Consider the following 57,671-nt stretch of genomic DNA (forward strand, 5'->3'; position numbering starts at 1 on the left):
GGAGGGTCCGGCCCAATCGGGGGCTGTTCTTCCCCTTCCGTACACAGGCCGGTACAGGCCTGTCGATACGAGTGCGATCTCAGCCGGTGATCGCCTCGATCTGCTTGCGCAGCGGCGCGAAGGCCGACCGCGGGCGCCGCAGGTTACGAGCACGCGCCAGCCCCGTCCAGAACCCGGCCCCGAGCAGCGCCTCGGGCCGTACCGCGTTCTTGCGGACCAGCACCTCGTCCGGCACCTTCTGCGGGTCCGGGACGACATACTCCTCGATGATCTTGTCGTACTTGTCCTTCAGCACCGTGCTCTCCGGGTTGGCGCCGAAGATGGCCACCACCCCGGTCGGCTCGGTGTCGACGTCGACGACCAGCAGATCGGGGCGGAACCGCCGCAGCACCTGCGCGACCTTGTAGACATCGCCGGCCCAGAACTTGGTGTGCCGGTCCCGCGCGGCCTCGTCGACATCGCGCGGCAGCATGTCGTCCAGGACGATCACGCTGGACCAGCGGGAGTGCTTCTCGACATTCATGAAGTCCCGCAGCGCGAACTCGAAGAGATGCATGCCGTCGATGAACGACATCTCCAGCTTCGGCTCGCCGCCCAAGAGATTGACCGGGTCACGGCGGGCCAGCGCGCGGAACGGGTTGCGGCCGTTGCGCAGATGGATCAGAGGATCCTTGCGGGCGAAGAAGTCGTCGCTGGTGGCCTTGACCAGATGGACATCGCAACTGATGTCCGTGACGACCCGGAACGCCGGGTCGACGGCCACCGACGGAACCCGGGACAGTGCCAGGCTGCGCCCGTCATTGACCCCGATCTCCAGATAGTTGCGGGGTTTGTACACACGGTGCAGTCGGCGCAGGAAGCCGTGGCGATCCACGTAAGGGCCCTTCACTGAGATCACTGAGAATCAACAACGTACGGATTGATTCTCAGTGAACTTAGTGGGTACAGATGTTGTCCGTAAACATCTACCGATCAGTAACACCCATTCGGCGGCCCGCCACCTGCCCGCGCTCCGCCGCCACCAGCGCCGGAAACGCGTCCTCAAGCGCGTCCCGCCAGTCCCGGATCGGTTCGATGCCGACGGGCTTCCACCGCTCGTGCCCCAGGACGCTGTACGCGGGCCTGGGCGCCGGCCGTACGAAGGCCTCGCTGGTCGTCGGACGGACCCGCTCCGGGTCCGCGCCCAGCAGCCGGAAGATCTCCCGGGTGAGGCCGAACCAGCTCGTCTCGCCGCCGCTGGTGCCGTGGTAGATCCCGGGCTCCGCCGCCCGCACGAGGGCCGCCTGCCCCAGCCGTACCAGCCGGTCCGCGAGATCCGCGGTCCACGTGGGCTGGCCGCGCTGGTCGTCCACCACGTCCAGGGTGTCCTTGACGGACTCCAGCTTGATCATCGTACGGACGAAGTTCCCGCCGCCCGCTCCGTACAGCCAGGCCGTACGGACCACATAGCCCGTCTCCGGCAGGGCGGCGAGCACCGCGCGCTCACCGGCCAGCTTGGTGCGGCCGTAGGCGCTGCGCGGCGCGGTGAGGTCGTACTCGCCGTACGGTGTCCGGCCGTCCCCCGCGAAGACGTAGTCCGTGGACACCTGGATCAGGATCGCGCGGGAGGCCGCGCAGGCCTCCGCGAGGACCCGGGGCCCGGTGCCGTTGACCGCGAGCGCCTCGGTCTCCTTGGCCTCGGCGTCGTCCACGGCCGTCCAGGCCGCGCAGTTGACGACCACCGATGGCGCGTATGTGTCCATGGCGGCGCGCACGGCGCCCGGGTCGGTGATGTCCAGAGCGGTACGGTCCAGACCGGCCGCGTGCTCCCCGGCCACGGCGAGCCGCGCCAGCAGATCGCGCCCCAGCATCCCGCCGGCGCCGGTGACGAGCCAGCCGCCCGGCCGGCCGCTCACAGCGCCGCACGCCCCTTCAGCGGCTCCCACCAGGCGCGGTTGTCGCGGTACCACGCCACGGTCTCCGCGAGGCCGGTGGCGAAGTCCTTGCGCGGCTCGTACCCCAGCTCCGTACGGATCTTGGCGCAGTCGACGCTGTAGCGCCGGTCGTGGCCCTTGCGGTCGGTGACGTACTCGACACTGGTGTCCCAGTCGGCTCCGCAGGCCTCCAGCAGCAGCCCGGTCAGCTCCTTATTGGACAGCTCCGTGCCGCCGCCGATGTTGTAGACCTGCCCGGCCCGGCCCTTCGTACGGACCAGTTCGATGCCCTGGACATGGTCGTCGATGTGCAGCCAGTCCCGGACATTGCCGCCGTCGCCGTACAGCGGGACCTTCTTGCCGTCCAGCAGATTGGTGATGAAGAGCGGGATGACCTTCTCTGGGAAGTGGTGGTGCCCGTAGTTGTTGGAGCAGCGGGTCACCCGCACGTCCAGGCCGTGGGTGCGGTGGTACGAGAGGGCGATCAGGTCGCTGGACGCCTTGGCCGAGGAGTACGGCGAGTTGGGCTCCAGCGGATGGGTCTCGGGCCAGGAGCCCTCGTCGATCGAGCCGTACACCTCGTCGGTGGAGATGTGCACGAAGGTCTTCACCCCGGCGCGGTGCGCGGCGTCGATCAGGGTGTGGGTGCCCACCACATTCGTACGGACGAACTCGGCGCCGCCGTCGATGGAGCGGTCCACATGCGACTCGGCGGCGAAGTGCACCACCTGGTCGTGCTCGGCCATCAGCTTGGCGGCCAGCTCGGCATCGCAGATGTCGCCCTGGACGAAGGAGAATCCGGGGTGGTCGCGGACCTCGTCGAGGTTGGCCGGGTTGCCCGCGTAGGTGAGCTTGTCGAGCACGGTCAGCTCGATGTCGCCGGGGCCCTGCGGCCCCAGCACCGTACGGACGTAGTGCGAGCCGATGAAACCGGCACCGCCGGTCACAAGGATCCTGTGGGTCATGAGGAGATCTGCACCTTGCTGTGGTCGCCGAGGACGAGTCGGTGGGCGGACGGATTGCGGGGGGCGGGGGTGATCTCGACATCGCGTCCGATCAGTGACGCCTCCACCCGGCGCACACCGGTGAGGGAGGAGCCGCGCAGGACGATGGAGTACTCGATCTCGCTGTCCTCGATCCGGCAGCCCTCGGAGACGGAGGTGAAGGGACCGATGTAGGCGTCGCTGATGACCGTGCCCGCGCCGATGATCGCGGGTCCGACGATCCGGCTGCCGGTGACCCGCGCGCCCTCCTCGATCCTGACCCGCCCTATGATCTCCGTCGCCCCGTCGACCCAGCCGTCGCGGCAGGGCTCGACGGTCTCCAGCACCGAGCGGTTGACCTCCAGCATGTCGGCGACGTTGCCGGTGTCCTTCCAGTACCCGGAGATGGTCGTGGAGCGGACGTCGCGCCGCTGGTCGATCAGCCACTGGATGGCGTGGGTGATCTCCAGCTCGCCGCGCCAGGACGGCTCGATGGAGCGCACGGCCTCATGGACGGCCGGGGTGAAGAGATAGACCCCGACGAGCGCGAGATCGCTCTTGGGCTCCTTCGGCTTCTCCTCCAGGGCCACCACCCGCCCCTCGGCGTCCAGTTCGGCCACACCGAACGAGGTCGGGTTGGGGACCTTGGTGAGCAGGATCTGGGCGTCGGGCCGCTCCTCGCGGAAGCCGTCCACCAGTCCGGTGATGCCTCCGACGATGAAGTTGTCCCCGAGGTACATCACGAAGTCGTCGTCGCCCAGGAAGTCTCGGGCGATCAGCACGGCGTGCGCCAGACCGAGCGGCGCGTCCTGCTGGAGGTAGGTGACCTTTATGCCGAAGCGCGAGCCGTCGCCGACCGCCTCGCGGATCTCCTCCGCGGTATCGCCGACGATGACGCCGACCTCGGTGATGCCCGCCTCGGCGATGGCTTCCAGGCCGTAGAAGAGCACCGGCTTGTTCGCCACCGGTACGAGCTGTTTCGCGGACGTGTGTGTGATGGGGCGCAGACGGGTGCCTGCCCCGCCGGACAGTACGAGAGCCTTCACATTCCCTATCCCATGCTGAGATTTTGGTGCTGTCCGGCCATCGCCCGACGGCATGATTTTACCTGCGATTTCCGGCACGGCCTTTCGCCGTACACCTTGACCGGCCGGAACCGGACAGCCGGAGTGCTTGTGCCGTTACGGCGAGGGCACCGCGTACCGGGTCCGCACCCGGGTCCGCACGCGCCTGGCCAGCCGGAAGAGCAGCGATCTTCGCCGGCGTACGGTCCTGGGCGCCTCGATGCGCTCCAGTCCGGGTCTGCCCACCCAGTCGGGCACGGTGACCTCGTACGAGGCGTCCTTGAGGCCGGTGCTGCGGTCCCCGAAGTGCGGAAAGGCGAGGTACGGGGTGCGGGCGCGGCCCCTGCGGACCACCTCCGGCCTCGCCTCGGCCTTGACGAAGGCGAGCATGTCCCGGAGCAGATCCATCCGGCCGAGAGCCACGCACTCCAGCCGCAGCCGCTCGGAGACCTTGATGCGCCGGGCCACCGACGGGGTCCAGTGGCGTGCCATCAGCGGCGCGGCCAGCTCCATCTTGTGCCGCTGGACCGTCTCGGACTGCTTCACCAGTCCGTGCCCGAACTGCTGGATCAGTCCGACCGTGAAGGGCCTGACCATTAAGCGGTCGCGCTTGGGGCCCGCCGGCACCAGATCGGCGATCAGCGCCATCAGCGCCCCTGTGGCCTCGAACCGCAGGGCGTAGCTGCCGGTCTTGGTCGCATGCTTGCCGTCGTCGCGGCCGACCAGGTAGTAGCAGGTGTAGTCGGAGATCACCGAGACGCCCCGGCCGCGGATGTACGCCTCCATGGTGAAGAGGGCGTCCTCGCCGGTCTTGAGGGTCTCGTCGAAGCGCAGATTCAGCCTTTCGAGCAGTTCGCGGCGGAACAGCTTCTGTGCGCTGAGGGTGAAGATCACCTGCGAGCTGTAGATGTCGACGCGGTCCGCCGTGCGGTTCCACATGGAGCCGGGCGCGCCCCTGTTCACGCCCACGATCTTGCCGAGCACCACGTCCGTACCGGCGCGGTCGGCCATGCCCACCATGCGCTCCAGTGCTTCCTCGCCGAAGTAGTCGTCGGCGTCGAGGAAGAAGACGTAACGGCCCCGGGCCAGGCCGAGACCGACATTGCGGGGGCCGCTGGGGCCGCCCGAATTGGCCTGCCGCACCACCCTGGTCGGGATGGCGCTCCTGGCCGCGAACTCCTCCAGGTACTCCCCCGTGCCGTCGGTCGAGCCGTCGTCGACGGCGACGATCTCGATACGGCCGGCGCCCAGCGTCTGGGCCTCCACCGATTCCAGACAGCGGATCAGATAAGGCATCGCTTCATATGCCCCGACGATCACGCTTACGTCGGGAACTGACTTATCGTTCATCAGAATTCAAGACAATCGTCATCGGATGTTGGTTGTCTTGTCACGATCGCCAGTATGCGTGATGCGCGTCACAGTGCACGTCCGGCGCGCCGGGGCGGTGCTCAACTCCCGTACGGAAAAGGCCCGGCAGCGCGCCCGAAGGCGCCCTGCCGGGCCGAGGCCGTGCTTCAGGGCCTCATCTGCCGCGTACCGTCGGGGAGTTACCCCCGTACGGCCGGTGTCGCGGCCTCTTCGGGACCCGCCATCCGCTGTTCGACTCCCGCGTTGCGTGCCTGCGCCTTGGCCGCCAGCGCGCGTGCCGCCGCGTTGAAGCGCTGAATCGACGAGGGCTCGTCGGGGCCGAGCAGGTACCGCTTCAGCTCGCGGCGGTCGGCCGCCAGCCGGTCGGCGGCCGGGTCGGCCACCGCGGCGAGCAACTGCCCCAGTTCTTCTGCGCTGTTGGAGAGAATCACGGCCGCCCGCACCGCGGTGTTCTGCCGCTTGAACTCCTCGGCGCCCAGACCCGCCGAGTCGGTCACCGCGTACGGCTTGCCGCTCGCGATGAAGTCCGACACCACGCTGGAGATGTCGGAGACCATCGCGTCCGACTCGTTGAAGCAGTCGTACAGCCGGGGCTCGGCGCCGCCGATGACACAGTGCTCCCACCAGCCGAAGGAGCGCCAGTACGCGCCGTTCCACTCGTCCCGCAGCCGGGTCAGCTCCGCCAGCCGCGCCGGGTCGGCCTTGGCGTCGCGCGACTCCTCCGCCTCGTCCCGGCTCGCGTCGGCCATCGCGGACAGCTCGGTCAGCCGCGTCTCGATACGGGACAGCTCAGCCCGCGCCGCCGTCCGGTCGGCGCGGAGCGCGGCGCCCTGATCGGCCCAGCGGGTGTCGGTGGCGCGCTCGGCGGCGGCCTTCTCCAGCAGCGCGACGATCCGCTCGTGCGCGGCCTTCGCCTTGGGGCTGCGGGTCCCGGTGAAGGGATGCGGCTTGTAGAGCACCCGAACGGGTGGCTCCGCGGTCAGCAGCGCCTTGACGATGTTCTCGCCGGCCGCGATCAGCGAGGTATTGCCGGGGCTGTCGTCCCAGCCCTCCCAGGTGGGGGCGTACAGCACGGTCGGAATCGGGTTCTTCGAAGCGCCACCGGCCCCGGCGCCACCCGCCGGCCGGATCGGGGCGAGCTGCGGACGGCCCACCTCGACGATGTCCTCGTCCCGCACCCCGACATCCGCCAGCGCGTACCGGTCCCGCCCGGCCCGGCCCGCGGTCCACACCTCGTCGTACGCCTTGCTGAACGGGTTGACGCTGGCGAGCTTGTCGCTGTCGCCGTGCCCGATGAAGACATGCCGCATCGTCGGGACGCGCAGCATATGGATGTTCTTGCCGACGTTCGCCGCGTACAGCGCGACCCGTACGGTCGACAGGTCCAGGTTCATCAGATGCACCCCGCCGGGCACGCACAGCACCGGCACGGCCGTGGGGCCGAGCTGCTGCGCTATGACCCGCTCGCGCAGGACGATCAGCGGCCGCCCCTCCAGCTCGCCCATCGTCTCCAGCCACATGTTGACCTGGTACGCGGACTCCTTGGAGCCGGAGAAGTACAGCATCACGGTCGGCCGGTAGTCGGCCAGCCAGCCGTCCACCGCCTTGAGCACCTTCTCGGCGGGCGGTACGAGCCGGCTCGGGCGCAGATACGGCAGCAGCCCCGCGACATAGCCCGCGGCCAGCACCACCGAAAGACCGAGGCCCGCGAAGCCGTACAGGTTGTCCCGGGTCTCCAGCGTGATCAGCACCCCCGCCATGGCGAAGACGTCCAGATGGAGCATCTTCTCGGCGGACCGGTTGAGCAGCCAGCGCGGCGGGGCGTCCGGGATCCGGAGCGCGCCCAGGTCGATGTTGCGGGTGACCACGGGCAGCTTCCGGCGCAGCCTGAGCAGGGTGACGATCGCGCCGTGCGGGGCCTGGAGCCCGTAGAACGCCAGCACGGCGACCACGGTCACATAGAAGATCCGGTCCTCGCCGAGCCCCGAGCGCGCGACCAGCAGCACCAGCAGCATCTGCCGGATCAGAAAGCGGATCGACAGCCCGGCGCGCACCTTGGCGAGCCGGTTCACCAGATAGCTGCCGCGCTGATGCAGAAAGGTGTCCGCGAGATAGGTCACAGCGGCAGCCGCCGCGAAGAACCAGAGTTCGGGAATTATCGCGGCGACCATCACGCACGGGAAGGAGATTCCCAGCAGAAGTGCGGCTGCCAGCTCTGCTCCGCTGCCCACACGGGCCAGGCGAATGGCTGTCGAAATCACGGAAAACCTGCTCCAGACCGCGGGAGAACGAGAGAGTGAATAAACGGGAAAATGGGGATTATTTCACATCTTCCTGACGGTCCAGTACTGCGGCGAGCGCCTGCTCGAAATCGGACGCCTCGGAGGCGCCCCGGGTCGGGTCCTGCTGCCGTACGTCGATGACATGGCCGGTCAGCTCGGACAGCAGCACGTCGAGCGAGGTCCTGGCGACCGCCTCGGAGGAGAGCAGCGATCCCTCGGGCTCCTGGCCGAACGCCTTGGTGCGCATGGGAGTGGCCGTGCGCTCGGGATTCACACAGTTCACCCGGATCCCGTCGGCCGCCCATTCGTCGGAGAGGGCCTGGGTGAGATTCACCATGGCCGCCTTCGTGGACGAGTAGAGGCTGTACTCGGCACGGCCGCGCGTATAGCTGCTGGAGGTGTAGAGCAGGAGCTGGCCCTTGGTCTCGGCAAGGTATTTGTACGAGGCCCGGGCGATCTGCACCGGGGCCAGATAGTTGACGTTCAGCGCTTCCTGAATGGTGGTGTTGTCCGTCTCGGCCAGCTTGCCGATGCGGAGCACGCCCGCGGTGTTGATGACGTAGTCGATACGGCCGGTCTCCGCATAGGCGCGGGAGAGCGCGTCGTCGACATGCTCCGGGTTCTCGACATGCGTACCGGTCGTGGAGCGCCCCAGCGCGTAGACCGCGGCGCCGAAGTCCTGCGCGAGCTGCGCGATGTCCGCGCCGATGCCGTACGAGCCGCCGAACACAACCACCGTCTTGCCGGTCAGCAGCTCCCGGTAGGAGTCGTCCGAGGACTGCTGCGGAGCGGTGGCGGAGGCGAGCTGGAACAGCTTGTCGGCGATGAAGACATCGACCGGCTGCGTCACCTTCATATTGAACTCGTCGCCCGCCACCACATGGATCGGCACGTCCGGCAGATACCTCAGCACCACCGAACAGTCGTCGGTCGCCTGGAAGTTGGGGTCGCCGGCGGCGATCTCGTACGCCTTGCGGATGGTGGAGAGCTTGAACGCCTGCGGGGTCTGGCCGCGCCGCAGCCGGGACCGGTCGGGGACGTCCGTGATGAACTCGCCGTCCTCGCCGTGCGTACGGGTCACGATGATCGTGTCCGCGGACGGGATCGCCACATCCACGGCCTGGTAGCGCTCCAGCGCGTCCACACAGTCCTTGATCACATGCTGCGAGAGCAGCGGGCGCACGGCGTCGTGGAAGAGGACATTGCGGTCCTCGCCTTCGGCCAGGCCCTCGCTGAGTGCGGCGATGGCGCGCTCGGTGGTCTCGTTCCGCGTCGAGCCGCCCTCGATGATCCTGCTGACCTTGGCGAGACCGGCCTTGGCGACGATCTTCTCCACGTCCGGCACATAGCCGGGCGCCATCAGCACGATCACGTCGTCGATCGAGTCGCTCCGCTCGAACACCGACAGTGTGTGCTCGATGACCGCCTTCCCCGCGATCTTCAGCAACTGCTTCGGGATCGACAGGCCCACTCGCTGACCGGTGCCGCCCGCCAGGACGACGGCGGTGGTACGGGGCTTCGCGGGCGACGCGGGAGTTGCAGACACAGGACTGACCTACCTTGCGGGCTCAGAGGATGAGGCGATGGTCCCACCCGCGGCAATCCTCTCGCAAGGTGGACCACAGCCCAGCGACATCGGCCCGCAACCCCTGATTCACCTGAGAACACTAATACACCACTCTGCGTACGCCGAATTGCCGGACGGGCTGTTCAAGCCCGTCCGGCGATTAAGGACAAACCCGGCAACCGACCGGTTCCGGTGAACGAAAGGTGTACGGCCGGCACGGAAAGCGTGACCCGGAAGGGGTGCGCGCCCTAGAACGGGTTGAACGCGTCGAACTCGCGCTGCGCCTCGTCCCGCTCCGCGTCCCGGTCCCTGCGCCGCTGCGCCGCCGGCCGCGGCGCCTCAAGACGGTGGTCCTCGCCACGCCGCCCGAGCATCTCCGCGCCCGCCATCATCGTCGGCTCCCAGTCGAAGACGACCGCGTCGTCCTCCGCCCCGATGGCCACTCCGTCGCCCGCCCGCGCACCGGCCTTCATCAGCGCGTCCTCGACCCCGAGCCGGTTGAGCCGGTCCGCGAGATAGCCGACGGCCTCGTCGTTGTTGAAGTCGGTCTGGCGCACCCAACGTTCGGGCTTCTCGCCGCGCACCCGGTAGATCCCGTCGTCCTCCAGGGTGACGGTGAACCCCGCGTCGTCGACGGCCTTCGGCCGGATGACGATCCGGGTCGCCTCTTCCTTCGGCTTCTCGGCGCGCGCCTGCGCGACGATCTCGGCGAGCGCGAACGACAGCTCCTTGAGCCCCGAATGAGCGACCGCCGACACCTCGAAGACGCGGTAGCCGCGCTGTTCGAGCTCGGGCCTGATCATCTCGGCCAGGTCCCGGCCGTCCGGGATGTCGACCTTGTTGAGGACGACGACCCGCGGCCGGCCGCCCAGACCGCCGTACTGCGCCAGTTCCTCCTCGATCACATCGAGGTCGGTCACCGGATCGCGGTCGGACTCCAGCGTCGCCGTGTCCAGGACATGGACGAGCACCGAGCAGCGCTCGACATGGCGCAGGAACTCCAGCCCCAGCCCACGCCCCTGGCTGGCGCCCGGGATCAGCCCGGGGACATCCGCGATGGTGTAGACGGTCGAACCGGCCGTGACCACGCCCAGGTTGGGCACGAGCGTGGTGAACGGATAGTCCGCGATCTTCGGCTTGGCCGCCGAGAGCACCGAGATCAGCGAGGACTTTCCGGCGCTCGGATAGCCGACGAGCGCCACATCGGCGACCGTCTTCAGCTCCAGCACGATCTCGCCCGCTCTGCCGGGCTCGCCGAGCAGCGCGAAGCCCGGGGCCTTGCGCCGGGCCGACGCCAGCGCGGCGTTGCCGAGCCCGCCGCGGCCGCCCTCGGCGGCGACATAGGTGGTGCCCTGCCCGACCAGGTCGGCGAGGACAGTGCCCTGCCGGTCGAGGACGACCGTACCGTCGGGCACCGGCAGGACCAGGTCCTGGCCGTCCTTGCCGGACCGGTTGCCGCCCTCGCCGGGCTTGCCGTTGGTGGCCTTGCGGTGCGGCGAGTGGTGGTAGTCGAGCAGGGTCGTCACTGACTGGTCGACGACGAGGATCACATCGCCGCCGTGCCCGCCGTTCCCGCCGTCCGGGCCGCCGAGCGGCTTGAACTTCTCCCGGTGTACGGAGGCGCAGCCGTGGCCTCCGTTACCCGCGGCGATATGCAGCTCGACGCGGTCCACGAAGGTGGTCATGGGGTGCCTCCCGTACGTACGTACATCTCTGACGTGCAACATGCGAAGGGCGGACCCGCTTCCCGGCCGGGAAGTGAGGTCCGCCCTCGCGAAGTGAAACGCTCTGCTCAGCGGCTCTGCGGCGCAGTCCGCCGAGCAGAGGAGAACCGCTCTACGGGTACCGGATTACTCGGCGACCGGAACGATGTTCACTACCCTGCGGCCACGGCTGGTGCCGAACTCCACCGCGCCCGCGTTCAGCGCGAACAGCGTGTCGTCGCCGCCGCGGCCGACGCCGGAGCCCGGGTGGAAGTGGGTGCCGCGCTGGCGGACGAGGATCTCACCGGCGTTGACGACCTGACCGCCGAAGCGCTTCACGCCGAGCCGCTGAGCGTTCGAGTCGCGCCCGTTCCGGGTGGACGATGCGCCCTTCTTGTGTGCCATGTCTCCTCAGTCCCTTACTTCGCGGCCGCGGGGATACCGGTGACCTTGATCGCCGTGTACTGCTGACGGTGACCCTGGCGACGGCGGTAGCCGGTCTTGTTCTTGTAGCGCAGGATGTCGATCTTCGCGCCCTTGTGGTGGTCCACGACCTCGGCCGTGACCTTGATACCGTCCAGCACCCACGGGTCGCTGGTGACGGCGTCGCCGTCGACCACGAGCAGGGTCCTGAGCTCCACCGTGTCGCCGACCTTGGCGGTGGAAATCTTGTCAACCTCAACGATGTCGCCGACAGCAACCTTGTGCTGGCGGCCACCGCTGCGCACGATGGCGTACACGCGGATCTCACTCTCGCTCGGAACGGAACCCCTGATGCCAGCCGCCCGCACGGGCCGGGGCCCATGGCGGTCCTGACAGGACGAGCGGCCTCCCCCGGAGTCCGGGAGGTGGGTGCTCAGGAGTGGGCGCGCACAGGAGCACGCCGAAGGTTCAGACTACGGGCCCGCCCTCGGGAGGGTCAAACCAGGTCCCTGACACCGGACAGGCCGGCCACTCGGGCCGGCCCGTCCGCTGTCGGGGACGCGTCCGTCCAGCTTCAGGGACGCGTCCTGGACCTCAGTCCTCCGTGGTGGCGCTGACGCCCGAGGGCGTCTGCTGCTCCGCCGCCGCGGTCTTCTTCGCCGCCGACTTCGCGGCCGTCTTCTTGACCGTCGTCGTCTTCTTCGCCGCGGCCTTCTTGGCCGTCGTCTTCTTGGCGGCGGCCTTCTTCGTGGTGGCCTTCTTGGCGGCGGTCTTGCGTGCCGTCTTCTTGGCCGGTACGGACGCCTCTTCGGGGGCTTCCGCGGTGTCCGCGGCCTCCTGGGGCTCCGGTACGGACGTCTCCGCGGCCTCCTCGGACCTGGCGGGCGACGCGGCCGGCGCGGCCGAAGCCACCACCACAACCGCTCCGTCCTCCGCGCCCGACGGCGGGCCCGCCGGTGCGGTGACCTTGCGGGTCACCCGGCGCCGCGCCCGCGGCGGGGCCACGACCGGCGCCTCCTCGGCGACAGCCACAGGCGCCCCGGCCACGGCCGTCTCGGCGGCGACCAGCTCGGACACCAGCTCAGGACCGGCCGGCGCCGGTACGGTCTCGGGCGCGGGCAGCACCACCTCGGCCGCCGCCGCCGCGTCCGCCGCCTTCGGCGAACCGGCCGGAGCCGTCGCCTTGCGCGTGGCCCGGCGGCGCGTACGGGCCCTCGGGACCTCCGCCGCTTCCACCAGCGCCTCGGGCTCGGCCTCCGGTGCCGACAGCGCCGCCTCGACCTCGGCGGGCACCTCGGGCTCCACGGCCTTGGGCGCACCGGCCGGTGCGGACGCCTTGCGCGACGCCCGGCGCCGCGAACGGCCCCGTACCGCCGCCTCCGCCTCCGCGACGCTGCTGTACAGCTCCTCGTCCGGCGCGAACGCGGGCTCGGCCAGCGCGGCCGGAGCGGCCACCTCCGCCGCTACCTCGGCCTCGCTCTCCCGCTCGGCCTCGGTCTCCGCCACGATCTCCAGGGGCTCGTGCTCATGGTCGTGCTCGTGGTCCGCGCCGGCGCCACCGCGACCGCGCTTCTTGGACCGCTTGCCGTTCCCGCCGCCACCGGCCGCCGTCGGCTGTTCCATGTGCACGATCACACCGCGGCCGTTGCAGTGCACGCAGGTCTCGGAGAACGACTCCAGCAGCCCCTGCCCGACCCGCTTCCGGGTCATCTGCACCAGGCCCAGCGAGGTGACCTCGGCGACCTGGTGCTTCGTACGGTCACGGCCCAGGCACTCCAGCAGCCGCCGCAGCACCAGATCCCGGTTGGACTCCAGCACCATGTCGATGAAGTCGATGACGACGATACCGCCGAGGTCGCGCAGCCGGAGCTGGCGCACGATCTCCTCGGCCGCCTCCAGGTTGTTCCTGGTGACGGTCTCCTCCAGATTGCCGCCCTGCCCGGTGAACTTCCCGGTGTTGACGTCGACCACGACCATGGCCTCGGTCTTGTCGATCACCAGCGAACCGCCGCTGGGCAGCCAGACCTTGCGGTCCAGCGCCTTCATGAGCTGCTCGTCGATGCGGTACGTCGCGAAGACGTCGACCTCGCTCGTCCAGCGCGACAGCCGGTCGGACAGGTCCGGCGCGACATGCGTGACATAGCCGTGGATGGTCCGCCACGCCTCGTCACCGCTCACGATGACCTTGGTGAAGTCCTCGTTGAAGATGTCGCGGACGACCCGGACGGTCATGTCGGGCTCACCGTAGAGAAGGGTCGGCGCGTTGCCGCTCTTCGCCTTCTTCCTGATGTCCTCCCACTGTCCCTGGAGCCGTTCGACATCGCGGCGCAGCTCGTCCTCGCTGGCGCCCTCGGCGGCCGTACGGACGATGACGCCCGCGTCCTCGGGGACGATCTTCTTGAGGATGGTCTTCAGCCGGGCCCGCTCGGTGTCGGGCAGCTTGCGGCTGATGCCGGTCATCGAACCCTCGGGCACATAGACCAGATAGCGGCCGGGCAGCGACACCTGGCTGGTGAGCCGGGCGCCCTTGTGCCCGATCGGGTCCTTCGTCACCTGGACGAGTACGGACTGTCCGGACTTGAGGGCGCTCTCGATCCGGCGCGGCCCGTTGGCCATGCCGAGCGCCTCGAAGTTGACCTCACCCGCGTACAGGACGGCGTTGCGCCCCTTGCCGATGTCGACGAAGGCGGCCTCCATGGACGGCAGTACGTTCTGCACCTTGCCCAGGTACACGTTGCCGACGTAGCTGGTGGCCTGCTCCTTGTTGACGTAGTGCTCGACGAGCACATTGTCTTCGAGGACGCCGATCTGGGTCCGCTCGCCGTTCTGGCGGACGACCATCACACGCTCGACGGCCTCGCGACGGGCGAGGAACTCCGCCTCGGTGATGATCGGCACCCTGCGGCGGCCCTGCTCGCGCCCCTCGCGGCGGCGCTGCTTCTTGGCCTCCAGCCGGGTCGAGCCCTTGATGGACTGGACCTCGTCACCGCCGGTGCCGGACTCGGTGTCCTTGCCGCGCCGCTCACGCGGCTCGCGGACCTTGACGACCGTACGCTCCGGGTCGTCGCCGCCCGAGTCGGCCTCGGCGGCGCTGTCACCGCTGCGACGGCGGCGGCGACGGCGGCGTCGGCTGCTGGAGGAGCCGCCGCCGGATGGCTCCGCAGCCCCCTCGGCCTCGTGGTCCTCGTCGTCCGTGTCGCTCTCGCGGTCCGTGTCCTCGGCCGAGTCCTCAGGGTGCTCGGCGGCGGACTCGTCCTGCTGCTCGTCCGTGGTCTCGTCGGCCTCGGCGGACTCGCCACGGCGGCGGCGCCGGCCGCCCCTGCGGCGGCGGCGCGAGGGCCGGTCCTCGTACTCGTCGGAGTCGTCGCCCTCGGCCGACTGCTCGGCTTCGGCGCCGGACTCGTCCAGCTCGTGGGACACGTCCTCCGCGGCCGGCGCGCTCTCGGCGGGCTCGGCCTGCTCACCGCGGCGACGGCGCCGACGGCGGCCTGACGGCTCCGGCGCGGCGGCCGGCTCGGGCGCCGGGGCGCTCTCGTGCACGGGGTCGACGGAGTCGTCGGCGTGGTCGGCGTAGCGGGCGTCGAAGTCGTCGGCGGCCGGGTCGGTGTCGTACGTGTCGTCGTACGCGGGCCGGACAGCGGCGGCAGCGGCAGCCGCGGTCTCCGGCGTCTGGAACATCGGCTCGGTGAAGACCGGCGCCTGGAAGACGGCGACGGCGGGCCGGACGGCGCGGCGGCGCGTGCGCTCGGGCGCCTCGGCCTCCTGCTCCGCCGCGGCGGCGGCCACCGGCTCGGGCTCGGGGGCGGTCTCCGGCGCGGTGACCCTGCGGCGCGTACGGCCCCGGCTGGCGGCCTTCTCGGCGGCCCTGACCTGCTCCTCGTCGGCGCTGATCTGCGCGACCGTGTCCTGCGGCAGGCCCTCGCCCTCCTGGCTCTCGCTCCCCTCGGCGCCCGGCGCTCCGGCGGGCGCGGTGGCCCTGCGGGCGCGGCGGCGCGTACGAGTGGCGGGCGCGGGCTCCTCGGCGACGGCCTCAACGGCCTCGGCGGCGGCCTCGGGAACGACGGTCCCGGCGGGCTCGGCGGCGGTGGCCTCGGGCGCGGTGGCCTTACGAGTGGCACGCCGCCGGGTACGGGTCGCGGGAGCGGGCTCGGCGGCGGGCTCGTCCGACACGGCGGCCTCAGCGGGCTCAGTGGCCTGATCCGCTGCGGCGGCCTCGGCGGTCACCTCGGGAGCCGCGGTCTTACGGGTCGCACGCCGCCGGGTACGCGGCGCTACGGGCTCCGGCGCGGCAGCCTCAGCGGGCTCCGGCGCATCAGCCGCAACCGCCGTGGCACTCTCCGTACTCTCCGTCGCGGTCACCTCGGGAGCCGGTGCCGCGACCTTGCGCGTCGCACGACGGCGCACCCGCGGCGGCGCGGGCTCCTCGACGACGGCAGCGGCCGCCTCGGTCTCTTCCGTCTCCTCGGCCTCAGCAGGTTCCACGGCCTCGGCCGCCTCAGCGGCCGGTATGGCCGGCATGACCGTCTCGGCCGCGCTCACGGCCTCCGCCGCCCCCTCGGCCCCGGCCGGCGGCCCCGCGGGCCGGGACGCGGCACGGCGCCTGCGGCGCGGCGGCAGCGTGTCACTGGGGGTGTCGTTCTGAGCTGCCGGCTCATTCTGCGCCGCCGGCTCGCTCTGTTCGGTCTGTTCGTTGTCGTTGGTGTCCCCGGGCATCCCGGGTTCGATGGGCTCAAGCATGCGGGGGTTTCTCCCGTCACGCTCCCGGGCGCCACGCCTGGTCCGGTCCGGCCGCGGCCCGCGCAGTGCGCGAATGCCGCCGTCCGGGGCGCGGGCGCCGCACGGGAGCTGTTATGTCTGGCTCGCCGGTTCCCTGCGCGCTGTACGCACGGCCTGGCGAAAGTCTTCTGGTCATCGCGTGGCCCGACCCAGGTGGCTCCCGAGTCCCAGGGCTGCGCTACAACGACCGCCCTACGCGGAACCAGCACCTTCCGGCGCCTTCGCGGCGGCGAGTACGGCGGCCTCGGATGGGGCGGGCCGCACTGCCTCGCGGTCGGGCGCGAGCGGGTCGGTCACCGTGCCGGACTCCTCGTCGAAGAGCCCCTGCGCCAGCCTGGTCACCGCAGCGGGGACCGGCGGCGCCAGGTCGGCCACAGCTCGGAGACCGGACAGGACGTCGTCGGGTCGTACGGCGGGTGTTGCGTGCCGAACAACCAGCCGCAGTATCGCACAGGGCGCGTCCCCCGGCCTATCGGCCTGTGGACGACCCGCCTCCAGCGCGACCACGGCGGACCGTGCGTCGAAGGTCCGCAGACCGTTCTTCGTACGGCGCTCCACCTCTACCGACTCGGCGGCGAGGAACGCCGCCACGGCCCGCTCGGCCGTCTCGGCCTCGACCCCGTCCAGCCGCAGCTCCCATACGGAAGCGGTCAGCCGGTCGGCGAGCCCCGACGTACGGGCCTCGACGGCGTCGATGATGTCGAGCCCGGCCGGCAGCGACTCGTCGAGCAGCTCACGCAGCCTTTCCGGGTCGCGGGCCTCCGCCAGGGCGATCTCCAGGAACTCGGCCTCGCTGCCCGTGCCGGTGGGTGCGGCATTGGCATACGACACCTTCGGGTGCGGGGTGAACCCCGCCGAGTACGCCATGGGTACGTCGGCGCGGCGCAGTGCCCGCTCGAAAGCGCGCTGGAAGTCACGGTGGCTGGTGAACCGGAGGCGGCCTCGCTTGGTGTAGCGCAGTCGGATGCGCTGCACCGCCGGTGCGGGCGGCGGGCCTTCGGGCTGTCGCTTGCCCAGTGCTTCTTCTCCTCGGTGCGGGCGGTACGCGGTGACGCGCCGCCCTCGGACATGGGGGCCGTCCCCCGGGGACGATCGTTGTACTACCCAGAGTACGCGCACGGGCCCCCAGGAGTTCCCCAGGCTCGTGCCCCCTGCCCGCTCCGTACGAATGACAGTTGCGTGACGACCGTCAGATCAGCTGCTTCAGGTCAGTTACTTGACGACCGTCAGCGGCAGCAGCTTCTTGCCCGTCGGGCCGATCTGGATCTGCGTGTCCATCTGCGGGCACACACCGCAGTCGAAGCACGGCGTCCAGCGGCAGTCCTCGACCTCGGTCTCGTCGAGCGCGTCCTGCCAGTCCTCCCAGAGCCAGTCCTTGTCGAGACCGGAGTCCAGGTGGTCCCAGGGCAGGACCTCCTCGTACGTACGCTCGCGCGTGGTGTACCAGGCGACGTCCACGCCGTACTCCGGCAGCGCCTTCTCCGCGCAGGCCATCCAGCGGTCGTACGAGAAGTGCTCGCGCCAGCCGTCGAAGCGGCCGCCGTCCTCGTACACCGCGCGGATCACCGCGCCGATGCGCCGGTCGCCGCGCGAGAGCAGGCCCTCGACGATGCCGGGCTTGCCGTCGTGGTAGCGGAAGCCGATCGAGCGGCCGTACTTCTTGTCGCCGCGGATCTTGTCGCGGAGCTTCTCCAGCCGCGCGTCGGTCTCCTCGGCGCTGAGCTGCGGCGCCCACTGGAACGGCGTGTGCGGCTTGGGCACGAAACCGCCGATCGAGACCGTGCAGCGGATGTCGTTCTGCCCGGAGACCTTGCGGCCCTCGGCGATGACCTTGACGGCCATGTCGCCGATCTGGAGGACGTCCTCGTCGGTCTCGGTCGGCAGGCCGCACATGAAGTACAGCTTCACCTGGCGCCAGCCGTTGCCGTACGCCGTGGAGACCGTACGGATCAGATCCTCCTCCGAGACCATCTTGTTGATGACCTTGCGCATCCGCTCGGAGCCGCCCTCGGGCGCGAAGGTCAGCCCGGACCTGCGGCCGTTCCTGGTCAGCTCGTTGGCCAGGTCGACATTGAACGCGTCGACGCGGGTGGACGGCAGGGAGAGCCCGATCTTGTCCTCCTCGTACCGGTCGGCGAGCCCCTTGGCGATGTCGCCGATCTCGCTGTGGTCGGCGGAGGACAGCGAGAGCAGCCCGACCTCCTCGAAGCCGGTCGCCTTCAGCCCCTTCTCGACCATCTCGCCGATGCCCGTGATGCTGCGCTCGCGCACCGGGCGCGTGATCATGCCGGCCTGGCAGAAGCGGCAGCCGCGCGTACAGCCGCGGAAGATCTCCACGGACATCCGCTCATGGACGGTCTCGGCGAGCGGTACGAGCGGCTGCTTCGGGTACGGCCACTCGTCGAGGTCCATCACGGTGTGCTTGGACACCCGCCACGGCACGCCCGACCTGTTCGGTACGACCCGGGCGATCCGGCCGTCCGGCAGGTACTCGACGTCGTAGAAGCCGGGGACGTACACCCCGCCGGTCTTCGCGAGCCGGAACAGGACCTCCTCGCGCCCGCCGGGCCTGCCCTCGGCCTTCCAGGCGCGGATGATCTCCGTGATCTCCAGGACGGCCTGCTCGCCGTCGCCGATGACCGCGCAGTCGATGAACTCCGCGACCGGCTCGGGGTTGAAGGCCGCGTGGCCGCCCGCGAGGACGATGGGGTGGTCGACGGTACGGTCCCGGGCCGCGAGCGGGATCCCCGCGAGGTCCAGGGCGGTGAGCATGTTGGTGTAGCCCAGCTCGGTGGAGAAGCTCAGCCCGAGGACGTCGAAGGCGGAGACGGGCCGGTGCGAGTCGACCGTGAACTGCGGGACCCGGTGCTCGCGCATCAGCGCTTCGAGGTCCGGCCAGACGCTGTACGTACGCTCGGCGAGCACGCCCTCGCGCTCGTTCAGCACCTCGTACAGGATCATGACGCCCTGGTTGGGCAGCCCCACCTCGTACGCGTCCGGGTACATCAGCGCCCAGCGGACATCGCAGGAGTCCCAGTCCTTGACGGTGGAGTTCAGCTCGCCGCCCACATATTGGATCGGCTTCTGCACATGCGGGAGCAGGGCTTCGAGCTGTGGGAAGACCGATTCAGGCATCACAGATCTTTCGTGGACCGGGTAGACGGACCGGGAAGACGGACCGGGTGGGTGGACCGGACGGCCGGACCGCGTGGCCCGACAACGCTGGCCATCCAGCCTACCCCGGCCCTCAGCCCGTCAGATCCGCCCGCAGCCTCGGTGCCGACGCCTTCTCCCACACCCTCGGCAGCTCCCGCTCCCTGCGCGCGGCCTGGGCCTCCTCGTGCCCGTACAGCAGCCCCCAGGTGAACGCCGAGTCGCCCGCCGCGTGTGCCTGGATCGCCAGATCGCGCAGCGCGTCGCGCGCCACCACGCTGTCCTGGTGGTCGCCGAGGACGGTCTGCACGGTCTTCATCCGCTTGACGAACCGCTTGGCCGGCTTGCCCAGCGCGGGCCCCGCCGCCTCGGCCGCGTAACGGGCGCGCTTGGCCGCCTTGCGGGCGTTGTGCAGGGCGATGTCCCGCTCCTCGCCGGGCGGCAGCGCGAGCGCCTCCTCGACCCGGCCCGCCAGCCGCCCGTAGTCCTTGACGACCGCGGCGGGCAGCACCTTGCCGGGCGCCCCGGCCGCGGCGGGCCGCAGCGGCGGGTCCGCCAGCAGCGCGTCGATACGGTCGAGCAGCGCGAGGTAGCGCTCGCTGTCGAGCACGCCGACGGTCCTGCTCCGCGAGCCCGCCCGGCGCCCGGCGTTCCAGGCCCTGAGCCGCCCGCGCACCGGCCCGAGCAGCAGGGTCCTGGGCACTTCGCCGACCCGGGCCAGCAGCCGTTCGTTGAGCACCTCCTGATCGCGGTCGATGCCCAGCTCGGCGGCGAGCCACTTCAGCTCCTCGCCGATCGGGTCGGTGACGGACCGGTCGATGACCTTGCCGTACGTACGGAACGCGGAGCGCATCCGGCGGGTGGCGACCCGCAACTGGTGCACGGAGTCCGGGAGGTCGCGGCGGATCGCGGGGTCCTGGGCGACGATCGCGTCGGCCTGGGCCCGCAGATAGGCGAGCACATGGTCCGCGGCGGTGCCTGCCGCGCCGCCGGCCTTCCCGGCCTTCTCCCCAGGTACCTTCCCGACCGTCTCGGCCAGCGCCCTGCTCAGCTTCGACCCGACCGCCGAGGGCCGCAGCCCCGCCTTGCGCAGCTTCTTCTCCACCGCGTCCAGCACCGCCGGATCGGCGTCGTCCCCCAGCTCCACCTCCACCTCGGTCCAGGCGGTGGCGGCGGGCTGTCCGTCGGCGGGCTCACCGGCGAGGCGTTCCGCCTGTACGGCGTCGACGCTCACCTCGGCGAGCAGTGTGCCCTCCGTATCCACCAGATGGGTGAGGTCGCGGGAGGACCGCAGCCGTACGAGCGGCGCCAGCTCGGCGTCCCGGACCCGGGAGCGGACCAGCCGGTACAGCTCGCGCGGGACGCTCTCGGTCAGCGGAGCCCGGATCTCGTCCCGGATGCCGGTCGAGACCGGGAACTTCAGATGCCAGCCCTCGTCCGCGCCGCCCGTTCTGCGGCGGAGGACGAGCCGGTCGGCGGCGAGGCGCAGATCGGGGGTGTCGTAGTAGACCGCGTCCAGCTCGACGACGCCCTTGGGGCGGACCCGGGAGACCCCCTTGACCCCGGTCAGATCCGGCAGCTCGAAGGCCCCGTCGGGCCCGCCGCCCTTGGCCGCGCGGCCCCGGCCGCCCTCGGGAAGCTCGTACTTCCGCTCGATCTCACACTTGATGTCCGCCATATACCGAATTTAGTCGCAGGGACCGCCCTCGGGCAGCCCCTGCGACCCCAACAGCCCATTCACGCAGCTCGGGCCGGCGCCCGGCTCAGGCCGGCGCCCGGCTCACGCCGACATCGGCCGCTGCACGCGGATCGACTGGAGCAGCCCGACCGCTATCCACACGGCGAACATCGAGGTTCCTCCGTACGACACGAAGGGCAGTGGCAGACCCGCCACCGGCATGATCCCCAGCGTCATCCCGACATTCTCGAAGGACTGGAACGCGAACCAGGTGATGATCCCGGCCGCGATGATCGTCCCGTACAGCTCGGTCGTCTCCCGCGCGATCCGGCAGGCCCGCCACAGCACCACGCCGAGCAGCAGCAGGATCAGCCCCGCGCCGACGAATCCCAGCTCCTCGCCGGCGACCGTGAAGACGAAGTCGGTCTGCTGCTCGGGCACGAACTGCCCGGTGGTCTGCGAGCCCTTGAACAGCCCGGTGCCGGTCAGTCCGCCCGAACCGATCGCGATCCGCGCCTGGTTGGTGTTGTAGCCGACGCCCGCCGGGTCCAGCTCCGGGTTGGCGAACGCCGCGAAGCGGTTGATCTGGTACTCGTCGAGCACCCCCAGCGCCGCGACCGCGACCGCGCCGGCCGCCCCCGCTCCTATCAGCCCGAAGACCCACCGGTTGGACGCGCCCGAGGCCAGCAGCACCCCGAGCACGATCACCACCATGACCATCACCGAACCGAGGTCCGGCATCAGCATCACGATGGCCATCGGCAGCACCGCGACCCCGAGCGACTTCGCGACGGTCCAGTGGTCCGGATGGATCTGGTCCCCCGCGTCCACCCGGGCCGCCAGCATCATCGCCATGCCCAGGATGATGGTGACCTTCACGAACTCGGACGGCTGGAGCGAGAAGCCCCCGGGCAGCAGGATCCACGCGTGCGCGCCGTTGATGGTGGCGCCGAGCGGGGTGAGCACCAGCACGACCAGGACGACCGACAGCCCGTACAGCACCGGCACCGCGCCCCGCAGGGTGCGGTGCCCCAGCCAGATCGTGCCGATCATCAGCACGACCCCGATACCGGTGTTCAGCAGGTGCCGCAGCAGGAAGAAGTACGGGTCGCCCTGGTTGAGCTGGGTACGGTTGCGGGTCGCCGACCACACCAGCAGCGAGCCCAGCAGCGACAGCGCCAGCGACGAGAAGAGCAGCGGCCAGTCGAGCCGGCGCACCATCGAGTCACGCGCCGCGAGCCGCGTCCACGTCCCCCGCTTCGGACCGTATGAGGAGACCGAGAAGCCACCTGTGCCGGCCATGGCTCAGTCCCTTCGTGCGGTGACGACCGCGGGCGGGCCCGCGAGCGTCTGTTCGTCCAGCGGTTCCTTAGGCGGTTCGTACGGCAGGATCTTCGGCGCCTCGATCTGACCGTCCGGCAGGATCTTCGGCAGGTCCGTACGCGGCTCGGGCATCAGGGCCTTGCTGACGTCCTGCTTGCCCTTCGGGTCCAGCCCGTACATCGCTTCGTAGATCTTCCGTACGGCGGGGCCCGAGGCCCCGGAGCCGGTACCACCCTGGGAGATGGTCATGACGATCGTGTAGTCGCTGGTGTACGAGGCGAACCAGGAGGTCGTCTGCTTGCCGTAGACCTCGGCCGTACCCGTCTTGGCGTGCATCGGGATCTGCTTCTGCGGCCATCCGCCGAACCGCCACGCGGCCGATCCGGTGGTGGTGACCGCCGCGAGAGCCGCGTCGATCTGGTCGCGCGTCTTCTGGTTCATGGGCAGCTTGCCGTGCGACTTGGGCTCGATCTTCTTGACGTTCTTGCCGTCGGCGCTGACGATCGCCTTGCCGACGACCGGGTTGTTGAGGGTGCCGCCGTTGGAGATCGCCGAGTAGATGGTCGCCATCTGTATCGGGGTGACGAGGATGTCGCCCTGGCCGATCGAGTAGTTGACGGAGTCACCGGCGCGCATCCGGTTGCCTTCGAGGCAGCCTTCGTAGGCGAGCCGCTGGATGTAGGTGCCGCCCTTCTTGCCCTGCTTGCACCAGCTGTCCTTGTTGGCCTCCCAGAACTTCTGCTTCCACTCGCGGTCCGGGATCCGGCCCGTGACCTCGTTGGGGAGGTCGATACCGGTCTCCTTGCCGAGGCCGAACAGATGGGCCGTCGTGTAGAACCAGTTCTTGGCGTCCTTCTTGGGCTTCAGCCCGCCGTCCTTGATCCACTCCTTGTGCGCGAGCCCGTAGAAGACGGTGTCGCAGGAGACTTCGAGCGCCTTGCCGAGGCTGATGCTGCCGTAGCCCCGGGACTCGAAGTTCTGGAATGTCTGGCCGCCGATGCTGTACGAACTGGGGCACGGGTAGCTGCCGTTGAATTTGTATCCGGCCCTGACCGCGGCGGTCGAGGAGACCACCTTGAAGATCGAGCCGGGGGCCGCCTGGCCCTGGATGGCCCGGTTCAGCAGCGGGAAGTTGGACTTCTTGCCGGTGAGCCTGGCGTAGTCCTTCGCGGAGATACCGCCGACCCAGGCGTTGGGGTCGTACGTCGGCTGGGAGGCCATCGCGACGATCCGGCCGGTCTTCGCCTCCATGACCACCACGGCGCCGGAGTCCGCCTTGTAGTGGGTGTTGGTGTTGCGGTCCATCTCCTTGCGGGCGGCCTTCATGGCCTCGTTCAGCTCGTACTCGGCGACGGCCTGCACGCGTGCGTCGATGGAGGTGACGACATGGTCGCCGGGCACGGCCTGGTCACTGCGCGCCAGCCCGATGACCCGGCCCAGGTTGTCGACCTCGTAGCGGGTCACCCCGGCCTTGCCGCGCAGCTGTTTGTCGTACGTACGCTCAAGGCCGGAGCGGCCGACCTGGTCGGAGCGGAGGTACGGCGAGTCCGTGTCCTGCGCCTTGGTGATCTCCTCGTCGGTGACGGGCGAGAGATACCCCAGCACCTGGGCGGTGTTGGCGAGTCCGGGCGCGGTGTAGCGGCGTACGGCGGTGGGCTCGGCGGTGACACCGGGGAAGTCCTCGGCGCGCTCGCGGATCTGCAGGGCCTGCTGGGTGGTGGCCTCGTCGGTGACCGGGATCGGCTGGTAGGGCGAACCGTTCCAGCAGGGCTGGGGGGTCTTGGAGTCGCAGAGCCTGACCTTGTCCATCACGTCCTTGGGTTTCATCCCGAGGACATCGGCCAGCCGGGTCAGGACGCCCTTGCCGCCGTCGTCCATCTTCATCAGCTCCGTACGGCTGGTGGAGACGACGAGCCGGGTCTCGTTGTCGGCGAGCGGCACGCCCCGGGTGTCGAGGATCGAGCCGCGCACGGCCGGCTGCACGACCTGCTGTACGTGGTTGCTCTTGGCCTCGTCCGTGTACTCCTGGCCGTTGCGCACCTGGAGGTACCAGAGCCGCCCGCCGAGGGTGAGAAGAAGGGAGAAGACCAGTACCTGGATGACCATGAGCCGGATCTGGACCCGCGGGGTCCGCCCGGTCTCCGGGATGTTGCTCACAGCCGCCTGACCCCCTTGATACGTCCCGCCCTTGCCGCACGGCTACGGGCGGCCTTGACCCACAGTCCGCCGCGCTGCCCGCCGATCCGCAGTCCGGTGCCGGAGGCGAGCCAGCTCGCGGTGACGTCCGAGCCACCGACACTGTTGTTGCTCTCGGTCCCGGCGAGCGGATCGTTGTCGGCGCGTCTCGCCAGCCACATGACCAGCGGAATGGTGAACGGCGCGAGGAGCAGATCGTAGACGGCCGCGGTGAACAGCAGGCTGCCGAGGCCCACATGGCGGGCGGCGGTGTCCCCTACGAGGGCACCCACCGCCGCGTACAGCAGCGTCGAGCCGACCGCAGCCGCGACGACGGCGGTCATCGGCCCGAGCGCCGATCTCATCTGGCCCTTCTCGGGCTTGGCGAGTCCGGCGAGATAGCCGATCACACAGAGCACCAGGGCATAGCGCCCGGCGGCATGGTCGGCGGGCGGCGCCAGATCGGCCAGCAGCCCGGCGCCGAAGCCGATCAGCGCGCCGCTGACATGCCCGTACGCGAAGGCCAGCGCGAGGACGACGAGCAGCATCAAGTCGGGGACGGCGCCGGGGAGCTGGAGCCGGGAGAGGATCGAGACCTGGACGACCAGGGCCACCACGATCAGCGTGGCCGAGAGCAGAATCCGGTTGAAGCGCATGGGAATCAGCCCTACTCGTCGTCGTCCGCTTGGGCGTTGTCATCGGCGGCCGGATTGTCCGGGGGGTTGCCCGGTGGATTGGCCGGGGGATTCGCCTGCGGATCAGCCGGATTCGCGGGCGGGTTGGCGGGCGCCACGCCCGTACCGTTCCCGGGGTCGTTCCCGTCGGCCAGTTCGGCGGCGTCACCGTTCGCTTCGAGGTTGGCCCCCGGCGACGGGGTGACCGTCACGGTGACGGTGGGCGTCGGCTCGGCCTTGGGCTTGGGCGGCAGCACCGTGTCGCGCGGATCCGTCCTGGGCGCCTCGACCACCACACCGACGATGTCGAGCTTGGTGAACCCGACGAACGGCCGTACGTAGATGGTCCGGGTGAGGTTGCCGCCGGACGGATCGACCCGTACGACCTCGCCGACCGGCACTCCGGGTACGAACGGCTTGTCGCGGCTGGACCCGAAGGTCACCAGCCGGTCGCCCTTCTTCACCTTCGACTTGCCGTTGAGGAGCTGCACGGACAGCGGCTGGTCGCCCTGCCCGGTGGCGAAGCCGAGTTCGTCGGTGGTCTCCATCCGGGTGCCGACCGTGAAGTCCGGGTCATTGGCGAGCAGTACGGTCGCGGTGCTCGGGCCGACCGTGGTGACCCTGCCCACCAGACCGTCCCCGTTGATGACCGTCATGTCGCGCTGGATGCCGTCGTCGGCGCCGGCGTCGATGGTGACCGTCCAGGAGAAGCCCTGCGCGGCTCCTATGGCGATGACTTCGGCGCCCTTGATGCCGTACTGCCCGGCCCCCGCCTTCTTGAGCATCTTGTCCAGCTCGCGCACCCGGCTGCGGTTGCGGGCGTCACTGCCGAGCCGCTGCTTGAGTTCGGTGTTCTCCTTCTGGAGAGCGGCGATACGGTCGTGCCGCGCGCCGGAGTCCCGTACGGCTCCTATGGCGTTGCCCACCGGATTCACCGCGGCCGCGACGCCGTTCTCCACCGGGCCGAAGACCGCCGCGGCGGCCCGCCGCGCGCCGTCGACCGGGGATCCCTCGCCACCGCGGATGTCCACCGTGATCAGTGCGAACGCGATGGCGATCAGCAGCACCAGGAGCAGCCGGCTCTCTCGTGTGTCCCTCACGTGCGGCGGCCGTGCCTTCCTCGTAGGAATGTTTCAGCGTGGATCGGGGATACCGGCGGTCCGCCGTACGGGAGGTCCGGGGGAGCGGATTCCGTACGGCGGCGCGGAGAGCGTGTCACCGACGGGGCTGGGCGTCCAGCACCTGCTGGAGCGCCTCGAACTCCTCGACACACTTGCCGGCTCCGAGCGCGACGGAGTCCAGCGGGTCCTCCGCGATATGGATGGGCATTCCGGTCTCGCGGCGCAGCCGCTCGTCCAGACCGCGCAGCAGCGCGCCTCCGCCGGTGAGCACGATCCCCCGGTCCATCACATCGCCGGACAGCTCGGGCGGGCATTTGTCGAGGGTGGTCTTCACGGCGTCGACGATCGAATTGACGGGTTCTTCAATGGCCTTGCGGACCTCGGCGGCGGAGATGACCACGGTCTTCGGCAGTCCGGAGACCAGATCGCGGCCGCGGATCTCGGTGTGTTCGTCCTTGTCGAGGTCGTATGCGGAACCGATGGTGATCTTGATGCTTTCCGCGGTGCGCTCACCCAGAAGGAGGGAGTACTCCTTCTTGATGTGCTGGATGATCGCGTTGTCCAGTTCGTCACCGGCGACCCGGATCGACTGCGCGGTGACGATTCCGCCGAGCGAGATCACCGCGACTTCGGTGGTGCCGCCGCCGATGTCGACCACCATATTGCCGGTGGCCTCGTGGACCGGGAGTCCGGAGCCGATGGCCGCGGCCATGGGCTCCTCGATGATGTGCACCTGCCGCGCGCCCGCCTGTGTGGACGCCTCGATCACGGCGCGGCGCTCGACCCCCGTGATGCCCGAGGGCACACAGACGACAACGCGCGGCCGGGCGAGATAGCGGCGCTTGTGGATCTTGAGAATGAAGTAGCGCAGCATGCGCTCGGTGATTTCGAAGTCGGCGATCACGCCGTCCTTCAAGGGCCGGACGGCGACGATGTTGCCGGGGGTCCGCCCGATCATCTTCTTGGCTTCGGCGCCGACCGCGAGAATGCCGCCCGTGTTGGTGTTGATGGCGACGACGGACGGCTCGTTGAGTACGATCCCCCGGCCTCTGACGTACACCAGCGTGTTGGCGGTCCCGAGGTCGACAGCCATGTCACGGCCGATGAACGACATGTTGTTCCCCATGAGGATGCGTCTGGCCTTCCCAAATAGAGGCTTTGATGGCTTCTCAGGATGGCGAGGTGGGTGCTTGGAGTGGAGGCCTACATCGTAGTCACGCCTGTGCGGCGTCTGCTCGCTGGGCCGCCTCGCAAGGGCTCGTTAAGAGTGACGAAGTGTCGGTCCGATGCGTTCCCGCAATGGTCCCGCATATGCCCAAAGGCGACCGAATTCCTTCGGTCGCCCCAGGCTGCCGGCCTCGTTCGGCTGACAGGAGGTCAGGAAAGGCCGGGGAAGAAAATTTTCAGTTCCCGAATGGCGGACTCCTCCGAGTCCGAGGCGTGGATCAGGTTCTCCCGGACGATGGTGCCGAAATCCCCCCGGATGGACCCGGGGGCCGCGGCGATCGGGTCAGTGGGACCGGCGAGGGCGCGCACTCCTTCGATGACCCGCTCGCCCTCGACGACCAGGGCGACGACCGGGCCGGAGGCCATGAAGACGAGGAGCGGCTCGTAGAAGGGCCGGCCCTTGTGCTCGCCGTAGTGTGTCTCCAGCGTGTCCTGGTCGAGCGTGCGCAGCTCCAGAGCGGTGATCGTCCACCCGGCCTTGCGCTCGATACGGCCGATGATCTCGCCGATGAGCCCGCGCCTGACCGCGTCGGGCTTCAGGAGGACGAGAGTGCGCTCGGTCACGGTACAGGCTCCTTCATGTGCGGGATGCGGGACTCAGAGGCTACAGGGCCCGGCCCGCCTCGATTACACAGCGTCAGCCTCTGCCGAGGCCTGTCCGGGGGCTTGTGCAGAGGTCGTACCGGGCTCCCCCGCCTGCTCCGCCCAGCGCGCCTTCGCCTGGTCGATGAGCCGCCCGTAGTGCACCGACGCCCACCACAGCGCCGCGAAGACCGCCCCCAGCACGAACATCACCGGCACCACAAAACCGCTCGCGACCAGCGCGATCTGCAGCGCCCAGCCGAGCTGCACACCGCCGGGCCGGGTGATCATCCCGCACAGCAGCAGACACAACAGCATCGCGACACCGCAGACCGTCCACACCGTCCCCGTCGACAGCCCGTCCGACTTCATGGCCACCAGACCGGCGAAACCGATCACGAAGACCTCGGCGAGCAGTGTCGACGCGCAGAGCGTTCGCATGGAATTCAGCCCTTCTTCAACAGCAGCCGGGCCTCGCCGACCGTGATCACCGAGCCGGTCACCAGCACCCCGGCCCCCGCGAACTCCGACTCGTCCTCCGCGAGGGTGACCGCCGCCTCCAGCGCGTCGTCGAGGCGCGGCTCGACCTGCACCCGGTCGTCCCCGAACACCTCCACCGCGATGGCCGCCAGCGCGTCGGCGTCCATCCCCCGGTGGCTCGAATTCTGGGTGACGACCAGCTCCGTGCAGATCGGCTCCAGCGCCTCCAGCACCCCGCGCACATCCTTGCCGTCGCTGGCGCCCACGACCCCGATCAGCCGGCTGAAGCCGAACGACTCGGTCATCGCGTCGGCCGCGGCGCGCGCCCCGGCCGGATTGTGCGCCGCGTCCAGCACCACCGTCGGAGAGCGCCGTACGACTTCGAGCCGGCCCGGCGAGGACACCGACGCGAACGCCCTGCGGACGGTGTCCATGTCCAGCGGCCGGGCGTGCTGCGCGCCGACCCCGAAGAACGCCTCGACCGCGGCCAGCGCCACCGCCGCGTTGTGCGCCTGATGCGCGCCGTACAGCGGCAGGAACACCTGCTCGTACTCCCCGCCCAGACCGCGCAGGGTCAGCAACTGCCCGCCCACCGCGACCTCGCGGGCCACCACTCCGAACTCCATGCCCTCGCGCGCCACCGTCGCGTCCACGTCGACGGCCTTCTTGAGCATCACCTGCGCGGCGTCCACCGGCTGCTGCGCCAGGATCACCGTCGCGCCCTGCTTGATGATCCCGGACTTCTCCACCGAGATCTCGCCGGGTGTCTTCCCGAGCCGGTCCGTGTGGTCCAGATCGATCGGGGTGACCACGGCCACCGACCCGTCGATCACATTCGTCGCGTCCCAGCGCCCGCCCATGCCGACCTCGACGACCGCGACATCGACCGGCGCGTCCGCGAACGCCGCGTACGCCATGCCCGTCAGCACCTCGAAGAAGGAGAGGCGGTACGGCTGCGAGCCGTCGACCATCTCGACGTACGGCTTGATGTCCTCGTACGTCTCGATGAACCGCTCGGCCGAGACCGGCGCGCCGTCCAGGCTGATCCGCTCGGTGACCGACTGGACGTGCGGGCTGGTGTACCGGCCCGTACGCAGATCGAACGCGCCCAGCAGGGCCTCGATCATGCGGGCCGTGGACGTCTTGCCGTTGGTGCCGGTGATGTGGATCGAGGGGTACGAGCGCTGGGGCTCGCCCAGCACATCCATCAGCGCGGCGATCCTGCTCACCGACGGTTCGAGCTTGGTCTCGCCCCACCGCCCCGCCAGCTCCTGCTCGACGGCGCGCAGCGCCTTGTCCACCTCGGGGTCCTCGGGGCGCCCGGGCACCCCGTCCCCGCTCACGGGACCGGCCTGGGCGCGCAGCGTACGGCTGCCGGCCTCGATCACCGCCAGATCGGGATCACGGTCGGTCTCGGCGGCGACGATCTCGTCGAAGTCGTCGTGCTCACCGGGCTGGTCGAATGGACGCTGCTCGCTCACGCCCCCAGTCTACGGAGCCCCACCGACAGCCCGGCCCCCCGGCCGCCTTGGGCCGGGGGGAGTGACATCAAGCCCGTCCGGCGATTGAGGACCGGGGTCCGGGGCGGAGCCCTGCCTGGAGCACCGCCCCCGAACCCCGGCGTGGCACCGCCCCCGAACCCCGGCTCAACTCGCAGGGGCATCAGCCCACCGGCAGCGTCTCCACCTGCGCCGTGAGCCGCGCGATGTCCGCCTCCGCCTTGGCCAGCCGTCCGCGGATCTTCTCGACGACCTGGTCCGGCGCCTTCGCGAGGAACGCCTCGTTGCCCAGCTTCGCCAGCGCCTGCGCCTTCTCCTTCTCCGCCGCGCCCAGATCCTTCGTCAGCCGCTTGCGCTCCGCCTCGACGTCGATCGTGCCGGACAGGTCCAGCTCCACCCGTGCCCCCGCGACCGGCAGCGTCGCCGTCGCCTGGAAGGACTCGCCCTCCGGCTGGAGCCGCAGGACCTGGCGGATGGCCGCCTCGTGCGCGGCCAGCGGCGTACCCGACAGATCCAGCCGCGCCGGGACCTTCTGCGCCGACTGGAGCCCCTGGTCACCCCGGAACCGCCGGACCTCCGTGACCACCTGCTGGAGATGCCCGATCTCGGCCTCGGCCGCCGCGTCACGGAACCCGCTGTCGAGCGGCCAGTCCGTGATGACGACCGACTCCTTGCCGGTGAGCGTCGTCCACAGCGTCTCGGTGACGAACGGGACGATCGGATGCAGCAGCCGCAGCAACACGTCGAGGACCTCCCCGAGCACCCGCCCGGAGACCCGCGCCTGCGCGCCGCCCTCGAAGAAGGTCGTCTTGGACAGCTCGACGTACCAGTCGAAGACCTCGTCCCACGCGAAGTGGAAGAGTGTGTCGCTGAGCTTCGCGAACTGGTAGTCCTCGTAGTACGCGTCGACCTGCGCGACCGTCTCGTTCAGCCGCGACAGGATCCAGCGGTCCGACGCCGACATCTCCCCGGCCTCGGGCAGCGGGCCCTCGACCGTGGCACCGTTCATCAGCGCGAAGCGCGTCGCGTTCCAGATCTTGTTGGCGAAGTTGCGGGAGCCCTGGACCCAGTCCTCGCCGATCGGCACATCCGCACCGGGGTTGGCGCCACGGGCCAGGGTGAAGCGGACGGCGTCCGAGCCGTACGCGTTCATCCAGTCCAGCGGGTCGACGGAGTTGGGGTTGGACTTCGACATCTTCTTGCCGTGCTCGTCACGGACGAGACCGGTCAGCGCGATCGTGTGGAACGGCGCGACACCGTCCATCGCGTACAGCCCGAACATCATCATCCTGGCCACCCAGAAGAAGATGATGTCGTGCCCGGTGAGCAGCACATCGGTCGGATAGAACTTCTTGAGATCCGCGGTCTGTTCGGGCCAGCCGAGCGTCGAGAAGGGCCACAGGCCGGACGAGAACCAGGTGTCCAGGACATCCGTGTCCTGCGTCCAGCCCTCGCCCGTGGGCGCCTCGTCGTCCGGTCCGACGCACACGGTCTCGCCGTTCGGGCCGTACCAGACCGGGATGCGGTGGCCCCACCAGAGCTGGCGCGAGATGCACCAGTCGTGCATGTTGTCGACCCAGTCGAAGTACCGCTTCGACAGATCCTCCGGGTGGATCTTCACCCGCCCGTCCCTGACCGCGTCGCCCGCGGCCTTGGCCAGCGGCTCGACCTTGACCCACCACTGGAGCGACAGCCGCGGCTCGATCGTCGTCTTGCAGCGCGAGCAGTGGCCCACGGAGTGGACGTACGGACGCTTCTCCGCGACGACCCGGCCCTGCTGGCGCAGCGCCTCGACGATCGCCGAGCGCGCCTCGAACCGGTCGAGCCCCGCGAAGGGTCCGGGCGCGGTGATGACACCGCGCTCGTCCATGATCGTCATGGACTCCAGACCGTGCCGCCGGCCGATCTCGAAGTCGTTCGGGTCGTGCGCCGGGGTCACCTTGACCGCGCCCGTGCCGAACTCGGGGTCGACGTGCGTGTCCGCGACGACCGGGATCGTACGGCTGGTCAGCGGCAGCTTGATCCGCTTGCCGACGAGATGCGCGTACCGCGGGTCGTCGGGGTGGACGGCGACGGCGGTGTCACCGAGCATCGTCTCGACCCGGGTCGTCGCGACGACGACCGTCTCGTCGCCCTCGCCGTACTTCAGCGAGACCAGCTCGCCGTCGTCCTCCTGGTAGTCCACCTCGATGTCGGAGATCGCGGTGAGACAGCGCGGGCACCAGTTGATGATGCGCTCGGCGCGGTAGATCAGCCCGTCGTCGTACAGCTTCTTGAAGATCGTGAGGACGGCCTTGGACAGCCCTTCGTCCATGGTGAACCGCTCGCGCGACCAGTCGACACCGTCGCCGAGCCGCCGCATCTGGCCGAGGATCCGCCCGCCGTACTCCTCCTTCCACTGCCAGACCCGCTCGACGAACTCCGCCCGCCCGATGTCCTGCCGGGACTTGCCCTCCTCGGCGAGCTGCTGCTCGACCTTGTTCTGCGTGGCGATGCCGGCGTGATCCATCCCGGGCAGCCACAGCGCCTCGTACCCCTGCATGCGCTTGCGGCGGGTGAGGGCGTCCATCAGCGTGTGCTGGAAGGCATGCCCGAGGTGCAGCGTTCCGGTGACGTTCGGCGGCGGAATGACAATGGTGTACGGCTCCTTGCCGCTCTTCGCGTCCGCCTCGAAATACCCGCGCTCTACCCAGCGCTCATACAGCGTTCCCTCCACCTCGGCCGGCACGTACTGCGTCGGCAGTTCGGGGTCGCTGACTGGCTGCTGCTGAGTGTTCTCGGTCACCGGGCCAGTTTAGAGGTGTCACAGGCCCGTACTGAAACGGGATAGTTCGGTAACGGAGCTGCCCCGGGTGGCCCAGGTCACTGTCCCGTCCGTCAGGATGTTCGGAACGCATAAGTTTCTGGAGGGGACAGGACAGATGAGTTACAACCAGCCGGGCCCGTACGGTGGCCAGCCGCCTCAGCAGCCGGGGCCGTACGGGCAGCCGCAGCCCGGGCCTTACGGGCAGCAGCCGCCGCAGCCCGGCTACGGTTATCCGCAGCAGGCCCCGCCCCCGCCGGGGACGCCGCCGCAGCCCGGGTACGGGTATCCGCAGCAGGGCGGGCCTTACGGGCAGCCGCCGCAGCAGCCTCCGTACGGCGCGGGCCCGGGCCAGTACCCGCCCCCTCCGCCCGCCGCGCCCAAGAAGAAGACCGGGCTGATCGTCGGGGTCGTCGTGGTGGCGCTGGCGGTCATAGCCGGCGGGGCGTACTTCCTGACCTCCGGCGGCAGCGGTGGCGGCGGCTCGGTCGCCGACGACGGCCCGCACAAGCTGACCACGCCGGAGACGGTCATCGGCGGCTCGTACAAGAAGGTCGACTCGGGCGCGGGCGGCGACGACGGCATGTCCGAGCAGGACCTCAAGGACATGGAGGGCTGGGGCGTCAAGAACCCCAAGGACGTCGGCGCGGGCTACTCCGCGGGCGGTGACTCCCTGACCAGCAAGCAGCTCACCTTCAGCGGTGTGTACGGCACGATCGACGACCCGGAGCAGGTCGTCGACTCGCTCTTCGCGAAGATGAAGGCCGAGACCGGCCAGGCGGACAAGTCCACCGAGGGTGAACTGGTCGGCAGCCCCCAGGAGTTCACCCCGGAGGGCTTCGAGAACGGTGTGATGAAGTGCCAGGAGGCCAAGATCACCGACAGCGGCAAGTCGTCGTCCTTCCCCACCTGCATCTGGGCGGACCACAGCACCGCGGTCTACGTGCTCTCCATCGACCTGGCCCAACTCGCCACCGGTAAGCCCACATCCCTGGAAGAAGCCGCCACCCTGGCCGCCAAACTCCGCAACGACGTCCGCGTAGCGCTCTGACCCCACCGCACACACCACACAAAAGCGCCCGGGCATCCACCCCGCCCGGGCGCCCGCTTTCCACGTTCAGGAATCATTCGGTTACGCTGAGTACCGGACTGGCCCACTGCGCGAGGGAGACGCATCATGACTGTGATGCTTGAGCGCCCGACGATAGACGGCAACGACCCCCGACGCTTCGAGGACCTGTGCAGGGCCCTCGACGAGCTGAACGTGCCGGACGGCTTCAAAGCCGAGATCATCAGGGCGAACATCGTGGTGTCGCCGTGGTCGAAGGCGTATTACCTCGACGTCATGGACCTGATCTGCGATCAGATGCGTGCCCATCTCCCCGGGGGCCATCGCATCAGCTCCGCCCCTGCGCTCTATGTCTTCCCGGGGATCGAGCGGGCGTACGGTCCGGACGTCCATGCGGCCGATGGCCGGACCCGCAGGACGACGAGCCGGCATCTGGACGGGGAGGGCCTGTCCTTCATCGCCGAACTGACCTCGGCCTCAACGAGGGACGCCGACCTGGTCGACAAGGTCGAGCGCTATGGGAAGGCCGGCGTTCCCGTCTATCTGCTGCTCGACATGCAGGAGGACAGCGCCACCGTCTTCTGGTCTCCGACCACCAAGGGGTACGAGTCTCACCTCACCGTGCCGTTCGGCAAGGACATCCTCATTCCCGCACCGTTCAACTGCACCCTCAGCACCGAGGGTTTCCAAGCCCCGTTCGGGTACGACGAAGACTGACCCACTGACCCACCACACAAAAGCGCCCGGGCATCCACTCCGCCCGGGCGCTTTGTGCGTAAAAGACGCTGAAAAAAGCGTTACGCCGACTTCTCGTGTCTGCCGTCGTTCTTCACGATCCTCGGTTCCCGTGGGACCAGGGTCGGGTTGACGTTGTCGCGGACCACTGCCGCTGTGATGACGACGCGGGCGACGTCCTTGCGGGACGGGACTTCGTACATCACCGACTGGAGGACCTCTTCGAGGATCGCGCGCAGGCCTCGGGCGCCGGTGCCGCGGAGGATGGCCTGGTCGGCGATGGCTTCGAGGGCGGGGCGGTCGAAGTCCAGTTCCACACCGTCGAGTTCGAAGAGGCGCTGATACTGCTTCACCAGCGCGTTCCGCGGTTCGACCAGGATCTGGAGCAGCGCCTCGCGGTCCAGGTTGTGGACCGAGGTCAGGACGGGCAGGCGGCCGATGAACTCCGGGATCATCCCGAACTTCACCAGGTCCTCCGGCATGACCTCCTGGAACTGGTCGCTCGCCTCGATCTCCCGCTTCGAGCGGATCGTCGCCCCGAAGCCGATCCCCTTCGCGCCCGCCCGCGACTCGATGATCTTCTCAAGACCCGCGAACGCGCCGCCCACGATGAACAGCACATTCGTCGTGTCGATCTGGATGAACTCCTGGTGCGGGTGCTTCCGGCCGCCCTGTGGGGGGACCGAGGCGGTCGTGCCCTCCAGGATCTTCAGCAGCGCCTGCTGGACACCCTCGCCGCTCACATCCCGCGTGATCGAAGGGTTCTCGCTCTTGCGCGCGACCTTGTCGATCTCGTCGATGTAGATGATCCCGGTCTCGGCCTTCTTGACGTCGTAGTCGGCCGCCTGGATCAGCTTCAGCAGAATGTTCTCGACGTCCTCGCCGACATACCCGGCCTCCGTCAGCGCCGTGGCATCCGCGATGGCGAACGGTACGTTCAGCATCCGGGCCAGTGTCTGCGCGAGCAGTGTCTTGCCGGACCCGGTCGGCCCCAGCAGCAGGATGTTCGACTTCGCCAGCTCGATCGCGTCGTCGCGCCCCGACCCGCCCCCGGTCTCCCCCGCCTGCACCCGCTTGTAGTGGTTGTAGACCGCCACCGAGAGCGCCTTCTTCGCGGGCTCCTGCCCGACGACGTACCCCTCAAGGAACTCGTAGATCTCGCGAGGCTTGGGCAGTTCCTCCCACCGCACCTCGGAGGTCTCCGCCAGCTCCTCCTCGATGATCTCGTTGCAGAGGTCGATGCACTCGTCGCAGATGTACACACCGGGACCCGCGATGAGCTTCTTCACCTGCTTCTGGCTCTTCCCGCAGAACGAGCACTTGAGCAGATCGCCGCCATCACCGATGCGTGCCACGAGGTGCTTCCCCTTCGCCTGGGAGCAGCTTTGGTTCAGCGGCTCCTGTGCCTCATATCCGACGGTACCTTGCCCGGGCCCCCGTTCGGGCCCCCCTTGGCGCGGTTCACACTCACCGCGCCGGAGCGCCGGGTGACCGCGCCAAGGGCGCCGGGTGTGTCCGGTGTGTCAGGCGGCCGCAGCGGCCGTGGTCTTGCGGGTCGACACGATCTGGTCGACCAGTCCGTACGCGAGCGCGTCCTCGGCGGTGAGGATCTTGTCACGCTCGATGTCGTCGCGGACCTTCTCGATCGGCGTGGTGGAGTGCTTGGCCAGCATCTCTTCGAGCTGGGCGCGCATCCGCAGGATCTCGTTGGCCGCGATCTCCAGGTCGGAGAGCTGCTCACGGCCGGTCTGGCTGGACGGCTGGTGGATCAGCACACGCGCGTTGGGCAGGGCGAGCCGCTTGCCGGCCGTACCGGCGGCGAGCAGGACGGCGGCGGCGGACGCGGCCTGGCCCATGCACACGGTCTGGATGTCGGGCTTCACGAACTGCATCGTGTCGTAGATGGCCGTGAGGGCCGTCATCGAGCCGCCGGGGCTGTTGATGTAGATCGAGATGTCCCGGTCCGGGTCCATCGACTCCAGGCAGAGGAGCTGCGCCATGACGTCGTTGGCGGAGGCGTCGTCGATCTGCACACCGAGGAAGATCACGCGCTCCTCAAAGAGCTTCGCGTACGGGTCGTACTCGCGCACGCCCTGCGAGGTGCGCTCCACGAAGCGCGGAACGACGTAACGGTTGTCCACCTGGGGGCCGGTGTAGAGGCCGCTCGCGGAGTTGTTGCTCGCGGAATTGCTGTTCATGTGCATGTGGGTGTTCACCATCCTGTGGCGTTCGGTGGTCGTGGCGGGCTCGTGGCCGGCTGGTACGGGGCGGCGCTACTGCTCACAAGGCGCGCTCAGGCCCCGGTGCCGCCACCGCCCGGAACGCCGGAAGCAGCGGAGATGATCTCGTCGATGATGCCGTACTCCTTGGCCTCCTCGGCGGTGAACCAGCGGTCGCGGTCACCGTCGCGGATGATCGTCTCCTCGGTCTGGCCGGTGTGACGAGCGGTGATCTCGGCCATGCGCTTCTTCGTACGGAGAAGCTGCTCGGCCTGGATCTTGATGTCGGAGGCGGTGCCACCGAGGCCCGCGGAGCCCTGGTGCATGAGGATGTCGGTGTGCGGCAGCGCGAAGCGCTTGCCCGCCGTGCCGCCGGTCAGCAGGAACTGGCCCATGGACGCGGCGAGACCCATACCGATGGTCACCACGTCGTTCGGGATGTACTGCATGGTGTCGTAGACGGCCATGCCGGCCGTCACGGAGCCACCGGGGCTGTTGATGTACAGGAAAATGTCCTTCTCGGGCTCGGCCGCGAGGAGGAGGAGCTGCGCGGTGATCTTGTTGGCGATGTCGTCGTCGACCTGCTGGCCGAGGAAGATGATCCGCTCTCCGAGCAGCCGGCTGTAGACCTGGTCGCCGAGGCCACCACCGAGGGACGGCTCACCGGCGGCGTAAGGCATCAGATTCGTCACGCGTATACACCTGCTCGTCTCTGACGGCTTTGGCCGTCTCAGCGTCTTCGTACCGGGGACGGGAGACTCCCCAGCCCTCGTATTCATGGACCCTAACGCGCTGGTCGGCGGGCGCCATCCCGGTTCCGGGGCTGTTCGCTGGGAGCGCAAGGTAGTTGAGGAGCGCAAACGGCTGTACGGCCCACTGCGGGCCCGTACGCCGACGGGAAGGGCCCCGGGGTCGCGTGGCGCGTCCGGGGCCCTTCCTGGCGTTCACAGCGGCTCGGAGCCGTTACGGGAGAACGGCTCAGGCCTCGGGCTTGTCGGCCTTGTCCGCGGCGGCGTCGGCGGCCTCCGCGGCCGGAGCCTCAGCGGCGGCCTCCTCGCCGCCCTCGTCCTCGGCATCGTCTTCGTCCCGCAGGTCGACGACCTCACCGTTCGTGTCCGTCACCTTCGCGGACTCGACGACCACGGCCAGCGCCTTGCCCCGCGCGACCTCGCCCACCAGCATCGGCACCTGGCCGCCCTCGACGACCGCCTTGGCGAACTCGTCGGGGGACATCCCGGAGGACTGCGCGCGCCGCATGAGGTGCTCGGTCAGCTCCTCCTGGTTGACGTTCAGCTTCTCCTTGTTGACCAGCTCGTCGAGGATGAACTGCGTCTTGATGCCCTTGACCGCCTGCTCCTTGGTCTCGGTCTCGAACTCCTCCTCGGTCTTGCCCTGGATCTCCAGGTACTTCGCGAGGTCGAGTCCCATCTGACCGAGCTGGTGGTGCTCAAGGTTGTGCTTACGGGTGTTGATCTCGTCCGCGAGCAGCTTCTCGGGGATCGGCACCTCGGCCAGCTTCAGCAGCTCGTCGAGGACCCGCTCCTGGGCCTGGGTGGCCTGCTCGTACTGCTTCTCGTTCTCCAGGCGCTTGCGCTCGTCCGCACGCATCTCGTCGATGGTGTCGAACTTGCTGGCCATCTGCGCGAAGTCGTCGTCCAGCTCGGGCACCTCACGGGCGGAGACCTGCGACACCTTGACGGTGACCTCGGCCTCCTTGCCCTCGGCGGCCCCGCCCTTCAGCTCGGAGGTGAAGGTGGCCTCGCCGCCGGCCTCCAGGCCGATGACGGCCTCGTCGATGCCGTCGAGCAGCTCGCCGGAGCCGATCGTGTACTGGATGCCGCTCGCGACACCGTCCGGCAGCACCTCGCCGTCGATCCGGGCCTCCAGGTCGACGGTCACGACATCGCCGTCGACGGCGGCGCGCTCGACCGGGACGGTGGAGGCGAAGCGCTCGCGGAGGCGCTCGACGGCCTTGTCCACGTCCTCTTCGCCGACCTCGACCGCGTCGACGGTGACCTCGATGCCGGAGTAGTCCGGGATCTCGATGACCGGGCGGACGTCCACCTCGGCGGTGAAGGCCAGCAGTTCGCCGTCCTTCAGCTCGGTGATGTCGACGTCGGGCTGACCGAGGACATTCAGCTCACCCTCGTTGACCGCGTCGGTGTAGAACTTCGGGAGGGCGTCGTTGACCGCCTCCTCCAGCACAGCACCACGCCCGAACCGCTGGTCGATGATCCGGGCCGGGATCTTGCCCTTGCGGAAGCCCTTCACCGTGACCTGCTGGTTGATCTTCTTGTACGCCGCGTCGAGGCTGTCCTTGAGCTCCTCGAAGGGCACCTCGACAGTGAGCCGAACCCGAGTCGGGTTCAGGGTCTCCACGGCGCTCTTCACGGTTCGGTCTCCTTGGTGGCTGATTCAGGGGTTCTGCTGTGCCCTCGCCTCGTCCGGCGGCGGCCCCAGCGGATGCCCGCCCGGCTCGTCAGAGACTCTTCAGACACACGGGCACGCAGCTTGCATAGTAACCGCAAGCGGGAAGCCGCCAACAATGCGCTGCCGCGCCGCGATCTTGCCTGAATGGTCGGGGTGGCCGGATTCGAACCGACGACCTTCCGCTCCCAAAGCGGACGCGCTACCAAGCTGCGCCACACCCCGTCGGTGCGACACGTAGGGTACATGCCCGCAGGCACGGCGTCGGCCTCTTTGTATGGGGCTTTGTACGGGGGGCTCGCCCTGGCCTCGCCCCGGCCGCCCGCCAGGTGTGCGGCGAGCGGTCCGTACCCGCTACGATGTTGTCCGTGCCGGGGCCGGTTCGGTCCGCGGCACACGCTGTGCGGGCGTAGCTCAATGGTAGAGCCCTAGTCTTCCAAACTAGCTACGCGGGTTCGATTCCCGTCGCCCGCTCCATGTTCAAAAGGCTTCGGCCCGACCGGGTGCTCCACGTACTCCACCGGTCGGGCCGAAGCCTTTTGCCGCTCAGAAGCGTATCTGGTTGATCATCTCGGCCAGTGAATTGAGGAATCGATTCACTGAAGGCGCGATGTTGGTGGAGGCCAGGAAGAAGCCGAAGAGGATCGCCACGATCGCCGGCCCGGCCTTGAGGGAACCGCCGCGGATCAGCACCACCATGATGATCGCCAGGAGAAGCACCACAGACAGTGAAATGGCCACAACTGATCACACCCTCGGTCGGTTCACCCAGCCCTGCCGCGCAACATGCGCGACGTACACCCCTCTTGGACCATGGTGCCATCAACTCCCGCGCAGATGTTGCCGGGTGACGGCTTTCTTTCCCCAGTACCCGCCCGTCACCAAGAGCCACCCTCAAGCGTCGCCAAGAGCCGCCCCCAAGTCGTTTGGTAAACTAATTATTGACGATTCCTTGACACTTCTTTGACTAGCGGAGGAGCGATCCCATCGGACACGCGGAGACCCTCATCGCCATGGGCGGCGCCTTCCTCGCCGCCGCCGTACTCGCACGCCTCGGCAGCCGCATCGAGCTGCCCACGATCCCCCTCTTCATCCTGGCCGGGATCCTTCTCGGCCCGCACACACCCGGCATCGTGCTGGTCTCCGATCCGCACGACCTGGAGATGCTCAGCGCCCTGGGCCTGGTCCTGCTCCTCTTCTATCTGGGCCTCGAATTCCATCTGGACGACCTCAAGGCGGGCGGCCGGAAGATGGCCCTCGCCGGCGGCACGTATCTCGCCCTGAACGTCGGCGCCGGCCTCGGCTTCGGCTTCGCGCTCGGCTGGGGTACGAGCGAGGCGCTGGTCCTCGCCGGAGTGCTCGGCATCTCCTCGTCCGCCATCGTCACCAAGGTCCTGGTCGACCTCGGCCGTATCGGCAACCCGGAGACCAAGCCCGTCCTCGGCATCATCGTCGTCGAGGACATCTTCCTGGCCCTCTATCTCGCGGCCCTCCAGCCGATCCTGTCCGGCGCCGACAGCCTCTCGGCGGCGGTGATGGACGGAGCGAAGGCGTTCGGCTTCCTGCTGGCGCTGGCGGTCGCGGCGCGGTACGGAACGAAGCTCGTGAGCCGGTTCATCGCCACCAAGGACGACGAACTGCTCGTGATCTCCTTCCTCGGCATCGCGGTCTTCGTGGCGGGCGTGTCCGAGTGGTTCGGAGTCGCGGACGCCATCGGCGCGTTCATGGTCGGCCTGATGCTCGGCGGTACGACCTCGGGTGACCGGATACGCAAGCTCGTCCACCCGCTGCGTGACGCCTTCGGCGCGATCTTCTTCTTCGCCTTCGGCCTGTCGATCAATCCGGGCGATCTGCCGACCGTCCTGTGGCCGGTGCTGGCCGCCGTCGCCGTCACGCTGGTGATGAACATCCTGGCGGGCCTCTCCGCCGCCAGGATCTTCCGCTTCGGAGCCGGCCCCGCGGCCAATATCTCCACCACACTGCTGGCGCGCGGCGAGTTCGCCCTGATCCTCGCCACCATGGCCGCCGGGGCGAGCCTCGACGTGCGGCTCGCCCCTTTCATCGCGGGTTACGTACTGATCCTGGCGGTGCTGGGCCCACTGGCGGCCGGCCGGTCGCACTGGCTGGCCCGCGTGCTGCCGGGCGGGCGCCGTGGCGGCGAGGGCGACGGGGGCGACGGCCGCGGCGGACAGCCCGACGGGCCGCGCCGCCTGGAAGAGGCATCAGCCACAAGCTGAGTCCGGCGCCCGTACCTTCGCCACGCACTCGAACCAGACCGTCTTCCCGCCACCCTTCTGCGGAGTCACCCCCACCGGTCGGTCACGGCCTCCACCAGCAGCAACCCCCGTCCGCCCTCGGCCAGTTCGTCGACCGGCTCTTCGCCCGAGCTTGGCTGTTTCACGTATGGCACGCCGGGCGCCCTGTCCGTCACCTCGACGCGCGGCGCGTCCGGCTGTCACACAGACACCAGAGGCCGGTACGGCCCAGCCCCCCGGCCCCGTACCGGCCTCGCCCCATGCCCCCGCGGCCGGGTCAGGCCGCGGCCCGCATGTGCTCCTGTGCCCACTCCTCGAAGCTGGTGAGCGGGATGCCGAGGTCCCGCGCGAACTCCGGGAGTGCGGGCTGCGGGTACTCATTGATGCGCGCCTGCCCGAAGCCCATGTCGGGCATCCCGGCGGCGGTCGCCTCCTCCGCGGTCATGTCGGGCGCGGTCAGCTCGGTGCCCAGGGCGCGGGAGAGGATCTCGGCGATGTCGGTCATGGTCAGGTGGTCGCCGGCCAGTTCCAGTTCGACGCGGTCGAACCGCTCGGGCGCGGCGACGGCCGCGGCGACCGCCCGGCCGATGTCCTCGACCGCGATGAGGGACAGCCAGGTCGTGGGCTTCAGGAGGGTCACGAGGCCGCCCTCGATCCCGCGGGGGAACATGATTTCTTCGGAGGGGTGGAAGTTGCCCATGAAGAAGCCCGGTTTGATGAGCGTCCAGTGCGTGAAGCCCGCCTCGCGCACCCGGTCCTGGATCCCGGCCTTCGCGGCGTAGTAGGGCTCCATCCAGGCCCAGGGCCCCGCGACCCAGTCAGTGTGCTGCCCGGCGCCGGAGACGGACGTGTGCACGAACTGCGGCACTCCGGCGGCCCTCGCGCCCTCGATCAGATTGACCGCCTGGGCCAACTCGCCTTCGAAGGCACGTCCGTTCATGTCGGGCATCTGCACCGAGAAGACGGCGCGGGCGCCTTCGGCGGCGCGTCGTACGGAGTCGCGGTCGTCGAGATCGCCGGTGACCAGTTCGGCGCCGAGGGCTTCGACGGCCTTGGCCCGGTCGGTGGCGGGGTCGCGGACGAGGGCGCGTACGGGAATGCCCGCGGCGAGCAGGGCACGGGCGGTGGCGCCGCCTTGCCGGCCGGTGGAGCCGGTGACCAGGACAGGTTCTGTCGTCATGGGTTACCTCGGGTGGTGACAGTGACGTGCGGCTAAGTGGCGAGGCCCGCCACTTACGCTCCGGTACGATACGGAGGACCCCGCCACTTAAGCAATCCCGGAGATGACGCCATGCCCGTCCAGCGCGCGGACGCCCGGCGCAACTACGCGCGGATCCTCGCCGTGGCCGAGGAGGAGGTCGCCGCGCACGGCGCCGATGCCTCCCTGGAGCAGATCGCCCGTATCGCGGGAGTCGGCTCCGCCACCGTGCGCCGGCACTTCCCGGGCCGGCACGCCCTGCTGCAAGCGGTGTTCAGCGAACGGATCGAGGCCTTGTGCGCCCGCGCCGAGGAACTGGCCGGGGCGGCCGACGCGCGGGCCGCCCTGCTGGACTGGCTGGGCGCCCTCACCACGTACGCCGCGTCGGCCCGCGGCCTGGCCGACGCGCTGGTCCAGGACGGCATGGCGGCCGACGACCCGGCCCATGTGAACGCCTGCTCCACGAAGCTCACCGGCGCGGCCGATCCGCTGCTCCAGAATGCCGCCCGGGCCGGCGCGGTGGCCCCGGACGTGACCGTCGCCGACCTGATCACTCTGGTCACCGGCATCGCCCTGGCCACGGAACACCACGCGGACCCAACCGCCGAGGCGCACCGGCTGCTGGGCCTGGCGGTGCTGGGAATCAGCCCTCGGAGGTGAGCCCCGCGGAGGTAATCAGGGGGTGGGCCGGAGGGGGTGGGCCGGGTGTGGGTCTGTGGTGCGGGTGTGCCGGCGGCGGTACTCGCCGGGGGCTGTTCCGTACTCGCGTTTGAAGGCGCGGTTGAATGCGGATTCGGAGGTGTAGCCGGTCAGCCGCGCGATGGTGTGCAGGGGCGTGTTGTCGAGGCGTAGCAGGGCGCCGGCCGAGGTCATGCGCCACCACGTGAGGTAGGTGAGCGGTGGTGTGCCGACGAGGGTGGTGAAGCGGCGGGCGAATGCGGCTCGTGACAGCCCTGCGCGTGTGCCCAGTTCTTCCACTGTCCAGGGGTGGGTGGGGTCACGGTGGAGGTGGTGCAGTGCGGTGCTGACCGCCGGATCGGACAGGGCTGCCGCCCAGCCGGTGGTGGCGCTCCGGGCCTGCTCCTTGTACCAGGTACGCAGGATGTACAGCAGCATCGTGTCCAGCAGGCTGGAGACGATGGCGTCGGAACCGGGGTTGCGCTCGTTGAGTTCGTCGCCGAGCAGGGCGACGACTGCCGAGAGGGGAGCCTGCCGGCTGACGCGTGCGGGCAGGTGGATGAGGTCCGGTAGCTCCGCCAGGAGCGGGTGCGAGCGAGCGCGGTTGAGCTGGTAGGAACCGCAGATGAGTACGGTGGCGGGCTCCGTGCGCTGAATTTCGCTACGGGGGATCCAGGCGTCGTCCAGGTCCTTGGTGGCGTCGACGAGCGCACTTGAAGGGTGGTCGGCGAGGGCCATCTCCTGCCCGTGAGAGACGAAAACCACGTCGCCCGCCGCGAGAGCCACCGGCGCGGAGTCGCGCGACAGCAGCCAGCACCCGCCCTCAAGCACCACGTGGAACCCTGGGCCACTGATCGGCGCGAAGCGCAGGCCCCAGGGCGCGGTGAGATGGGTACGTGCCGAGTGCGGCCGGCCGGTCCGGATCATGGCTACCGCGTCACTGACGACGTCCATGAGTGAAACTCTACATTCGAGGGCTCATGCGAGACGCACGGTCAAGGGAACGAGACTTTTGGGCATGGATCGTCTTGCCGGATGGATCTAACGTCGGAATGCGTCATCGACGGCGGGACCAGGCCCACCGTCCGGAAGGAGTTGCGAGTCCCATGAACGCCAACCCCATCGAGCTGCCCGACGTGGTGAGCCGCTATCTGGAAGCTCACCTCGTCCGGGACACCGCGACCGCCCTCGCGGCGTTCCACGAGGGCGCCACCGTCACCGACGAGGGCGTCACCCGTACCGGCACCGCCGCCATCGAGGCGTGGCTCGGCAAAGCAGCGAGCGAGTTCACTTTCACCACCGAACGGCTCGGCGCCGAGCAACTGGACGACACCCACTGGGTCGTAACGAACCGGCTGGAGGGCGACTTCCCCGGCGGGCGCGCCGATCTCCGCTACCGCTTCACGCTGCGCTCCGGTCTGATCGAGGACCTCACGATCGCCCCCTGACCTCTGTGACCTCTGTGACCTGTGAAGCGGACCTCTGTAGCGGACCTCTGTGGCGCAACTACTCACACCGGTAGGTGATCAGGGGGTGGAGAGGCGGGTTTCGGTCCAGTCGACCATGAGCTTCCGTTCGGCGAAGAACCACCGGCCGTCCAGCTTGGCGAAGGTGTCGAGGTAGCGGATGGAGGCGACCATCAGGGTGCGCCGGCCGTCCGGTTGCCAGAGGTGGTGCGCCAGGCAGTAGGTCTCGCCGGTGGCGGTGTCGCCGTCGACGGTCACGGTCGACTGGCCGTTGAAGTGCGTTGTGGTGTCGTAGGTGTTGAGGTTGGCGAAGACCGGCGCCAGCGCGTCGCGGCCGTGCAGCTCCTGCGTGGGTTCGGGCGAGCGGCTGTCCATGTGGACGACGAAGTGCGTGTCCTTGGTGAAGAGCGCCATCTGGCCTTCGGCGTCGCGGGTGTCCGCGCAGTGCGCGTACGCGTCGACGAGTTCGCGCAGGGCGAGACGGTCGGCGGCTTCTTGCTCGGACATGGGTGCGGATATGGGTACGGCGGCGTGGATGCCCATGGCGTCTCCTCGGTCGGCGGCAACTATTTTACAGGTGTCCAATAGCGTACTCGACGTGGGACGATGGCCGTCGCTGACCGCGGGGAGGAGGACTGGCGCATGGTGGATCCGAGGATTGCCCGGACGGAGCGCGCCACGGAGGACGCCGTGATCACGCTCGCGTCCGCCCGGCCCATTTCCCGGATCAGCGTCTCGGAGCTGGCCGAGGCAGCCGGCGTCAGCCGCGCCACGTTCTACAACCGCTACACGACACCACTGGACGCCCTCACCCGCGTACTGCGCGCCGACCTGCGGGCCCTGCGCGCCAAGGACGAAGAACGGCGGGCGGGCGGCACGGAGCCGCCGGATGCCGCCCTGCGCCTGGCGACCGGCGACATCGTCGACCATGTCGAGCGCCATCGCGAGATCTACCGGCACGCGCTCCACGATCCGGCGGACCATGGAGTCTTTGACGCACTGACGGAGCACTTCACCGACTACAGCCTCGCGTTCATGCGCACGTCCGGCCACGCTCCGCCCGAGGGGATCGACCACCGGATCGTGGCCCAGTTCCTGGCACACGGCTTCGCCGGAGCACTGAGGGCCTGGCTGTCGGACGACGGCGTCGGCCGCGACGAACTGGTCGAGGCGGTGAGCGCGGCGGCTCCGGTCTGGTGGACACGGTAGGGCTGGGCGCGGGCCGGTGTCCGTGTCGGTGTCCGTGTTGGCGCGTGCGAAAGGCCCCTCCTCAGTGTGAGGAGGGGCCTTTCATGTGGAGCGCCCGGCAGGCCTTGCACCTACATTTCCCACCGGCAGGTGGACGTCTTTCCTTGGACCACAGACGCGTGACTTCCGTTTCCCTTGCGGTGAACCGGAGTTACGAGATGATCATACAGGATCTTGGGGGCCGCGTGTGTCCCGTGTGTCTGCGGACGGTGGGCCGGGTCTGGGCGAGGAGTAGAGGAACTGCCCTCTGTCGAGCGGCTGTTCCTTGACCTCGCCCCGCCACAGCAGCAGGCCGTGCCGGCGCTCCCAGTAAATCCCCAGGCAGGCCCGCATCAGCCACTCCACAGCCAGGGCCAGCGGGAACAGGGCCGCCCACGGGGACCACACGAGGGCCGCGATCAGGGACGGCACGAGGAGCAGGAGAAGGAAGCGCGAGTCGAGGAGGTGCCGGTTCGCCGCGTGGTCGGCGGGCAGGACCGCTGCGGGCTCGTTCAGCGGCACTGCCGTCCTGAAGGTCCGTACCTCGCTGTGCTTCACGAACGGGAGAGCCCCGAGGAGCCCCGCGAATACGCAGAAGCCGAACATGAACTGGATGAACTGCCGACCGTAGTCGTCGTCCGCCGCCGGAATCCCGCGCACGCCGAAGGCCACCAGCGCGCCGATCGCGGACGCGCACACCGCCATCGTGACGCCCATGAGCTGATGGTTGACGTATCTGCGCATCGATTCCCCCCGTGGCACCGTCCCCAGGCGATTGTCGCGTACTCAGTCGATGGTCTCGACGGTCTGCCTGACCTTGGTGGCGAGGGGGGCCGGGAGGGGGGCGTAGTCCAGATCGGTGAGGGTTTGCTGGGCTTCCGTGCCCGCGGTGTAGGTGAGGAACGACTTCAGGGCGTCAAAGGTGGCGGCCAGGTTGCCCTTGTCGCAGACGATCTCGTAGGTGACGCCGAGGAGGGGGTACGCGCCCTTCGCCGCGGTCGTGTAGTTGAGGTCCAGGGCCAGGTCCTTGCCCGTACCGGCCACTCGGGCGTCGGCGAGGGCGCGGGAGGCGGTGGCCGGGGTGGGCGCTACGGGCTCGGCGGCGCCGGTCCGGAGTTTGACGGTGTTCATGCTGCGGTTGGTCGCGTAAATCAGCTCCGCGTACCCGATCGCACCGTCGGTCGACTGGACCTCCGCCATCAGTTGGTCGGAGGTGGCGATGCTCTGGCCGCCGGGGGCCATCCACCTGTTGCCGTTGGTGTACGGCCAGTTCTCGAACCCGGCGGCGGCCACCAGGAACTTGCCGAGGGTGAAGTTGACGCCGGACTCGTCGGCGCGGTGGAAGGCGAGGATGCGCTTGTCGGGCAGATCGGCGGTCGGGTTCAGCTCCGCGATGGCGGGGTCGTCCCACTGGGTGATCTTGTCGGAGAAGATCTTGGCGAGGGTGGGAGCGTCGAGTACGAGGTCGTCGACGCCGGCGAGGTCGTAGGCGAAGGCGATCGGGGTGCCGAGCATGGGCAGGTTGATGCCCGTACCGCCGCCCTGGCAGATGCTCTTGGACTGCTCGGCCTCGGTCGGCTTGAGCGGGGAGTCGGAGCCCGCGAAGGCGTTGAGCCCCCGGAGGAACTCGTTGATACCGGCACCCGAACCCTTGGCGTCGTAGTTGATCTGGGTGCCGGGACAGGCCGCGGCGTAGTCCGTGGACCAGGTGTCAATGGCGTCCCCCAGGGTGCTTGAACCCGAGGCCACGAGGGTCTGGCCGCTGTCGTCGCAGACGGGGGCGGTGGAGGAGGCCTTGGCGTCGGGGCTGCTCGGGCTGCCGGAAGTGTCGGGGGACTGGCCGGTCCGGCCGCTTGAGCTGCCCGGGTCGTTCGGATTGCCCCGGTCGGAGAACGCGTCGCTGAGGACCGGGGTGAGGGAGGCCACGGCGGCGACGGCGAGGGCGCCGATGAGCACGCGGGTGCGGTGCTTGCGGAGCCAGGTCTGGGAGTGGCCGGTGGGTGAGATGCGGGTGTCGGGGAGGGCGTTGGAGGAGTCGTCGCCGCCGTCCGGTGCGGGACGTGAAGACGGCCGGGGCGCGGGGGTGGCGGGTACGGGCGTCGGCTTGGCGGGTGTGGGCCGCGCGGCCAGGGCGGGCCTGGTGGGCTCGGCGGCGGGCGGCTTCGCGGCCGGGGTGGGCTCGGCGGCCGGGGGCTTGGCCATCGAGACGGGCTCGGCGGCGGGCGCGTCGGGGACGGTCGGTGTGGGTTCGGCCGGGGCTGGGGCCGGGACCGGGGGCGGGGCGGGTTCGGCCGGCGCCGGCGCCGGGGGCGGAGTCGTATCCGTACCGCTGCTGCTCGTAGCCGTACCGCTGCTCGTACCGCCGGCCGTACCCGTAACGCTGCCCGCACCCGTACCCACATCCACTCGGCCGACCGCCGCGGCCAGTGGCGACGGCAGCCATGGGGACTCGCGCAGGGCGAGGGCGAGGGTCTGGGTACGGTCGGTCGTCAACGGCGGGGCATCCGGGCCAGGTTGGGGGCTCGCGGCGACAAGTCCTGCGAGTTCGTGGAGGAGTTGGGGAACGGTCGGCCGGGCGTCGGCGTCCTTGGCGAGGCAGCGGGCGATGACATCGCGTACGCGCGGGGGCAGGCCGGCCAGATCCGGTTCCTCGTGGACGACGCGATAGCCCATGGCGTGCGACGAACCGGTGCCGAAGGGGCCGTGTCCGGCGCCCGCGAAGGCCAGTACCGCGCCCAGGCAGAACACGTCGGCGGCGGGTCCGACGTTGCGGCGGGTGAACTGTTCCGGGGCCATGAACCCCGGCGTGCCGACGATGAGGCCGGTGCTGGTGAGCGCGTCGGAACCGGCTTCCATGGCGATGCCGAAGTCGATGACGCGGGGGCCGTCGGAGGCGAGCAGTACGTTGGAGGGCTTGAGGTCGCGGTGGATCAGCCCGGCGGCGTGGATGGCCTGGAGGGCCTCGGCGAGGCCGGCGCCGAGGGCGTACACGGACCATTCGGGCAGCGGGCCGTGCCGCCCGATCGCCTCGGCGAGCGAGAGGCCCGGTACGTACAGCGTGGCGAGCCAGGGCGCGGCGCCGTGCGGGTCGGCGCCGACGACGGCGGCGGTGAAGGCGCCGCTGACGGCCTGCGCGGCGGAGGCCTCGCGGGCGAACCGTTCACGGAAGCCGGGTTCGTCGGCCAGCTCGGGCCGGATGACCTTCAGGGCCACCTGCCGTCCGCCGGGCGAGGCCGCGAGATAGACCCGCCCCATCCCGCCGATGCCCAGCAGCCCGGTGAGCCGATAGGGCCCCACGGACTCCGGATCCCCCACTGCCAGAGCTTTCACCACGGCCCCCACTCCCCCAACTCCCGCCCGGCAAGCGCCGCCCGCGAGCGTACCGATCCCGCGGCAACCGGTGCGACCCGGACTCGCCCCTGTCCCTGCGGGCGTTGGGCCTCAGCTCAACCCGGCCCCGTTCCGCTCGGGCAGCGGCCAGACGCGCAACAGCCATTCCTCCACGCCCTCGTAGTACAGCTCCTGCCCGATAAGCGCGGCCGCTTCAGCCCTGCCCCGGCAATGAACCCGTACCCGGCACCGCCCGGGAGCCACGCTCAGCCCCTCACCGACGATCCCGCCGTCCCAGGTGCGGACCCGCAGAACTCCGGACTCGGTGCGGATCTCCGCGGTTTCGACGACCTCCCACAAGGCGTCCTCGCCGGGCGGCTCGGCGCCCCGGACTTCGACGCGTACCGCCGGATAGAAGTCATTACCTCCGGTCGCGAGCAGAAGCCCGGCGCCGCCAGGAACGGCAATACGCCCGCCGGCAATCTGCCGCGCCCAGTCGGCCGGCAGATCCAAGGCCTTCTGGTCCTCGACAAGCTGGAACTGCTTGTACTCGATCCTGGGCAGTACGTCCATGCAAACCCCATCCGCGCGGTGGGAGGATCGTGCAAGGGCACGGGAGTATCGGTCTAACGTTTCCGCAGCTCACGGTGTTTGGATCGGAGAGGTCCATTCCACCGCACCAGCTACGGGAGTACGCACATGGCACTCGATTCCTATGTCGGCCTCGGCCGGTCGGGGCTCAAGGTGAGCCCGTTCTGCCTCGGCGCGATGACCTTCGGCGACGAGGACGGTATCGGCTCCGGTGTCGAGGAGTCCGAGAAGATTTTGCGGACCTATCTCGACCGCGGCGGCAACTTCATCGACACCGCCAACTTCTATACGAACGGCCACTCGGAGAAGATCCTCGGCGACTTCTTCGCCCGCCACGGCGGACTGCGCGACCGTACCGTCCTGGCCACCAAGTTCTACGGCAACCTCCACCTCGGCGACCCCAACGGCGGCGGCGCCGGCCGCAAGGCCGTCACCGACCAGCTCGAACAGTCCCTGCGGCGGCTGCGGACCGACTACATCGACCTGTACTGGCTGCACAACTGGGACCGGTCGACCCCCGTCGAGGAGACCCTGCGCACCCTGGACGACCTCGTCCGCGCGGGCAAGATCCGGTACATCGGCTTCTCGAACACCCCTGGCTGGTTCACCGCGCAGGCCCACACCACGGCCCTGCTGCGCGGCTGGACACCTCTCACCGCGCTCCAGGTGGAGTACTCGCTGCTGGCCCGCACCGTCGAGGGCGAACTCGTCCCGCTCGCACAGGACACCGGTATGGGCATCACGCCTTGGAGCCCGCTGAAGAACGGGTTCCTGTCCGGGAAATACACCCGGCGCGACACCAGCCCCACCGACGCCGCCCGCGCGCCGATCGTCGGCTCGCCGAGCGAGGCCCAGTACGCGGTCATCGACGCGGTCGCGGCCATCGCCGAGGAGACCGGAACCAGTTCCGCCGCCGTCGCGCTGGCCTGGCTGCGGAACCGTCCCGGCGTCAGCTCCACCCTCATCGGAGCGCGCCGCCTCGAACACCTCGAAGCCAACCTCACCGCGCTCGAACTGACCCTCACCCGGGCCCAGACCGACACGCTGGACCAGGTATCGGCCCCCACCCTCAACTACCCGGCCGACCTCAACCGGGAGGTCGGCCCCATGCTGAAATACGCGGGCGCCACGGTCGACGGCCACAAGACCCCGGTCTACCCTCCGCTGCTCGATCCCGCCCGCTACTGAGAGCTCGTACGGGCCACCGGCCGTTCCACCGCCGGCGCCGGGTCCGTCCGGCTGCCGGTTCGTCCTCAATCGCCGGACGGGCTGGGGTGTACCCATTGCACAAGAATCATTGCGCAACAGGTCTTGTGCATATAACTTCGGCCGCATGTCCGATCACGACCGTTCCATCACCGACTCGCGCGTCCTCGCCGCCATGGCCCATCCCGCCCGGCGGCGGCTGCTCGATCTGCTCAAGCTCGACGGACCCGCGACCGCCAGTGGGCTGGCGCAGCAGACCGGGGAGGCCGTGGGGAATGTCAGCCATCATCTGCGGGCGCTCGCCGAGGCCGGGCTGATCGAGGAGGCGCCGGAGCTGGCGCGGGACCGGCGGGAGCGGTGGTGGCGGCGTACGACGCCCACACTGTGCTGGTCCTCGGCCGACTTCGCCGAGGACGCCGCCGGGGAGGCCGTCGCGCACGCCGTCGAATCGCTCAATCTGGAACGGCAGACCGGGCATGTACGGCGCTGGGCCGACCGGCCGCAGGCCGAGCAGGCGCGGTGGCCGCTGGGGCCGTTCTCGCACGAGGCCTGGCTCCGGGTCACCGACGCCGAACTCGCGCAGTTCGCCGCCGAGATCGGCGCGGTCGTCGACCGGTGGGCCGATCGCGAACTGCCCGACGACGGCCAGGAGCGCGACACGGTCTTCACCTTCACCCGCGCCGTACCCGGCCGGCCGTAGACCCGTCGTACCCGGCCGCCCGTAGAGCCCGTAGAGCCCGTAGAGCCCGTAGAAAGAGGAACAGAACATGAGCGTGTGGTTCATCACCGGCGCCTCCCGCGGCCTCGGCGCCGCCATCGCCCGCGAGGCGCTCGCCCGCGGCCATCACGTCGCCGCCACCGGACGCGACCTGGACGACCTGCGCCGTACCTTCCCCGACCCCGGCGACGCCCTCCTCCCCCTCGCCGCCGATGTCACCGACGAGCCGAGCGTCCGCGCCGCCGCGGACGCCGCCCTCGCCCGCTTCGGCCGGATCGACGTCCTCGTCAACAACGCCGGGCGCGGACTGATCGGCGCCGCCGAGGAGGTCTCGGACGAGGCCGCCCGCGCGGTGTTCGACACCAACTTCTTCGGCGTGCTCACCACCCAGCGGGCCGTCCTGCCGGCGCTGCGCGCCCAGCGCTCCGGGCATGTGATCAACATCAGCTCGGTGGGCGGGTTCACCGGCTCCCCGGGGTGGGGGCTGTACGCGGCGACGAAGTTCGCCCTGGAGGGCATGTCCGAGTCGCTGCGGGCGGAGCTGGCGCCTCTCGGCGTACGCGTCACGATTGTTCAGCCGGGCGGCTTCCGTACGGACTTCCTGGACGGTACGAGCCTGCACACCGAGCCGCACACGATCGACGACTACGCGACGACCTCGGGCACCACCCGCGACGTCCCCGCCTCGTACAACCACGCGCAGCGCGGCGACCCGGCCAAGGCCGCGGCGGCGATCGTCGATCTGGCGTCACTGCCGGAGGGCACCGAGCCCCCGATGCGGCTCCAGCTCGGCGCGGACTGCGTGGAGCGCGTATCGGCCAAGCTCGATCAGGTACGGAAGGACCTCGAAACCTGGCGTGCGGTGGCAGTCGCGACCGATCACACCGAATGAGAAAGATTTCCGGGAAACAGCGCCACTCGAAGCCGAATCCGAGGGGCGTCACCGAGAAACGGTGAACGAGTTTCCCGGCGAAGAAATTCCCGGCCGCGGATGAAGAGCACATGAATGGAACAGAACATTCCCCGCCGGATACCAGGGTCATCAATTGGCCATTCCCAGATATCCACTTGCGCCTGAGGAACTTCAACGCGTTGCATGGTCAAGTCTTCGCAAAGCGCGGGCAAAGCCAATGCGGGAGTTACCTTGATCCACACATCAGACACGTTCGGTGTTCTGCGGGAGTACGAAGAGGTGGTGGTGACCGGCGGAGCCGGGTTCGTCGGGCGCCATCTCGTCACAGCCTTGAGCCACCTGGACAAGAAGGTCACCGTCGTCGACCACGCCGTTCTCGGCGAGGACATCGCGTCGCTGCCCGGCGTCCGGCATGTGCGTGCCGACTTACGTGACTACGGCGAGACACTTCTCGCCCTGCAAGGAGCCGACGCCGTCTTCCACCTGGCGGGAAACGCCAGCGGGACACTGTCCGTCGAGAAACCGCGTCACGACTTTCACCTCAACGCGCTGGCGACCTGCAACGTCGGCAACGCCTCGCTCGAACTCGGAGTGCGGCGGCTGGTCTATCTCTCCTCCGCCATCGTGTACGGCACTCCGCAGCACACACCCATACGTGAGGACCATCCCACAGGGCCGTTCCTGCCCTATGGCGCCTCCAAACTCTCGGGCGAACTCACACTGCGCAGCCTGCACCAGAGCACCGGACTGCCGGCCGTCATCGGGCGGTCCTTCGTGATCTACGGTCCGGGCGAGGACCCGCGTCAGGCCGGTGGCGAGGTGTCGCAGTTCCTTCGCTGGCATCTCAACGAGCTGCCGATCCCGGTCGTCGGGGACATCGACCGCAAGACACGGGATTTCATCCACGTCGACGATCTGTGCCGCGCACTCATCACGCTCGCCGACCGCGGGACGGACGGCGAGATCTACAACCTGGGCAGTGGCACGGACGTGTCCATGCGTGAACTGGCCGAAGCCGTGACGAGGGCCACCGGCCGGCCGGCGCGTCTGGAGGCCGACACCAGCAGTCTCGAAGACAGCTTCACCCTGGTCGCAGACATCTCAAGCCTGACCGCCCTCGGGTTCAAACCGCAGGTCACCCTGGACGCGGGGCTCACCGTGCTCGCCGAGGAACTGGGCCGCTTCCCCGAACTGCCCACGGCCAAGGCGGTCTTCCGCAGGGAGCCGCCGCCGAGGAGGCGGCTGGCAGTGAGCCCGGGCGAGGCGGAAGCGGTGGCGTCGTGCTAGCACTGGACGGAGGCGGGAGCGTCATACCCGAAGGCGCGGTGGCACCGTGGCCGTACATCCTCGACGAGGACCGGAAGGCCGTGCTCGGCGCCCTCGACCAGGCGACTCCATGGCACTGGCCGATGAAGGCCGTACAGGAACTGGAGGACGCCTGGGCGCAGTTCACGGGGATGCCGTACGTCCTTGCCGCCAACTCGGGAACCGCCGCGCTGCACATGGCCATCGCGGCGGCCGGCGTCGAGCCGGGCGACGAGGTACTCGTACCCGCGGACACCTTTCTCGCCTCGGCGTCCAGCGTCCTCCAGGCGAACGCGATACCGGTCTTCGTCGACACCGACATCGAGACGTTCAACATCGACCCCGGCCTGGTGGAGGCGCGGATCACGGACCGTACCCGCGCGATCATCGCGGTCGACCTCAACGGTCTGCCCGCCGATTACGACGCGCTGCGCGGGATCGCCGACCGCCATGGTCTGCATCTGATCGAGGACGCCGCGCAGGCCCACGGTGCCATGTATCACGGCCGGCCGGTGGGCAGTCTCGGGTCCATGAGCGGAGCCAGCCTCAATGGCTCCAAATGCCTCTCGGCCCTCGGCGAGGGGGGACTGTTCGCGACCCGCGACGCGGATGAGCACCGGCTTGCCCGGAGGGTGCTGATGTTCGGCGAAGAACTGCCGGGCCAGGGTCGCGACTACAACGCCCGGATCATGGGGTGGAACTACCGGATCGACGTGCTCGCGGCGGCTTTCGCCCGCTCCCAGCTCACTCGTCTGCCTGAGATGTCACGGATCCGCGAGGCGAACGGCGCGGCGCTCACCACGGCACTCGCCGGCATCCCCGGCATCCGACCGCCCGTCATACCCGACGGCCTGACACACGTCTACTTCTTCTACCCGCTGCTGGTCCAGCCGGAGGACCTCGGTCTGGACGACATCCCGGTGGAGGCGTTCCGGGACGCGCTGGCGCAGGCGGTGAACGCGGAGGGGCTCGGCATCATGCGCTGGCAGCCCCAGCCCGTGCCGGCCCAGACCCTGTTCCAGGAGATGCGCGGCTACGGACGCGGCTGCCCGTGGTCCTGCGGCCACGCCGCCGCGGGACACGGCTACCGGCCCGAGGAGTACCCGGTGGCCGAGGAGATCTGCCGGCGCAGACTGGTCCTCGGGCAGAGTTTCAGCTCCCTCGGGCCGCCGAACGACGAACGGACCATGCTGATGTTCGCCGAGGTGTTCCACAAGGTGCTCGTGGAAGAACGCGACGCGCTCATCTCGCTCGCCCGCGGCATGGCCTGAACCTCGACCGCCGCGGCGCTCGACTGCCGGGGCGGCCCGGACGCTTCGCGGCGGCCCGGACGCTTCGCGGAGCGCCGCGGGGAGCGGCAGTGGGGTGTCCCCCGGCAGTGGAGACTGCCGGGGGACACCCGCATCGACGGACCGAACAGACCGGACCGAACAGAAGGACGCACGACTCCATGGGAAACAAGCCAGACGCAACGGACGACCGGACCTCGGGCTTACCGGGCGCGGGGACAGCCCGGCCCGGCTCCCGGCCGGGGGTGTCCGGCCCTCCCCCCTCGGCGCCCGCCCGCCCGCGCGCCGCGCGCGCGGCCGTGTGCGCCGTGTTCTTCGTCACCGGGGCCGCCTTCGCCACCTGGGCCGCGCGCGTCCCCGCGATCCAGGACCGGCTCGGGCTGTCCGAAGGGCAGCTCGCGGTGGCGCTGGTGGGGCTGAGCAGCGGGGCGTTCCTGGGCCTTCCGCTGGTGGGCGGTCTGGTGGCCCGGTACGGCAGCCGGGCGGTGCTGTTCGCCGGTATGACGGTCTATCTGGCCGCCCTGACCGGTCTGGCGTTCGCCCCCGACCTGCCGACGCTGACCGTGGCCCTGGCCCTGTTCGCCTGTGGCAATACCGCCGTCGATGTCTCCATGAACACCCAGGGCGTACTGGTCGAACGCGCCTACGGACGCAACATCCTGGGCGGATTCCACGCCATGTTCAGCCTCGGCGGGATCGCGGGCGCCGTGGCCGGCAGTCTCGCGGCCTCCGCGGGCATCGGTACCCGCCCGCACTTCACGGTGACCGCGCTCGTCCTGTGCGTGGCGGTCGCCGTGGCGGCGACCGCCCTGGTCCCCGAGCCGCAGGGGCGGACCGAGGACGCCGGTCCTCTTTTCGCCCTGCCCAGCGCCGGGCTGTGGATCCCCGGACTCGTCGCCTTCTGCGCCCTGATGGGCGAGGGCGTCATGAACGACTGGGGCGCGGTCTATCTCCACGACGTGACCGGCGCCTCGCCCGGTGCGGCGGGCATCGGATTCGCGCTCTTCTCGGCCGGCATGGTCGTCGGGCGCCTCTGCGCCGACCGGATCCGCGCCCGTACCGGCACCGTACGTTTCACCCTCGGCTGCGCCCTCGTCGCCGCGGCCGGGGCGGTGGTCTCGATCTCCGTGCCCACCACCGCCGCCGGGTTCGCCGGCTACACACTGGTCGGGCTGGGCATGGCGGCGGTGATCCCCGTGGTCTTCAGCCACGCCGCCCGGCTCCGGCCGGAACGCCCCGGTCCGGCGATCGCCGCCGTCTCGGCGGTCGGGTACGTCGGGTTCCTGGCCGGGCCGCCCGTCATCGGCGGCCTCGCCGAGGCCGTGGACCTGCGAGCCGCCATGCTCGTCCTGCCCGCGCTGATGGGCATGATGGCCCTGCTCTCCCTCCGCCTGCGCCGCCGCTGACAACCGAATGCCGCAGACGCGGCACAAGCGCCTGGAGGAGAGAGAGCCACCCCGGACGGCTAGGCGCTGTCCGGTCGGCGCAGCCGCGGGCGCTCCCGCGCGCCGCGCCGCCCTGAGACGGTCCAGGAGGGCCGGGGGCCTGGGCCCCGAGCCCTATCACGGGGGCCTGGCCTCCGGCCCCCGGGCGTCGGCGCCGAGGGGCAGCGCCCGGGGCGCTATCCCTCCCGGCAGATCAGCAGCAGCGCCCTGTCGTCGTTCACGTCCTTCGCCACCGCCTCGATCAGGTGCCACGCCGCGCCCTGGAACCCCGGCGCCACATACCGGTCCGCCTCGCCCGTCAGCCGGTCGATGCCCTCGCCGAGGTCCCGGCCCGACGCCTCGACCAGACCGTCCGTGAAGAGCATCAGCACATCGCCCGGCCGCAGCGTGCCCTTGGCCGAGTCGAACTGCGCCCCGTCGTACACCCCGAGCAGCGGGCCCTCGCCCGACTTCTCCTCCCACCGGCCGCTGCCCGCGTGGAGCTGGAGGGCGGGCAGATGGCCGGCGGAGAGCAGTTCGTAGTCGCCCGAGTCCAGGTCCAGGACAAGGTGGATGGAGGTGGCAAAACCCTCGTCCCAGTCCTGCCGGAGCAGATAGCCGTTGGCGGCCGGCAGGAAGGCGTGCGGCGGGAGCGAGCCGAGCAGCCCGCCGAAGGCGCCCGAGAGCAGCAGGGCGCGCGAACCCGCGTCCATGCCCTTGCCGGAGACATCGGTGAGGACGACTTCGAGGGTGCGCCCGCCGTTCGTACGGGCCGCCACGACGAAGTCGCCGGAGAACGACTGGCCGCCCGCCGGGCGCAGCGC

47 protein-coding genes and 2 tRNA genes (1 of these 49 running past the window's edge) are annotated in these 57,671 nt (G+C 69.6%); 13 read left to right on the forward strand and 36 right to left on the reverse strand.

Going from position 1 to position 57,671, the window contains the following annotated elements; translation table 11 throughout:
* Positions 1–79 precede the first annotated feature (79 nt).
* The 23 genes from ACFU9P_RS16795 to ACFU9P_RS16905 all read right to left on the reverse strand — a co-directional run bounded on the left by ACFU9P_RS16795 (position 80) and on the right by ACFU9P_RS16905 (position 32,779).
* A complete protein-coding gene (locus ACFU9P_RS16795; RefSeq protein ID WP_384081189.1) occupies positions 80–874 on the reverse strand; it encodes a class I SAM-dependent methyltransferase in 795 nt (264 codons plus the stop codon).
* Positions 875–965: 91 nt separating this feature from the next.
* A complete protein-coding gene (gene rfbD, locus ACFU9P_RS16800; RefSeq protein WP_384081192.1) occupies positions 966–1,895 on the reverse strand; it encodes a dTDP-4-dehydrorhamnose reductase in 930 nt (309 codons plus the stop codon).
* Entirely contained in the window at positions 1,892–2,878 is a 987-nt protein-coding gene (gene rfbB, locus ACFU9P_RS16805; RefSeq protein ID WP_384081194.1) for a dTDP-glucose 4,6-dehydratase, read from the reverse strand. Before rfbB ends, rfbD begins: the two co-directional genes overlap by 4 nt.
* Positions 2,875–3,942, reverse strand: coding sequence for a glucose-1-phosphate thymidylyltransferase (locus ACFU9P_RS16810; protein WP_376375767.1), 1,068 nt, complete (start codon positions 3,940–3,942; stop codon positions 2,875–2,877). The genes rfbB and ACFU9P_RS16810 overlap by 4 nt, the downstream gene beginning before the upstream one ends.
* Before the next feature lie 135 nt (positions 3,943–4,077).
* On the reverse strand, positions 4,078–5,310 hold the full coding sequence (locus ACFU9P_RS16815; RefSeq protein WP_384081198.1) for a glycosyltransferase family 2 protein: 1,233 nt from the start codon (positions 5,308–5,310) through the stop codon (positions 4,078–4,080).
* Positions 5,311–5,510: 200 nt separating this feature from the next.
* Positions 5,511–7,592, reverse strand: coding sequence for a hypothetical protein (locus ACFU9P_RS16820; RefSeq protein WP_384081201.1), 2,082 nt, complete (start codon positions 7,590–7,592; stop codon positions 5,511–5,513).
* Positions 7,593–7,650: 58 nt separating this feature from the next.
* The gene (locus ACFU9P_RS16825; RefSeq protein WP_384081203.1) at positions 7,651–9,159 is read right to left on the reverse strand and encodes an SDR family NAD(P)-dependent oxidoreductase; all 1,509 of its coding nucleotides are present in this window, start codon (positions 9,157–9,159) and stop codon (positions 7,651–7,653) included.
* Positions 9,160–9,428: 269 nt separating this feature from the next.
* The gene (obgE, locus tag ACFU9P_RS16830) at positions 9,429–10,865 is read right to left on the reverse strand and encodes a GTPase ObgE (protein ID WP_384081206.1); all 1,437 of its coding nucleotides are present in this window, start codon (positions 10,863–10,865) and stop codon (positions 9,429–9,431) included.
* Between the two features lie 165 nt (positions 10,866–11,030).
* The gene (gene rpmA / locus ACFU9P_RS16835; protein ID WP_376375754.1) at positions 11,031–11,288 is read right to left on the reverse strand and encodes a 50S ribosomal protein L27; all 258 of its coding nucleotides are present in this window, start codon (positions 11,286–11,288) and stop codon (positions 11,031–11,033) included.
* A gap of 14 nt (positions 11,289–11,302) precedes the next feature.
* Positions 11,303–11,623, reverse strand: coding sequence for a 50S ribosomal protein L21 (gene rplU / locus ACFU9P_RS16840; protein WP_046498608.1), 321 nt, complete (start codon positions 11,621–11,623; stop codon positions 11,303–11,305).
* A gap of 277 nt (positions 11,624–11,900) precedes the next feature.
* A complete protein-coding gene (locus ACFU9P_RS16845; RefSeq protein WP_384081210.1) occupies positions 11,901–16,043 on the reverse strand; it encodes an Rne/Rng family ribonuclease in 4,143 nt (1,380 codons plus the stop codon).
* Positions 16,044–16,274: 231 nt separating this feature from the next.
* Complete coding sequence (locus ACFU9P_RS16850) at positions 16,275–17,057, reverse strand: TIGR03936 family radical SAM-associated protein (protein WP_384081213.1); 783 nt, start codon at positions 17,055–17,057, stop codon at positions 16,275–16,277.
* A 237-nt stretch (positions 17,058–17,294) separates the two neighbouring features.
* Positions 17,295–19,220, reverse strand: a complete 1,926-nt coding sequence (locus ACFU9P_RS16855; RefSeq protein WP_376375745.1) for a TIGR03960 family B12-binding radical SAM protein — start codon at positions 19,218–19,220, stop codon at positions 17,295–17,297.
* Positions 19,221–19,329: 109 nt separating this feature from the next.
* Positions 19,330–20,913 carry a CHAD domain-containing protein gene (locus ACFU9P_RS16860; protein WP_384081216.1) on the reverse strand — a complete coding sequence of 528 codons (1,584 nt, stop codon included), beginning with the start codon at positions 20,911–20,913 and terminating at the stop codon, positions 19,330–19,332.
* Between the two features lie 102 nt (positions 20,914–21,015).
* Complete coding sequence (gene rodA, locus ACFU9P_RS16865) at positions 21,016–22,215, reverse strand: rod shape-determining protein RodA (protein WP_376375739.1); 1,200 nt, start codon at positions 22,213–22,215, stop codon at positions 21,016–21,018.
* 3 nt (positions 22,216–22,218) lie between these two features.
* Positions 22,219–24,393: a penicillin-binding protein 2 gene (gene mrdA / locus ACFU9P_RS16870; protein ID WP_376375737.1), complete on the reverse strand. Its 2,175-nt coding sequence runs from the start codon at positions 24,391–24,393 to the stop codon at positions 22,219–22,221.
* Complete coding sequence (gene mreD, locus ACFU9P_RS16875; RefSeq protein ID WP_376375735.1) at positions 24,390–25,067, reverse strand: rod shape-determining protein MreD; 678 nt, start codon at positions 25,065–25,067, stop codon at positions 24,390–24,392. The genes mrdA and mreD overlap by 4 nt, the downstream gene beginning before the upstream one ends.
* 11 nt (positions 25,068–25,078) lie before the next feature.
* Positions 25,079–26,185, reverse strand: a complete 1,107-nt coding sequence (mreC, locus tag ACFU9P_RS16880) for a rod shape-determining protein MreC (RefSeq protein WP_384081220.1) — start codon at positions 26,183–26,185, stop codon at positions 25,079–25,081.
* 115 nt (positions 26,186–26,300) lie between these two features.
* The gene (locus ACFU9P_RS16885; RefSeq protein ID WP_046498926.1) at positions 26,301–27,320 is read right to left on the reverse strand and encodes a rod shape-determining protein; all 1,020 of its coding nucleotides are present in this window, start codon (positions 27,318–27,320) and stop codon (positions 26,301–26,303) included.
* Between the two features lie 263 nt (positions 27,321–27,583).
* A complete protein-coding gene (gene ndk, locus ACFU9P_RS16890; protein WP_376375730.1) occupies positions 27,584–27,997 on the reverse strand; it encodes a nucleoside-diphosphate kinase in 414 nt (137 codons plus the stop codon).
* 63 nt (positions 27,998–28,060) lie between these two features.
* Entirely contained in the window at positions 28,061–28,456 is a 396-nt protein-coding gene (locus ACFU9P_RS16895) for a DUF4233 domain-containing protein (RefSeq protein WP_384081223.1), read from the reverse strand.
* A gap of 5 nt (positions 28,457–28,461) precedes the next feature.
* Positions 28,462–29,976, reverse strand: coding sequence for a bifunctional folylpolyglutamate synthase/dihydrofolate synthase (locus ACFU9P_RS16900; RefSeq protein ID WP_376375726.1), 1,515 nt, complete (start codon positions 29,974–29,976; stop codon positions 28,462–28,464).
* A 181-nt stretch (positions 29,977–30,157) separates the two neighbouring features.
* Entirely contained in the window at positions 30,158–32,779 is a 2,622-nt protein-coding gene (locus tag ACFU9P_RS16905; protein WP_384081226.1) for a valine--tRNA ligase, read from the reverse strand.
* A 136-nt stretch (positions 32,780–32,915) separates the two neighbouring features.
* On the opposite strand from ACFU9P_RS16905, the gene ACFU9P_RS16910 reads away from it, so the two are divergent.
* Positions 32,916–33,848 carry a hypothetical protein gene (locus ACFU9P_RS16910; protein ID WP_384081229.1) on the forward strand — a complete coding sequence of 311 codons (933 nt, stop codon included), beginning with the start codon at positions 32,916–32,918 and terminating at the stop codon, positions 33,846–33,848.
* Between the two features lie 126 nt (positions 33,849–33,974).
* A complete protein-coding gene (locus ACFU9P_RS16915; RefSeq protein WP_384081231.1) occupies positions 33,975–34,583 on the forward strand; it encodes a Uma2 family endonuclease in 609 nt (202 codons plus the stop codon).
* Positions 34,584–34,663: 80 nt separating this feature from the next.
* On the opposite strand, the gene clpX is transcribed toward ACFU9P_RS16915, so the two are convergent.
* The 5 genes from clpX to ACFU9P_RS16940 all read right to left on the reverse strand — a co-directional run bounded on the left by clpX (position 34,664) and on the right by ACFU9P_RS16940 (position 39,472).
* On the reverse strand, positions 34,664–35,956 hold the full coding sequence (gene clpX / locus ACFU9P_RS16920) for an ATP-dependent Clp protease ATP-binding subunit ClpX (protein WP_376375714.1): 1,293 nt from the start codon (positions 35,954–35,956) through the stop codon (positions 34,664–34,666).
* A 168-nt stretch (positions 35,957–36,124) separates the two neighbouring features.
* The gene (locus ACFU9P_RS16925; protein ID WP_376375711.1) at positions 36,125–36,820 is read right to left on the reverse strand and encodes an ATP-dependent Clp protease proteolytic subunit; all 696 of its coding nucleotides are present in this window, start codon (positions 36,818–36,820) and stop codon (positions 36,125–36,127) included.
* Between the two features lie 74 nt (positions 36,821–36,894).
* Positions 36,895–37,500, reverse strand: a complete 606-nt coding sequence (locus ACFU9P_RS16930; protein WP_376375802.1) for an ATP-dependent Clp protease proteolytic subunit — start codon at positions 37,498–37,500, stop codon at positions 36,895–36,897.
* Between the two features lie 298 nt (positions 37,501–37,798).
* Positions 37,799–39,211 carry a trigger factor gene (tig, locus tag ACFU9P_RS16935; RefSeq protein ID WP_384081235.1) on the reverse strand — a complete coding sequence of 471 codons (1,413 nt, stop codon included), beginning with the start codon at positions 39,209–39,211 and terminating at the stop codon, positions 37,799–37,801.
* Between the two features lie 184 nt (positions 39,212–39,395).
* Positions 39,396–39,472: transfer RNA gene (locus ACFU9P_RS16940), tRNA-Pro, on the reverse strand.
* Between the two features lie 178 nt (positions 39,473–39,650).
* On the opposite strand from ACFU9P_RS16940, the gene ACFU9P_RS16945 reads away from it, so the two are divergent.
* Positions 39,651–39,724, forward strand: a tRNA-Gly gene (locus ACFU9P_RS16945).
* A 69-nt stretch (positions 39,725–39,793) separates the two neighbouring features.
* Here the strand turns inward: ACFU9P_RS16945 and ACFU9P_RS16950 are convergent.
* Positions 39,794–39,988, reverse strand: coding sequence for a hypothetical protein (locus tag ACFU9P_RS16950; RefSeq protein WP_376375705.1), 195 nt, complete (start codon positions 39,986–39,988; stop codon positions 39,794–39,796).
* A gap of 272 nt (positions 39,989–40,260) precedes the next feature.
* Here ACFU9P_RS16950 and ACFU9P_RS16955 point away from each other — a divergent pair, with 272 nt between their 5' ends.
* Complete coding sequence (locus tag ACFU9P_RS16955) at positions 40,261–41,484, forward strand: cation:proton antiporter (RefSeq protein ID WP_384081238.1); 1,224 nt, start codon at positions 40,261–40,263, stop codon at positions 41,482–41,484.
* 295 nt (positions 41,485–41,779) lie between these two features.
* On the opposite strand, the gene ACFU9P_RS16960 is transcribed toward ACFU9P_RS16955, so the two are convergent.
* A complete protein-coding gene (locus ACFU9P_RS16960; RefSeq protein ID WP_384081241.1) occupies positions 41,780–42,682 on the reverse strand; it encodes an NmrA family NAD(P)-binding protein in 903 nt (300 codons plus the stop codon).
* Between the two features lie 111 nt (positions 42,683–42,793).
* Between ACFU9P_RS16960 and ACFU9P_RS16965 the strand changes: the two genes are divergently transcribed.
* Complete coding sequence (locus ACFU9P_RS16965; RefSeq protein ID WP_384081244.1) at positions 42,794–43,360, forward strand: TetR/AcrR family transcriptional regulator; 567 nt, start codon at positions 42,794–42,796, stop codon at positions 43,358–43,360.
* Between the two features lie 15 nt (positions 43,361–43,375).
* Here the strand turns inward: ACFU9P_RS16965 and ACFU9P_RS16970 are convergent, their stop codons facing one another.
* Entirely contained in the window at positions 43,376–44,332 is a 957-nt protein-coding gene (locus ACFU9P_RS16970) for an AraC family transcriptional regulator (RefSeq protein WP_384081247.1), read from the reverse strand.
* A 152-nt stretch (positions 44,333–44,484) separates the two neighbouring features.
* Here ACFU9P_RS16970 and ACFU9P_RS16975 point away from each other — a divergent pair, with 152 nt between their 5' ends.
* Positions 44,485–44,826, forward strand: coding sequence for a nuclear transport factor 2 family protein (locus ACFU9P_RS16975; protein WP_376375690.1), 342 nt, complete (start codon positions 44,485–44,487; stop codon positions 44,824–44,826).
* Positions 44,827–44,904: 78 nt separating this feature from the next.
* Here the strand turns inward: ACFU9P_RS16975 and ACFU9P_RS16980 are convergent, their stop codons facing one another.
* Positions 44,905–45,387, reverse strand: a complete 483-nt coding sequence (locus tag ACFU9P_RS16980) for a nuclear transport factor 2 family protein (protein WP_384081250.1) — start codon at positions 45,385–45,387, stop codon at positions 44,905–44,907.
* A gap of 99 nt (positions 45,388–45,486) precedes the next feature.
* On the opposite strand from ACFU9P_RS16980, the gene ACFU9P_RS16985 reads away from it, so the two are divergent.
* Positions 45,487–46,053: a TetR/AcrR family transcriptional regulator gene (locus tag ACFU9P_RS16985; RefSeq protein WP_384081252.1), complete on the forward strand. Its 567-nt coding sequence runs from the start codon at positions 45,487–45,489 to the stop codon at positions 46,051–46,053.
* 201 nt (positions 46,054–46,254) lie between these two features.
* On the opposite strand, the gene ACFU9P_RS16990 is transcribed toward ACFU9P_RS16985, so the two are convergent.
* From ACFU9P_RS16990 to ACFU9P_RS17000, 3 genes are all read right to left on the reverse strand, one after another.
* Positions 46,255–46,788: a hypothetical protein gene (locus tag ACFU9P_RS16990; protein WP_376375684.1), complete on the reverse strand. Its 534-nt coding sequence runs from the start codon at positions 46,786–46,788 to the stop codon at positions 46,255–46,257.
* Between the two features lie 69 nt (positions 46,789–46,857).
* Positions 46,858–49,404 (reverse strand): phosphate ABC transporter substrate-binding protein PstS, encoded by a 2,547-nt coding sequence (pstS, locus tag ACFU9P_RS16995; RefSeq protein WP_384081255.1) that lies wholly within the window; start codon positions 49,402–49,404, stop codon positions 46,858–46,860.
* A gap of 108 nt (positions 49,405–49,512) precedes the next feature.
* The gene (locus ACFU9P_RS17000) at positions 49,513–49,974 is read right to left on the reverse strand and encodes a hypothetical protein (RefSeq protein ID WP_384081258.1); all 462 of its coding nucleotides are present in this window, start codon (positions 49,972–49,974) and stop codon (positions 49,513–49,515) included.
* A 126-nt stretch (positions 49,975–50,100) separates the two neighbouring features.
* Between ACFU9P_RS17000 and ACFU9P_RS17005 the strand changes: the two genes are divergently transcribed.
* The 6 genes from ACFU9P_RS17005 (at position 50,101) to ACFU9P_RS17030 (ending at position 56,829) form a co-directional block, all read left to right on the forward strand.
* Positions 50,101–51,180 (forward strand): aldo/keto reductase, encoded by a 1,080-nt coding sequence (locus ACFU9P_RS17005; protein WP_384081261.1) that lies wholly within the window; start codon positions 50,101–50,103, stop codon positions 51,178–51,180.
* 145 nt (positions 51,181–51,325) lie between these two features.
* The gene (locus ACFU9P_RS17010) at positions 51,326–51,898 is read left to right on the forward strand and encodes an ArsR/SmtB family transcription factor (protein WP_376375673.1); all 573 of its coding nucleotides are present in this window, start codon (positions 51,326–51,328) and stop codon (positions 51,896–51,898) included.
* Positions 51,899–51,965: 67 nt separating this feature from the next.
* Entirely contained in the window at positions 51,966–52,808 is an 843-nt protein-coding gene (locus ACFU9P_RS17015) for an oxidoreductase (RefSeq protein ID WP_384081264.1), read from the forward strand.
* Positions 52,809–53,060: 252 nt separating this feature from the next.
* Positions 53,061–54,116 (forward strand): NAD-dependent epimerase/dehydratase family protein, encoded by a 1,056-nt coding sequence (locus ACFU9P_RS17020; RefSeq protein WP_384081268.1) that lies wholly within the window; start codon positions 53,061–53,063, stop codon positions 54,114–54,116.
* Complete coding sequence (locus ACFU9P_RS17025) at positions 54,110–55,405, forward strand: DegT/DnrJ/EryC1/StrS family aminotransferase (RefSeq protein WP_384081271.1); 1,296 nt, start codon at positions 54,110–54,112, stop codon at positions 55,403–55,405. The genes ACFU9P_RS17020 and ACFU9P_RS17025 overlap by 7 nt, the downstream gene beginning before the upstream one ends.
* A 179-nt stretch (positions 55,406–55,584) precedes the next feature.
* Positions 55,585–56,829, forward strand: coding sequence for an MFS transporter (locus ACFU9P_RS17030; RefSeq protein ID WP_384081274.1), 1,245 nt, complete (start codon positions 55,585–55,587; stop codon positions 56,827–56,829).
* Positions 56,830–57,044: 215 nt separating this feature from the next.
* Here ACFU9P_RS17030 and ACFU9P_RS17035 read toward each other — a convergent pair whose 3' ends face one another.
* Positions 57,045–57,671: the 3' portion of a PP2C family protein-serine/threonine phosphatase gene (locus ACFU9P_RS17035; protein ID WP_376375659.1), read on the reverse strand. The gene runs 519 nt beyond the window's last position; only the last 627 of its 1,146 coding nucleotides appear in the window; the start codon falls outside the window, past its right edge; the stop codon is at positions 57,045–57,047.

This window comes from Streptomyces sp. NPDC057617, assembly GCF_042800555.1.
Lineage (GTDB): Bacteria > Actinomycetota > Actinomycetes > Streptomycetales > Streptomycetaceae > Streptomyces.

Coding starts and splice junctions, on each gene's coding strand:
- ACFU9P_RS17010 (WP_376375673.1), top strand. CDS start 51,326: ATGTCCGATCACGACCGTTCCATCACCGACTCGCGCGTCCTCGCCGCC.
- ACFU9P_RS16970 (WP_384081247.1), bottom strand. CDS start 44,332: ATGGACGTCGTCAGTGACGCGGTAGCCATGATCCGGACCGGCCGGCCG.
- ACFU9P_RS17005 (WP_384081261.1), top strand. CDS start 50,101: ATGGCACTCGATTCCTATGTCGGCCTCGGCCGGTCGGGGCTCAAGGTG.
- ACFU9P_RS16845 (WP_384081210.1), bottom strand. CDS start 16,043: ATGCTTGAGCCCATCGAACCCGGGATGCCCGGGGACACCAACGACAAC.
- obgE (WP_384081206.1), bottom strand. CDS start 10,865: ATGACCACCTTCGTGGACCGCGTCGAGCTGCATATCGCCGCGGGTAAC.
- ACFU9P_RS16990 (WP_376375684.1), bottom strand. CDS start 46,788: ATGGGCGTCACGATGGCGGTGTGCGCGTCCGCGATCGGCGCGCTGGTG.
- ACFU9P_RS16955 (WP_384081238.1), top strand. CDS start 40,261: ATGGGCGGCGCCTTCCTCGCCGCCGCCGTACTCGCACGCCTCGGCAGC.
- ACFU9P_RS16860 (WP_384081216.1), bottom strand. CDS start 20,913: ATGGCGGACATCAAGTGTGAGATCGAGCGGAAGTACGAGCTTCCCGAG.
- ACFU9P_RS16985 (WP_384081252.1), top strand. CDS start 45,487: ATGGTGGATCCGAGGATTGCCCGGACGGAGCGCGCCACGGAGGACGCC.
- rfbB (WP_384081194.1), bottom strand. CDS start 2,878: ATGACCCACAGGATCCTTGTGACCGGCGGTGCCGGTTTCATCGGCTCG.
- rpmA (WP_376375754.1), bottom strand. CDS start 11,288: ATGGCACACAAGAAGGGCGCATCGTCCACCCGGAACGGGCGCGACTCG.
- ACFU9P_RS17030 (WP_384081274.1), top strand. CDS start 55,585: ATGGGAAACAAGCCAGACGCAACGGACGACCGGACCTCGGGCTTACCG.
- rodA (WP_376375739.1), bottom strand. CDS start 22,215: ATGGCCGGCACAGGTGGCTTCTCGGTCTCCTCATACGGTCCGAAGCGG.
- mreD (WP_376375735.1), bottom strand. CDS start 25,067: ATGCGCTTCAACCGGATTCTGCTCTCGGCCACGCTGATCGTGGTGGCC.
- ACFU9P_RS16910 (WP_384081229.1), top strand. CDS start 32,916: ATGAGTTACAACCAGCCGGGCCCGTACGGTGGCCAGCCGCCTCAGCAG.
- ACFU9P_RS16895 (WP_384081223.1), bottom strand. CDS start 28,456: ATGCGAACGCTCTGCGCGTCGACACTGCTCGCCGAGGTCTTCGTGATC.
- ACFU9P_RS16930 (WP_376375802.1), bottom strand. CDS start 37,500: ATGCCTTACGCCGCCGGTGAGCCGTCCCTCGGTGGTGGCCTCGGCGAC.
- ACFU9P_RS16885 (WP_046498926.1), bottom strand. CDS start 27,320: ATGTCGTTCATCGGCCGTGACATGGCTGTCGACCTCGGGACCGCCAAC.
- ACFU9P_RS16925 (WP_376375711.1), bottom strand. CDS start 36,820: ATGGTGAACACCCACATGCACATGAACAGCAATTCCGCGAGCAACAAC.
- ACFU9P_RS16915 (WP_384081231.1), top strand. CDS start 33,975: ATGACTGTGATGCTTGAGCGCCCGACGATAGACGGCAACGACCCCCGA.
- ACFU9P_RS16965 (WP_384081244.1), top strand. CDS start 42,794: ATGCCCGTCCAGCGCGCGGACGCCCGGCGCAACTACGCGCGGATCCTC.
- ACFU9P_RS16980 (WP_384081250.1), bottom strand. CDS start 45,387: ATGGGCATCCACGCCGCCGTACCCATATCCGCACCCATGTCCGAGCAA.
- ACFU9P_RS17015 (WP_384081264.1), top strand. CDS start 51,966: ATGAGCGTGTGGTTCATCACCGGCGCCTCCCGCGGCCTCGGCGCCGCC.
- ACFU9P_RS17000 (WP_384081258.1), bottom strand. CDS start 49,974: ATGGACGTACTGCCCAGGATCGAGTACAAGCAGTTCCAGCTTGTCGAG.
- ACFU9P_RS16975 (WP_376375690.1), top strand. CDS start 44,485: ATGAACGCCAACCCCATCGAGCTGCCCGACGTGGTGAGCCGCTATCTG.
- ACFU9P_RS16960 (WP_384081241.1), bottom strand. CDS start 42,682: ATGACGACAGAACCTGTCCTGGTCACCGGCTCCACCGGCCGGCAAGGC.
- ACFU9P_RS16815 (WP_384081198.1), bottom strand. CDS start 5,310: ATGAACGATAAGTCAGTTCCCGACGTAAGCGTGATCGTCGGGGCATAT.